Source organism: Ktedonobacteraceae bacterium, assembly GCA_035653615.1.
In the GTDB taxonomy this organism is placed as follows: Bacteria; Chloroflexota; Ktedonobacteria; order Ktedonobacterales; family Ktedonobacteraceae; genus DASRBN01.
The window spans coordinates 57,672-102,640 of record DASRBN010000040.1; the positions used below are offsets into that span (position 1 = coordinate 57,672).

At 54.4% G+C, this 44,969-nt stretch carries 39 protein-coding genes (1 of these 39 only partly in view); 22 read left to right on the forward strand and 17 right to left on the reverse strand.

What is annotated here, in order from left to right; all coding sequences use genetic code 11:
* The 5 genes from VFA09_24860 to VFA09_24880 all read left to right on the forward strand — a co-directional run.
* Nucleotides 1-277: the end of a serine/threonine-protein kinase gene (locus VFA09_24860; GenBank protein ID HZU70527.1), read on the forward strand. 1,181 nt of this gene lie to the left of the window's left edge; the window shows 277 of its 1,458 coding nt (coding positions 1,182-1,458); the start codon falls outside the window, past its left edge; its stop codon occupies nucleotides 275-277.
* An 85-nt stretch (nucleotides 278-362) separates the two neighbouring features.
* Nucleotides 363-1,274 (forward strand): peptidoglycan editing factor PgeF, encoded by a 912-nt coding sequence (gene pgeF / locus VFA09_24865; GenBank protein ID HZU70528.1) that lies wholly within the window; start codon nucleotides 363-365, stop codon nucleotides 1,272-1,274.
* Nucleotides 1,271-1,990 carry a YggS family pyridoxal phosphate-dependent enzyme gene (locus VFA09_24870; protein ID HZU70529.1) on the forward strand — a complete coding sequence of 240 codons (720 nt, stop codon included), beginning with the start codon at nucleotides 1,271-1,273 and terminating at the stop codon, nucleotides 1,988-1,990. The genes pgeF and VFA09_24870 overlap by 4 nt, the downstream gene beginning before the upstream one ends.
* 187 nt (nucleotides 1,991-2,177) lie before the next feature.
* Nucleotides 2,178-2,672 carry a DUF6391 domain-containing protein gene (locus VFA09_24875; GenBank protein HZU70530.1) on the forward strand — a complete coding sequence of 165 codons (495 nt, stop codon included), beginning with the start codon at nucleotides 2,178-2,180 and terminating at the stop codon, nucleotides 2,670-2,672.
* Nucleotides 2,673-2,678: 6 nt separating this feature from the next.
* Complete coding sequence (locus VFA09_24880; GenBank protein HZU70531.1) at nucleotides 2,679-2,963, forward strand: YggT family protein; 285 nt, start codon at nucleotides 2,679-2,681, stop codon at nucleotides 2,961-2,963.
* A gap of 159 nt (nucleotides 2,964-3,122) precedes the next feature.
* Here VFA09_24880 and VFA09_24885 read toward each other — a convergent pair whose 3' ends face one another.
* The 4 genes from VFA09_24885 to VFA09_24900 all read right to left on the reverse strand — a co-directional run bounded on the left by VFA09_24885 (nucleotide 3,123) and on the right by VFA09_24900 (nucleotide 9,567).
* Nucleotides 3,123-5,954 (reverse strand): protein kinase, encoded by a 2,832-nt coding sequence (locus VFA09_24885; GenBank protein HZU70532.1) that lies wholly within the window; start codon nucleotides 5,952-5,954, stop codon nucleotides 3,123-3,125.
* Nucleotides 5,955-6,475: 521 nt separating this feature from the next.
* Nucleotides 6,476-6,931, reverse strand: coding sequence for a hypothetical protein (locus tag VFA09_24890; protein ID HZU70533.1), 456 nt, complete (start codon nucleotides 6,929-6,931; stop codon nucleotides 6,476-6,478).
* A 14-nt stretch (nucleotides 6,932-6,945) separates the two neighbouring features.
* A complete protein-coding gene (locus tag VFA09_24895; GenBank protein ID HZU70534.1) occupies nucleotides 6,946-7,191 on the reverse strand; it encodes a hypothetical protein in 246 nt (81 codons plus the stop codon).
* A 225-nt stretch (nucleotides 7,192-7,416) separates the two neighbouring features.
* Nucleotides 7,417-9,567: an ATP-binding protein gene (locus VFA09_24900; GenBank protein ID HZU70535.1), complete on the reverse strand. Its 2,151-nt coding sequence runs from the start codon at nucleotides 9,565-9,567 to the stop codon at nucleotides 7,417-7,419.
* A gap of 514 nt (nucleotides 9,568-10,081) precedes the next feature.
* Here VFA09_24900 and VFA09_24905 point away from each other — a divergent pair.
* The 7 genes from VFA09_24905 (at nucleotide 10,082) to VFA09_24935 (ending at nucleotide 17,826) form a co-directional block, all read left to right on the forward strand.
* The gene (locus VFA09_24905; protein HZU70536.1) at nucleotides 10,082-13,531 is read left to right on the forward strand and encodes an RHS repeat-associated core domain-containing protein; all 3,450 of its coding nucleotides are present in this window, start codon (nucleotides 10,082-10,084) and stop codon (nucleotides 13,529-13,531) included.
* A 290-nt stretch (nucleotides 13,532-13,821) separates the two neighbouring features.
* Nucleotides 13,822-14,391: a hypothetical protein gene (locus tag VFA09_24910; protein HZU70537.1), complete on the forward strand. Its 570-nt coding sequence runs from the start codon at nucleotides 13,822-13,824 to the stop codon at nucleotides 14,389-14,391.
* Nucleotides 14,392-14,642: 251 nt separating this feature from the next.
* Nucleotides 14,643-15,308 (forward strand): RHS repeat-associated core domain-containing protein, encoded by a 666-nt coding sequence (locus VFA09_24915; protein HZU70538.1) that lies wholly within the window; start codon nucleotides 14,643-14,645, stop codon nucleotides 15,306-15,308.
* Between the two features lie 192 nt (nucleotides 15,309-15,500).
* Complete coding sequence (locus VFA09_24920) at nucleotides 15,501-15,971, forward strand: hypothetical protein (protein ID HZU70539.1); 471 nt, start codon at nucleotides 15,501-15,503, stop codon at nucleotides 15,969-15,971.
* 76 nt (nucleotides 15,972-16,047) lie between these two features.
* On the forward strand, nucleotides 16,048-16,377 hold the full coding sequence (locus VFA09_24925) for a hypothetical protein (protein ID HZU70540.1): 330 nt from the start codon (nucleotides 16,048-16,050) through the stop codon (nucleotides 16,375-16,377).
* A 235-nt stretch (nucleotides 16,378-16,612) separates the two neighbouring features.
* Nucleotides 16,613-17,272 carry a LuxR C-terminal-related transcriptional regulator gene (locus VFA09_24930; protein ID HZU70541.1) on the forward strand — a complete coding sequence of 220 codons (660 nt, stop codon included), beginning with the start codon at nucleotides 16,613-16,615 and terminating at the stop codon, nucleotides 17,270-17,272.
* 218 nt (nucleotides 17,273-17,490) lie between these two features.
* On the forward strand, nucleotides 17,491-17,826 hold the full coding sequence (locus VFA09_24935) for a hypothetical protein (GenBank protein HZU70542.1): 336 nt from the start codon (nucleotides 17,491-17,493) through the stop codon (nucleotides 17,824-17,826).
* Nucleotides 17,827-17,829: 3 nt separating this feature from the next.
* Here the strand turns inward: VFA09_24935 and VFA09_24940 are convergent, their stop codons facing one another.
* Nucleotides 17,830-19,176 carry a hypothetical protein gene (locus tag VFA09_24940; protein ID HZU70543.1) on the reverse strand — a complete coding sequence of 449 codons (1,347 nt, stop codon included), beginning with the start codon at nucleotides 19,174-19,176 and terminating at the stop codon, nucleotides 17,830-17,832.
* A gap of 249 nt (nucleotides 19,177-19,425) precedes the next feature.
* Here VFA09_24940 and VFA09_24945 point away from each other — a divergent pair, with 249 nt between their 5' ends.
* Both VFA09_24945 and VFA09_24950 read left to right on the forward strand, forming a co-directional pair.
* The gene (locus tag VFA09_24945; protein HZU70544.1) at nucleotides 19,426-19,803 is read left to right on the forward strand and encodes a hypothetical protein; all 378 of its coding nucleotides are present in this window, start codon (nucleotides 19,426-19,428) and stop codon (nucleotides 19,801-19,803) included.
* A 195-nt stretch (nucleotides 19,804-19,998) separates the two neighbouring features.
* Complete coding sequence (locus VFA09_24950) at nucleotides 19,999-23,439, forward strand: kelch repeat-containing protein (protein ID HZU70545.1); 3,441 nt, start codon at nucleotides 19,999-20,001, stop codon at nucleotides 23,437-23,439.
* Nucleotides 23,440-23,561: 122 nt separating this feature from the next.
* Here VFA09_24950 and VFA09_24955 read toward each other — a convergent pair whose 3' ends face one another.
* The 4 genes from VFA09_24955 to VFA09_24970 form a co-directional block, all read right to left on the reverse strand.
* On the reverse strand, nucleotides 23,562-24,467 hold the full coding sequence (locus VFA09_24955; protein HZU70546.1) for a GNAT family N-acetyltransferase: 906 nt from the start codon (nucleotides 24,465-24,467) through the stop codon (nucleotides 23,562-23,564).
* Entirely contained in the window at nucleotides 24,464-26,077 is a 1,614-nt protein-coding gene (gene nagZ, locus VFA09_24960; GenBank protein HZU70547.1) for a beta-N-acetylhexosaminidase, read from the reverse strand. The genes VFA09_24955 and nagZ overlap by 4 nt, the downstream gene beginning before the upstream one ends.
* A 293-nt stretch (nucleotides 26,078-26,370) precedes the next feature.
* Nucleotides 26,371-27,276 (reverse strand): N-acetylmuramic acid 6-phosphate etherase, encoded by a 906-nt coding sequence (gene murQ / locus VFA09_24965; protein ID HZU70548.1) that lies wholly within the window; start codon nucleotides 27,274-27,276, stop codon nucleotides 26,371-26,373.
* A 36-nt stretch (nucleotides 27,277-27,312) separates the two neighbouring features.
* Nucleotides 27,313-28,059 (reverse strand): GntR family transcriptional regulator, encoded by a 747-nt coding sequence (locus VFA09_24970; protein ID HZU70549.1) that lies wholly within the window; start codon nucleotides 28,057-28,059, stop codon nucleotides 27,313-27,315.
* A gap of 429 nt (nucleotides 28,060-28,488) precedes the next feature.
* On the opposite strand from VFA09_24970, the gene nagA reads away from it, so the two are divergent.
* Both nagA and VFA09_24980 read left to right on the forward strand, forming a co-directional pair.
* Entirely contained in the window at nucleotides 28,489-29,688 is a 1,200-nt protein-coding gene (nagA, locus tag VFA09_24975; protein ID HZU70550.1) for an N-acetylglucosamine-6-phosphate deacetylase, read from the forward strand.
* Between the two features lie 310 nt (nucleotides 29,689-29,998).
* A complete protein-coding gene (locus tag VFA09_24980; protein ID HZU70551.1) occupies nucleotides 29,999-30,715 on the forward strand; it encodes a GNAT family N-acetyltransferase in 717 nt (238 codons plus the stop codon).
* On the opposite strand, the gene VFA09_24985 is transcribed toward VFA09_24980, so the two are convergent.
* Nucleotides 30,645-31,223: a Uma2 family endonuclease gene (locus tag VFA09_24985; GenBank protein ID HZU70552.1), complete on the reverse strand. Its 579-nt coding sequence runs from the start codon at nucleotides 31,221-31,223 to the stop codon at nucleotides 30,645-30,647. The two genes, VFA09_24980 and VFA09_24985, sit on opposite strands and share 71 nt — an antisense overlap.
* Before the next feature lie 103 nt (nucleotides 31,224-31,326).
* Entirely contained in the window at nucleotides 31,327-31,878 is a 552-nt protein-coding gene (locus VFA09_24990) for a DUF1326 domain-containing protein (protein ID HZU70553.1), read from the reverse strand.
* Nucleotides 31,879-32,468: 590 nt separating this feature from the next.
* Here VFA09_24990 and VFA09_24995 point away from each other — a divergent pair.
* The 5 genes from VFA09_24995 (at nucleotide 32,469) to VFA09_25015 (ending at nucleotide 38,934) form a co-directional block, all read left to right on the forward strand.
* Entirely contained in the window at nucleotides 32,469-34,163 is a 1,695-nt protein-coding gene (locus VFA09_24995) for an ABC transporter substrate-binding protein (protein ID HZU70554.1), read from the forward strand.
* Between the two features lie 387 nt (nucleotides 34,164-34,550).
* Nucleotides 34,551-35,549, forward strand: coding sequence for an ABC transporter permease (locus VFA09_25000; GenBank protein ID HZU70555.1), 999 nt, complete (start codon nucleotides 34,551-34,553; stop codon nucleotides 35,547-35,549).
* A gap of 2 nt (nucleotides 35,550-35,551) precedes the next feature.
* Nucleotides 35,552-36,532 (forward strand): ABC transporter permease, encoded by a 981-nt coding sequence (locus VFA09_25005; GenBank protein ID HZU70556.1) that lies wholly within the window; start codon nucleotides 35,552-35,554, stop codon nucleotides 36,530-36,532.
* Between the two features lie 69 nt (nucleotides 36,533-36,601).
* The gene (locus VFA09_25010; GenBank protein ID HZU70557.1) at nucleotides 36,602-37,873 is read left to right on the forward strand and encodes an ABC transporter ATP-binding protein; all 1,272 of its coding nucleotides are present in this window, start codon (nucleotides 36,602-36,604) and stop codon (nucleotides 37,871-37,873) included.
* Complete coding sequence (locus tag VFA09_25015) at nucleotides 37,870-38,934, forward strand: ABC transporter ATP-binding protein (GenBank protein HZU70558.1); 1,065 nt, start codon at nucleotides 37,870-37,872, stop codon at nucleotides 38,932-38,934. Before VFA09_25010 ends, VFA09_25015 begins: the two co-directional genes overlap by 4 nt.
* Nucleotides 38,935-38,981: 47 nt before the next feature.
* Here the strand turns inward: VFA09_25015 and VFA09_25020 are convergent, their stop codons facing one another.
* The 6 genes from VFA09_25020 to VFA09_25045 form a co-directional block, all read right to left on the reverse strand.
* Nucleotides 38,982-40,454 (reverse strand): NAD(P)/FAD-dependent oxidoreductase, encoded by a 1,473-nt coding sequence (locus tag VFA09_25020; GenBank protein ID HZU70559.1) that lies wholly within the window; start codon nucleotides 40,452-40,454, stop codon nucleotides 38,982-38,984.
* Nucleotides 40,455-40,742: 288 nt separating this feature from the next.
* The gene (locus tag VFA09_25025) at nucleotides 40,743-41,381 is read right to left on the reverse strand and encodes an AMP-binding protein (GenBank protein HZU70560.1); all 639 of its coding nucleotides are present in this window, start codon (nucleotides 41,379-41,381) and stop codon (nucleotides 40,743-40,745) included.
* On the reverse strand, nucleotides 41,378-42,007 hold the full coding sequence (locus tag VFA09_25030; GenBank protein ID HZU70561.1) for a hypothetical protein: 630 nt from the start codon (nucleotides 42,005-42,007) through the stop codon (nucleotides 41,378-41,380). The genes VFA09_25025 and VFA09_25030 overlap by 4 nt, the downstream gene beginning before the upstream one ends.
* Nucleotides 42,008-42,022: 15 nt before the next feature.
* Nucleotides 42,023-42,760 carry a hypothetical protein gene (locus VFA09_25035; GenBank protein ID HZU70562.1) on the reverse strand — a complete coding sequence of 246 codons (738 nt, stop codon included), beginning with the start codon at nucleotides 42,758-42,760 and terminating at the stop codon, nucleotides 42,023-42,025.
* Between the two features lie 5 nt (nucleotides 42,761-42,765).
* Nucleotides 42,766-43,107 carry a hypothetical protein gene (locus VFA09_25040; GenBank protein HZU70563.1) on the reverse strand — a complete coding sequence of 114 codons (342 nt, stop codon included), beginning with the start codon at nucleotides 43,105-43,107 and terminating at the stop codon, nucleotides 42,766-42,768.
* A gap of 12 nt (nucleotides 43,108-43,119) precedes the next feature.
* Nucleotides 43,120-44,697 (reverse strand): acyl--CoA ligase family protein, encoded by a 1,578-nt coding sequence (locus VFA09_25045; protein ID HZU70564.1) that lies wholly within the window; start codon nucleotides 44,695-44,697, stop codon nucleotides 43,120-43,122.
* Nucleotides 44,698-44,774: 77 nt separating this feature from the next.
* Between VFA09_25045 and VFA09_25050 the strand changes: the two genes are divergently transcribed.
* A partial coding sequence (locus VFA09_25050) for a hypothetical protein (protein HZU70565.1) occupies nucleotides 44,775-44,969 on the forward strand: 195 nt, incomplete at its 3' end.

The window sequence follows — 44,969 nt, forward strand, 5'->3', positions numbered from 1 at the left end:
TTCCGCCCTCAAAGAGCAATATTTAGATGAGGGTAATGGCCTTTATAATGCAGGTGAATACCAGCAGGCCATTGCTGCTTATGACCGGGCTATCGCTCTTGATCCGCAAGATGCCAGAGCCTTCAATTTCCGTGGAAGTGCCTACTTTGCTCTCAGACAGTTCTCACAAGCGATCGCAGACTTTAAGCAGGCCATTGCACTTCAGTCTGACTACGCCATTGCCCATCAGAACTGCAATCTTGCTTACTCTGCTCTTAAGAGCAGTAAGGTTCGGTAGGATTATAACCCTGTCTGCCTACTATTCCCTCTACACTGTGTTACAATATGCTCAAAGGAGCAGTATTTATAGCAGGGGAGCAAAATTGATCGCACAACAGCAGGGCCGGGTGCAATATGTGCAGTTCGGCCATTTTCTTCAGTTTCCGAACCTCGTTCATGGTATTTTCACACGCCTGGGAGGGTGTAGCGAAGCGCCTTTCTGGGGATTGAATGTTTCATTTACAACTGGCGATAATATTGAACATGTGAAGCGTAATCGTTTGCTGGCGCTCTCGGCCCTTCAATTAGACGCCTATCCCTGCGCCTCATTATGGCTGGTGCATGGAGCCGAGGTTGTGGTGGTCGATGAGCAGCCCTGGGAATGGCGCTTCGACCAGCCTTTTGTGACGCTGGCGGAAGAGCAAAAGGTTTTGCTGAGGACGGCGCATCCACGCTGGAAGGCCGATGCTTTTATTACGCGCAGGCGCGATATCTCGCTGGCAATAGCCTCAGCTGATTGCGTGCCTGTAATGCTTTATGATCCTGTGCAGGAGGCGATTGGCCTGGTACACGCTGGCTGGCGGGGTACCGCGCGCGGTATTGCCGCCATTACCGTCGATGCGATGCGCGAGCAGTTCGGCAGCCGGCCAGAGCATATCTACGCGGGCATCGGCCCATCCATTGGGCCATGTTGCTACGAGATTTCTGAAGAGGTGCAGGGATACTTCCTGAGCAGGATCGAGTTCGATTTGCAGCCAACGGCGGTAGAGTATCGCAACCTGGTACGAGAGTCAGCCGTATTTGCTATAAAGGAACATGCTCACCGGAGGAGTTTGATGCTGGATTTGTGGGAGACGAACCGTAACCAGTTGCTTATGGCGGGCCTGTTGCCTGAACACATCGAATTGCCGGGCATCTGCACCAGCTGCGAAAAAGACCGTTTTTACTCGCATCGCGCCGAACATGGCAAGGCCGGGCGCTTCCCATCAATCATCGCCTTGAGGGATGCAGCATGAGTACGCAATCAACGATCACACTTGAACAGCTTACTTCAAATGTAGCGCAGGTGCATTCCGCGATGGCCGAAGCTGCTCAGAGGGTAGGGCGCATGCCCGAAGAGGTCACGCTGGTAGCAGTTTCAAAAACCGTCCCGCTGGAACTTGTGCGCATGGCGTATAATTTGGGAGTAAGAAATTTTGGTGAGAATCGTGTGCAAGACGCGGTGCCGAAGATCGCCGAATTTCATCCACCGGATGCGCGCTGGCACATGATCGGCCACCTGCAAACCAATAAGGCAGGCAAGGTAGTTGGGCAATTTTATTGCGTGCAGAGCGTGGATAGCCTGCACCTGGCGCAAACGTTGAACCGGCACGCAGGAGAACATGGGGTACGTCTTCCCATCCTGCTCCAGGTCAATGTTTCGGGCGAGTCCAGCAAAGAGGGCATGTCACCAGCTGAAACACCGGAGATGGCCCGTCAAATTCTGATGCTGCCGAACCTGGAAGTGCAGGGCTTGATGACCATCGCGCCGCTGGTTCAGGACCCGGAAGAGGTGCGCCCGGTTTTTCGCGGGTTGCGCGTCCTGCGCGATCAACTGCGAAGCCTGCTTCCGCAGAGCGCGTGGCAGCATCTCTCGATGGGCATGACCGACGACTATCGTATTGCAATTGAAGAGGGCGCTACCATCGTCCGTATAGGCCGGGCAATCTTTGGCGAGCGTGTTTACAAATGACCTTGATACTTGCATCGGGGCTTTGCCCATGCGCGAATGACCTTGATATCTCTATCGCGATTTCGCCCGTGCGCGAATGCCTTTGATATCTCTATCGCGGCGAAGCCGCGTAGGGGCCGGTTTACCGTACACACCGCCGATTTATCGGCCAGTGTAACAGCCCATAATAAAGAGAAAGCTTTAAACCATGAAACCTGAAGATATCCTGTTTGGCCGTCGCATTCGCCAGAACCATGCTCTGGAACATGCCACCATAACCGTGTTGAGCCGCATGGTGCCGGACCTGCGCGTCAGCGCCCGTTCCAGTTCAACCGGCTTTATCATTTTCGGCGATGTCGATCTTGGGCAACTGCGCCGCGCTGTGGATGAGGCGCTGGCTCGCCTGCAGGCCGGCGAAGCGGAGCTTGCCATCCATCCAAACTGCGGTACCAATCTTGTCGTTGGCATGTCGGTCGTCACCATTGGCACGCTGCTCGGCATGACCTCCAGCCGCGCTCGCACGCGCATCGCCTCCACTGCCGCCTCCTCTCTGGCCGGATATGCAGCGGCTCGACCGCTGGGCGAATACGTGCAGAGGCATTTCACCACGCTACCGGACCTTAAAGGAGTGCGCGTGACGGAGATCTTCCGCCGCAAAGTCCTCGGATTTACCATCGTCGAGGTACGTACCGTTCAGGAGTAAAAAGATATGTTAGGTGTGCCACCGGATCATGGCATTATATACGCAATCATCGAATATGGCATCTATGTGCTCATTTTCGCACTGCTTGTACGCGTCGTTGCCTCGTGGTTTCGCATTGATGAACGCTATGCTATTATTCGTTTCCTGGCCAAACTGACCGATCCATTTATCAGGCCTATTCGCCGTCTCGTGGGGTCGGTAGGTGTGATTGATTTCTCATTTCTGATCGCCTGGTTTTTGCTGCTTACGATACAAATCCTACTGCTGCAGGCACTGCCCGCGGGCTGGTAGACAGGCAGACAAGATATGCGCCTGAGCGTGCGCGTCATTCCGCGCAGCAAGAAGAATACACTGGAATAGGATCGGGGGATACTGAAGGCAAGGTTAACGGCGGCCCCGGTGGATGGAGCCGCTAATGAAGCCTTGATCGCCCTCGTCCCTTTTATTCTCTTATCCCTGCACTAAAAAGGTTCCCGCTGCCACGGCGCTTTCCATGTGGATAAAGCCGCCTTGAGCCACGTACAGGATAAGGACGACCTTATTGATGGGATTACCATCTGTCCCAAAAGCGATCTGCCCGCTTACCCCCTGGAAAGCATTCGGCCCATTGATTTGCGAAAGCGCCTGCTGCAAGCCTGCCGGCGTGATTTTCGAATTTGACCCTTTCTGCAGGATATTGGCGCTGGCATGCAGAATTGCCAGCATCGCGTCATAGGAGAGCATGACATCATTGTCTGCCCGCGTGTAGCCGTAGGGACTGCCGGTAATCGTCCGACCTTTCGGATTGAAGTACAGCGGATATTCCTGGAAGAACACAGGTTTCTGCGCCGTCAATTTCAGCACATCCCATTCATCAGGATAGGCAAACGAGGTGAAGCGCAGGCGATCAAAGCCCGCGTGTGCTGTAGGCGGATAACCTCCCAATTCATAGAGCGCATCTCCCCCAAGTATCTGCAAGGTAGCGAATGGTCCCGAAGTGGGTAGATTTTGCAGCAGGACTGCCACATCGTTGGAATAGCCGGAAAAGTAGATCAGGTCGGGATTATGGCTCAGCGCATTGTTTAAAAGTGAGGGTAAATTACCCGTCTGACCTACGGTATAGTCCTCGGTAACTACGATGTTGTTGCCATCAGCTGTGAACTGCTTGCTAAAATCCGCTGCTAGCGTGCTGCTATACGGGTCATCAGGATCGACAAAGAGAGCGACATTCTTCGCGTGCAACTTTGTCTCGGCATAGTGAGCGCCCACCACGCCTTCGACACTATTAGGAGGCGCGACGCGGAAGAAGTAGGGCGATACATTTGTAAGCGAATCGGCGGACGCGGTTTGCGATACCATCGGGATATGCGCCGCGCTCAGTATTTTGACCGCCTCACTTGTGCGAGAACTGAACGGCCAGCCCATGACCCCTACAATGGTAGGATCTGATTGAGCCGCTTTCACAATTTGCTGTGCGACGAGAGTTGCATAGGCTGTCTGATTGCCTGAGTTCGCGATCAGCAGGCGCACCAGCGTACCACCGAGCTTCACCCCGTCATTGTATTCTTTTTGCGCTACATAGGCTCCCTGGAGATCATCGCGTCCCACACCGACATTATCTCCTGAAATCATGGTGCCAATGATGATGGTAATATGGGGGCTTCCTCCGCTGAGAACGCGTTGATCTTCAAGGTAGATCAAACTTTCAGCATCGCTTGTATCATTATTGACTTCCTGCTGCCACAGAGCCATGGCATCAGCAATATCACCGTTCCGGTAGTCGGCAGCCGCCTGCACTTTATATGAGCCAAAACCACTTGGCCTTTGGGTGTCGAAAGCGACGCTGCCGTCACTGATGCCAATGATTTCACCATCGGGCGCTTTGAACCCCCCAATGCCGTTGGCCGGGGGGGTGTTGCTAATCCCTGGCGTCGGGGTCGGTGTAGTACCCGAAGTTATGTTTGTTCCTCGACCGCGCACAAAGTACAGCGCGGCATAGGCGGCCAGGGCAATCAGGAAGATGATCAGGACGAATATCAGAAAGTTGCGCCCGAAGTGGTTGCTGCGCTGCTGCCTCAACTGGGGTGGTGGCGGATAGTTGCTGATCGGCGCAGGCGAATATGCTTGGGATTGATGCACTGGTGGTACCGGCGTTAAAGGCGCGGGTTGCGGGCGCTGTGGCGATCTGGCCTGCGCAGGCTGGTTTGCGACGCCGGCAGTTCCAACAGCCGCAATCGGCCCGGATGTTCCCAGCGTGTAGCTGCTAATATTTCCCGAAACGCCGAAGCGCTTGTACAGAATATCATCAATATCGCGTTTCATGGCGGTCGCGCTCTGGTAGCGCTGCGTGATGTCGTTATTGAGGGCGCGCGAGAGGACGCGCTCGGTTTCCGGCGATATCTGTGGGTTCAACGTGCGCGCCGGTGGGTAGGAAAAGGGCGCGTAATCACGTGGGTCGCGGTTGGTCAGGATGTGATGCAGTGTAGCGCCAAGCGCGTACAGATCGGAACGCGGGTCCGCGTTGCCTTGATATTGTTCGGGCGGCGCGTAGCCGGGCGTGCCGAGCGCTGAGGTCTGCTTGCGCCTGGCATTGCGCGCGGCATCGGCGCGCGCAATGCCAAAATCGACCAGGTGCGCTCTTTTATCTTTCGAACTGATGATGATATTGGCGGGCTTGATGTCGCGGTGGACGACGGGCGGCGTTTGTTGAGCCAGGTATTCAAGGACATCCAGCACCTGGGAAGCATAACTGAGCGCCTCGCGCTCCGGTACCGGCTTCTTGAGACGCTCCAGGCGTTGTTCCAGGTTTTCCCCATCCACGTATTCCTGCACCATGAAGTAGTGCGAGCCTTCCTGGAAGCTGTCGGTGACATTAGGGATCAAGGGATGATCGAGGTGAGCCAGCGTGGTCACTTCGCGTTTGAAATTGCGCTCATCTTCTTTAAATTTGGCCGGGTCGCTGTTATCGGAGATGAGTTCTTTGATGACAACCGGCTTATTGTCCAGGCGTTTATCGGTCGCGACCATGGCAGCGCCCATACCGCCTTCGCCCAGAATCTTCGTAATGACGTAGCGGCCACCTTGTAGAGGGGTTCCAATAGTGAGCGCGCGAGAAGTGCCCTGCGCGCCGCTGGCGGTTCCACCGACGGTGACAGTACCGGCAGTGAGCGGGCCGGACTGTTTCAAAGCCATGCCGCAATTGGCGCAGAAATCCGCGTCGGGGCGATTTTGATATCTACAATTGGGACATTCCATTGCTTTGCCCTCTCCAATATCGGGATTGAGACACATTTGTGGGGCCATCAAAGTATGGGACGCACCTGCCCCCTTTGTCTCAGCAGATTACAGGATTATACCTTGTTTCTTCATAAGAGTCGAGCGTTTTGCATGCATTCAGAAGCGCGTTAAGGATAGACATACTGTTGCATCCGCTCCTTACACATGTAATATACGCAAAGCAAAGGCAAAAGTTCAGCGGAGACAGTAGATGGACGGAGAGGGTAGAGGGAACGTACTGAGTGATCCTGGTCGTGTCATTCTGAGGGAAATAAGCCGAAGCCCTGCGGAACGAAAGGGAAGAATCTCTCTCGCCACTGTGTCATTGCGAACCCCGTCGTGTCATTCTGAGCGCAGCGAAGAATCCCAGCGCGACAGGGCACGGATTCTTCGCTGCGCTCAGAATGACATGGTGAGACTGTTCTGCTTCTCGGTTTACCGATTTCGGTCGTGAAAGCCCATTATCGGCCTATGCGCGCTGATCTCGTAAGGGCGTACCACGTGCTGGATGAATCCGCACTCTACTGGTCGCCCGTCTCGTATCCCGGTTAGAGATGCTGGCAGCGCAGCGAGATGATACCGGGGGCGAAATGATTTGCTTTCTGCAAGTATTCTTGCTCGTTTGCCTCGATCATCAGCTTGTGCATAACCACCACATCGCCATCAGGCAGCGGCTCCGCAGGTTGCAGGCAAAGCTCCATCACCGCACAGCCGCGCTCGTAGACCTTCACCAGTCCACCAGAACCGGGGATGCGGTACACGCGATTGTCTATGGTTGGACTTGAGACTTCCAGATATCCAAACTTGATCAGTTGCTGGTACTGGTTCTCTGAAAGCATTTCCCGCAGCAGCGCCTTGGCTCGACTTTCAGCCGAGAGATGCTCGCTTACCGACTCGCGAAATCGCCCCACGCGCCCATCAGGTGTCTGCGAGAGATAGTAGATTGCCAGGAGCAGGAACAGCAGCCAGATACCAAGAAACAGGCTAAGTGTTTGTAGCATCATATCGATTGAATTCCTTAGCCTCCTACCACCCGAGGTACCATCACAATCTGCTCGGCAGTGCGGTCGAACTTCTCAATACGCTCTACAGTTTTACCTGGCTCTACCTTAAAGGCAGTAGCTCCACGCGCGCGCTCCTCATTGAAGATGCGCTCAGCTTCTCGGATAGCCGCTACGGCTTCTGGATCGTGCGATTCGACCTTGCTCAGATCCCATTCGACTCGCTCGTCGCCGCGACGGGACATCACCCGCAGCATACCCATGGTCTAACTCCTTCTTCTGTACGAGCTTGAAGCTCATCCATCGAGTACAACCCCTGCCTTTGTTTGTTCCTCCCTCTCCACCCACCCACCTGCACAATGGGGATAGAATCAGCATAGCATGCATTACCCAAAAGAGTCAAGGGCAACGGCCAGGAAAAATGAGAAAGGAACAGGTCATAGTAGGGGCGCACCCTTGAGGTCGCCCTTTCTTTCCATGCCCCAGGCTTATGAGAGCAGACCAGGCAGCGTAAATTTAAACACGCTTCCTTGCCCCGGCGCGCTTTCGACCATCACCTGCCCGTCGTGCAACTCCACAATCATCTTCACAATCGCAAGTCCCAGTCCCTGGCCGCCTGAACGACCAGTCTCGCTCGGAAGGGCCTGGTAGAAGCGTTCAAAAATGCGCTGCTGGTGTTCGGGCGCAATGCCGTAGCCTGTGTCGCGAACCTCTACCTCCACCACTTTTTCCTGCTCCTCCGGTGAGTCTGGAGATGTCCTGGAAATAACACGTGCCGCGATGGTCACAATCCCTCCCTGTGGCGTAAAGCGCAGCGAGTTGCTTAAGAGGTTGCGCAACACCTGCTGAATGCGAACCGGGTCGGCATAGATAGAGGGAAAGTCATGGGCAATATCGACCTCGATGTTGATCGCATTGTCTTTGGCCATCAGCTCGAGTTCTTCCACGGCATTGGCCACGATTTCTCGAATGCTCGTCAATTCGCGGTTCAAACGCATTTGCCCAGCATCCGCGCGCGAGACGAGTAACAGGTCTTCGACAAGCGCATAGAGGTGTTCGCTGCCCGCCCGCGCGCGCTGCAAGAAATCACGCTGCTGCTCATTCAGTTCGCCCGCGATACCCGTCAGGGTAAGATCGAGGTAGCCGTTGATGGCATTGAGCGGCGAACGCAGCTCGTGCGTAATCATCGACAAGAAGTTGGCTTTCATGCGCGTCGCATCGCGAATAGCCGTCACATCACGCGCTATCATCAGGCAGAACGATCTGCCGGTGCTGGCAATGGGCGTGACGCTCAGTCCCAGCGAACGTGACGTTCCCGAAATTGCCAGGTCAACCTCGATGTAGGACAGGGCGCGCTGTTCCTGGATGGCGCGCTGGATCATACATTTCTCGCGGCTTACTTCGCACGTATTCTCGTCGTCGCAGCCCAGCAGTTCCAGGCATTCCATACCCACGATTTGCTCCGGCTCCATGCCAAAGATGCGGCCAAAAGCGGCATTCACTTCCAGAAAACATCCGTTGTCACCGATGATGGCGATACCGTCTGAGCTTTCCGCCACGATGGCGCGCAGTTGCTCCTGGTCGCTGCGCACGCGATGAAACAGTTCCACATTTTCGAGCGCCGCCGCCGCCATATTACTGAAATTGCGTACCAGCCGCAGTTCTTCGCTCGTGAAAGCCTGTGGCCTGCGCAACAGAATCACGCCATACAGGATGTTCTTGGAGACGAAAGGCGCCGCCAGTTCCGCGCAATCAAAGCTGACTGGGAGTGCGGCGCTTTCATCAGGCAAGAATTTGACCGGGGCATGCAACATGGGATGGCGGTGTTCGGCGGCCCATGAAGCTAATGAAGTTTCCGTCGGCACGCTGATTTTTTCACGCGCCACGTCTCCAATCGTGACAATAAAGCTACATTCAGTGCTGCCGTTATCGCCGGCGTCCTCGACGACCAGAAGCTCGGCGGACGGAAGCAGTTCCTGGGTGCGCTCCGAGAACCGGTACATGATGACCTGCCGGCAGGGAGCCAGCCGCTGGGCGTCAACCAGGATCGTCCGGTACAGGTCATCGGCTTCTAGCCGGGTGGTGATGCTGCGCGAAAGGTCCAGCAGCATCTCGAGCTGGTTGGCCTGGCGCTGGGCTAATTCAGCCTGGCGAGCATTGGTGATGGCAAGCACGGCCTGCTGGGCGAAGATCGTCAGCATGTGCAGCTTTTTCTGGCTAAAAGCATTGATTTCGCGACTGCTAACGGTCAGCGTGCCGATGAAATTATCTCTATCGATTAAAGGCACGCACACCATCGAGCCAACAGGAACGCGCCCCAAACGTTTGAAACGCGAATCGAGTCTCACATCGTTGATGATCAGCGCTTCGCGATGCTCTGCCACCCAACCTGCCACCCCCTCACTCATATGAAAACGAGTCCGGCGCGGTTTGCGTCCATGCTGCAAGGCGGCGAGTGTTACCAGCGAGGTTCCCGTCGCATCTAGCAATGCCACCGAACAGTTGCTTACCCCCAGGATAGCGCCCGCGTTCTGTACGATTTTTTGCAAAACATCGACCATTTCCTGTGATTCACCTTCAATAGAAGTGGCGCCATCGCGAACCTGGCGCTCATAAAGGGAAGAGATGTGAGCAGTCATGAGCTTCCTTCCACCATTTGATCTGCGCTACATAGCTATTGGACATTCTTCATTACATTGCGTCGTTTTTATTCTTATTCGGCATAGAGAGCAGAATCTGAAATCAACAGGGCCAAATATAAAGCAGTATTGGGGTAAGTATAGCATTGTCGATGAAGTGGCGGGGAAAGGGTAAGTAAGATGGGCTATTACGATTCTTGGGTAGATTTTCTACGGTCGAGACCGTAGAAAATCGGAGCAAAAATTCGGTCTAAAGAGTAGAAAATATACTCATAAAAGGCATGACAACAGGCCGGGCTATTGGGTATGCTACGAGAGGTGATGTCGAACGTATGTTCTGGTGGGGAACAGGAAACTTCTTTCCGGCGTTCGCGTCACCCCTTATTCACCTGTATAGCCATATGCTCTGGAGCGCGTCCTCGTAGTGATTCCACCTTTTGCATCTGACCTGGCAGGCAGGCAGGTCTGGTTCCTGATGACTTGCTGTCTTGTTTGAGAGAAATGGAGCCTTTGCATGTTCTCAACTGTTCCTGATTCGCGTTCCTCTGTTCCTCGTAGCTTCGGATATCGTATGTTTGCATACGCCTGGCGCCTGTTGTTCGCCAGCCTGATGCTGTGTACCTTTGTGATTGGCAGTTGGAGTACGCTGGTGCCCGTGGCATCTGCTGCGTCTTTCGCATCTCAGATTGCTGCCGCAGCCGTGAAGAGTATGCCGCCGCGTCGAGTCCAACCGCGTGCGAGTTCCATCGCTGCCTGCCCGACCCTTTCCAGCACCCCGAAAATTTCAGGGTCGGTGAACGGCTTCGGTGACCTCGGCTTCTACAAGTTCTACAAACAGACCTTAAACGACCGCACCACGCTCAAGGTCAATGTGGCCAACGGCAACCTGGTGCTGGAGTCCAACGACTTCCACATCCATGGGACGGGTATCGACCTCGATCTCACCGCGACCTTCAACGGCTTGCCCAATGCGCCGACGAGTACGCTCGGTACCAAGTGGAACCTCAGCGTTGGCAACGGCGTCTCCCTCACCTACAACCAGGATGGCTCCGTCACGCTGACCGGCTCTAGCGGCTTCTCAGCGACCTACTTGAAGAATACCGGCAGTTATGGTGGCTTTGATGAGCCGGCCGGCCTGGATGCCACGCTGCTGCAGAGCAGCATCAACGGAGCCTCCTACGTGCTAGTCGAGCAGAAAACCGGTGAATGCTTTGGCTTTAACCAGCAGGGCAGCACCGGCCAGGAGATCTTCGACGAGGACAAAAACACCAACCTCATCAGCTTTGGCTATAACAACAATGGCCTCTTGAACAGCATCACTGATACACAAGGCCGCTCCATCAGCCTGGTCTACGACAACAATGGTCGTATCAAAACGATGACCGATTCGACCGGTCGCGTCGTGCAGTACAACTACACCGATGGCAACAATAATCTCAACAGCATCGTGGATACCAACGGCAAGACCACCTCGTTCGTCTACAATGGGCATGATCTGACCAGCATCACCGATCCCATGAGCAATGTCACCACCCTCACCTACACCTCAGGTGACCAGGTGCAGACCATCACCGATGCCACCGGAGAGACCACGACATTTAATTACTACAGTGGCTCCGATTCGCATTGCGTGAACCTTAATCCCCATCATTACCCTTGCACCACCGTCTCGCAGCCGCTCACCCCCACGCTGGTCGAAACCACTACCTATGACTACAATGGCTTGCTGGTCCAGGATGTGGTGGATGCCAACGGCCATAAAGCGTCCAACAGCTACTGGTCGGATGCCAATGTGCATGTCTACACCGATCCACTTGGCAATACCAGCACCTTCAATTACGACGATGGCAACACCAATAACCTGCAATCCGTCCTCGATGGCAATGGCGCGCAGACCAGCCTGACGTATGGCACCAATGGCTCCTGCCAATCCAGCAGCCTCTACTATCCCACCGGCTCGTCTGATCCGCAGGGCAACTCGATGTGCTATACCTACGATACGAGCGGCAATGTGATGCAGGTGCAGGATAACACGCCGGGCGGTACCAACGCCACCGTCAAATATACCTACAACCCGGACGATGATAGCAACATGCAGGGCCGGGGTACGCTGGCCACTGCCACCGATGCCGACGGCAACAAGACCAGCTACACCTATGACCAGTATGGCAATCTCAAGCTGATCACGTCGCCCAGTCCCTTAGGGCAGGAAAGCGTGCAGGTCGATCCGCTCAGCCGGGTGCATATCGTGACCGACGGCGATGGCAACACCGCCACCTTCACCTACGATCCGCTGGATCGCATTACCGAAATCGACTACGTCAATGGCTCGAAGACGGCCACCATCAGCTACAAGTATGATGACAACGGCAATGTCCTCAAAGTCATCGACAACACCGGCACCACCACCTTCAAGTACGATGGCGACAACCGTCTCAAGCAGAAGACGCTGCCCGATGGTACGACCATCGTGACGAGCTACGACCCGGTGGGCAACCTGAAGACCTACACCGATGGGCGCGGCACCGTCACCTATAGCTACACGCTGGTCAACCTGGTGCAGACCATCAGCGAGCCGGACAACAGTCAAACCAGCTTCAGCTATTACAACAACAACCAGCGCCAGACGGAAACGCTGCCCAACGGCGTGGTGATCAACTATGCCTACGATAAGGCCGGTCACCTGACCAGCATCGTGGCGCAACTGAACGGCACGGCGCTGACCAGCTACCAGTATTCGTACAAAAATCCGAATACCGGAGCGATGTCGAACCTGCTCCAAACGGAAGACCTGCTCGACCCGCTCAAGCAAAATAATACCTATCATCGGGTATACAGCTATGACTCCCTGAGCCGTCTAACGCAGGCCAACGTCTATTATCCGCCCAATTCACAAACACTGGTGGAGCAATGGACCTATGGCTATGATGCGGCGGGCAATCGCACCTCTTCCACACGGTTGTCGAATCATGAAAGTATCGCCTACCACTACGATTACGGAGCCAATGAACTGTCCTCGATGGTGGTCAATGGCACGCAGACGACGACCTACAGCTACGATGCCGATGGCAACCTGATGGCGTCTACACCAGGGCAGTCCTATACGTATAATATAAAGAACCAAACAACCGCTATTGGCAGCGACAACTACACCTACAGTGGGGCGACACAGGACGAGCGTGTGCAGATCAACAGTACCAGCTATGTCTACAGTCTGCTCGGACTGAGCAGCCAGACCGATTCATCGGGAACGACCTACTACACGCGGTGCAGTTGTAGCCAGTTATTGGATGAGGTCAAGCCCGATGGCAGCAAGTACTATTACCTGTTCGATGGCTTAGGGTCGGTGATTGGCATGACCAATAGCAGTGGCAGCCTGGTCAACTTTTACGATTATGACCCGTATGGACAAATCCTGGGCCAGATGGAGCAGAATGGGCTGAATAATCCCTGGAAGTATGTCAGCGGCTTCAGCGAGGCAGATACGGGCCTGACCAAGTTCGGCACACGCTATGATGATCCCAATCTGGGCCGGTGGACGCAGCAGGACCCGGTGGTGGGTGCTGTGGGTGATCTGAATGGGAGTAATCGGTATGTGTATGCCGGGGATAACCCGGTCAATAATGTCGACCCGAGCGGAATGATTGTAGGAAACTGTGGTAGTGCTACTATAGGTATCACTAGTTGGCCAGTCGGAATCGGCCAAGTTAGTTTGTACATTACGCTTATCTCAAGCATCGCACCTATATCCTGGTGGGGTGGTACGCTCTTTATCACCGGGATAGGAAATACTATGTTCATCCCTGTTGGCCGCAGTAATGTGAATAGCTTTGTAGCTACTGCTAGCTTCTTTGGTTATCCTCTCGGTTTAGGAGTGTTCAGCTTTCTCTTCCTTGGGCTAGCGGGACTCACAAATGGTCAGCTCTGTGCTGCTATTGCTACTAATGCTATCGTCAACCTGTAGTGAGAGTATTACTTGAGGTAATAGCTCTACAAGGACTAGATAGTATCTAGGAGGATATTCCGAAGACCCACTGAATCAAAAGGCGGCTACTCAGAGAGTAGCCGCCCGTACTAATTTCATAAAAATATTTAGAACATGAAAAAGAAAGTGTAAGCCACTTAGAAAAAGTCCTTGAAGGTATGTAATAAGAGAAAAAGTTTACAGACTTTTGTGTTAAATTAACAAATGAAAAACATGCGTTTTCTCTTTCAATGAGCAGATTTGTTTCGTTAGACAAAAGAAAGGCTATAGTGATGAACCCAGATCTTGGCAGCAGCGATGCAACGGAAGCGATTCGAGAATGGCTCAAATGGTTTGACGTACAAAGTCCTTTTCCATCGCTTGATCTTGCAACGCTCCACTATCTGAAGGCCCGAGAGGTGCCACCCTATCAGGTACAGTATGTAGCAGTACAGGATAGCAGTGGACACAATTGGCGTAGCACGTTTCTTCTCGAACAATTGGAAGGACGATGGTTCGTCAAGATGCACAGTGCTGGCTACGAAAGCAGCTACGAAGAACCATCTGAGTTGCAAAACCGTCCCTGGGTGCGTCTAGAAACCCTGTTTCTTGGTCAGGAATTTTATGCGGTTGGGGAAGTCTTTGAGAAAGAGGTTGCTCTTGCTGGTGTGCGTTTGTTTGACGCAGCAGACTTCTTGCTCGAAGATACGGTTCAGCAGGGTCTCGTCTTCTTCTATGCCCAACGGCAGCCAACCACCCCGCCCCTTCGACTTGAACTTTATGATGAGCAAGGGATTCTGATCAGTCGGCAGACAGAAACATTGGACCTCTTTCCCTCTGTTGAAGAAGAGAACAGCTAGGCCGTGAACTGCATCAAAAGCGTTGATGCGCAGAACGGAAAGATTTTCCACAATGTGGCACCAAATTTAGTCCAGGGTTTTAAATGACTCAGGATCTACAAGCCGTTTAAGAGAGTGTTGGAAAAGCTCCTTTCGTCTGCACTCTTAGTTATTGCTCTGCACTCCCCATGCCCGCCATAAGCCATCTGAGGAAACCCTGTAGATATTGACTCATAAGTAACACCACCTACTACACCCGTTGTAGCTGTGGCATGCTGGTCAACGAGCGGTTGCCAGGAGGCAATAAATACTACTACCTCTTCGATGGCCTGGGATCCATTGTCGGCCTGACCGCTAGCACCGGCGGCGAGCCCAACAACTACGACTATGATCCCTACGGTGTGATCCTCAATGAAACGACCAACCAGCCCAATCCGTTCCAGTATGCAGGAGGCTACTTTGAGAAGAACACGGGCCTGGTCAAGTTCGGCACGCGCTATTACAATCCAGAGTTGGGCCGCTGGACGCAGCAAGACCCGGTGGGCAGTAGTGTGTTCGATCTCAATGGGAGCAACCGGTACGTCTATGCAGGGGATGATCCGGTCAATTTAACGGACACGAGTGGCAAAGTTGAGGTCATTACCGAGTATGGTATAGGATTTTTTGGCATTCTTATCCCTACTGGATACGACATAATTTTCTCGAGTACGGACCTTGCATCACTGGAAGGTCCAGGTGGTGACTATATTAAAGAGGTCCTTGGTGCTGCCTTAAGTGGTGCGGGTGTACCCGGCATAGTTAAGGACCTCATTTTGGCCCTTGTAAATTTCGAAATACTTGATCTGGTCATCTTTAGCAACATTTTCTGTGGAGGAAATGGTGTCACAATCTATGTGTCAATCCTTTTCTCTCCCATTCCGACTTTAAGGTGCCCCTAACAGAGAAGGAAGTGTTGCTGCACAGTGTTCGAGGAATGAATAACTCCTTATTCGTTCCTCGAACACCTGGTGATGCATGTTTGCCCAATTCTTTGAGGATGAGCGGCAGCCATAAATTGCATCTTTTGGCAAAGATTACGTCATATTGTTTGAGAGTAGAAAGATATCGGGAAATAGAAAGGGCTACATCTCATGGCAATTCAATCAAGCGCGATGATTCATCGGCCCATTGAGGGCATCTTTAATTGTGTCGCGAACGTAGCGTTCATTCAGCAATTGATCAGCCTTTCCTCGTTAGAGAAAAATGCACATGTTCCTATAATACGTCAGATAACCGACGATCCTATGGGTGTAGGAACGAAGTTCGTACAGAATAATGAAGCGGGAAGCCATCCTTTTGAAATAACGATAGAGGTTACCGAGTATAAGCGGCCTCTGGTTTTTGCTCTTGAAATAACAAGAGGAACGAGCATATCAAGAATAAAGTGGGTATTTCAGCCAGTCTCCGAAGGAACAATGGTTGCCCTGAAGTTTGGACCGAAACAACAAATTGGGTTGGTGAGCGTTTTGAGAAATATTGGTTTCATTACTGCTCCGAAATCGAGGAATCTCCCACCTGCATATGCGCAACTGCTGAGGGAGTATCTAGAAGAACGATGTTAGCAACCGTGAGTGTGTGTACTAAGTACGATTATATTGCTTTCGCGGCATAAGGTATACTCTGGGGCAGGAGGAAGCCATGAGAGCATTACAGATGCCAGAACTAACGAAAGAACAGCTCAACGAGTTAGCAAACATGTATCGATCCACAAAAGACGTAAGGATACGCACTCGTGCCCAAAAGGTGCTGCTAGCCTGTAAGCAGCACCTGGCCCCTCCGTGTATTGCAGGGATTGTCCGCTGTAGGCAGTTATTGGACGAGGTCAAGCCCGATGGCAGCAAGTACTATTACCTGTTCGATGGCTTAGGATCAGTGATTGGCATGACCAATAGCAGCGGCACCCTGGTCAACTTTTACGATTATGAAGGGGGTATATTATTAGATCGATTTGCACCTATACGCGAATAGTTACAATGGATCATCTTCCTGCTTTTTCTGGTAGTGTCATCCTCAATGAACCTGCTCTGGCGATAGTAGCAACGGTGGCGTACTGGCAACCTGCGAGCGTAGCGATGGCAATCCTAACTGTTTGAACTTTATGATGAGCAAGGGATTCTGCTAGCTATTCATTCCCCAAAAAAACGAAATAGAACGTTAGTTCTTATTGTGGGGTCGAATACTCAGTTTCTAGAAAGGGACTGCTATGGATGCACCGTTTGAACAGCCGGGATCATATCACGATGCGGATACTACTAACCCTCAAGATTATACACATATGATCCTCTATTTACTCAACGTGGGTCAGTCGTTATGCGGGCAAACTCGGGGAGTTCTTGAGCGTCTCTGCCAGGAGGTAGCGCTGGCTACTCAACAACGCGCTCGCCTGCTGTTACGCTACCAGCGGTTTCCTGACGTAGCGGATTCATCCTCTTCCACAATGGAGGTAAATTTTCCTGTGCAGTTTCGAGACCGGACGTATGGGACAGTGTCTATCGCAGCTGATGGCACAGATCCGACGCGCCCGGCGTTGCCCCTGCCTGTGGGACACGTGTTAGCTCAGGTGTGCAGCTGGATGCTGTACGCTTTTGAGGTGACGGCCCTCCTGGACGGTGTGCCAAAAGCAACCGAATCGTCAATAGATAAGACGCTGACAAAGCGCGAGAGAGAAGTGCTGGCGTTGATGTGCCGCGGGTACGATCAAAAGGCTATCGCCAAAGAGTTAGGCGTTACTGTGGCGACGGTGAGCAAGCACCAGCAGAATATTTATGAACAATTGGGGGTACATAACACCCATGATGCGCTCCAGGTAGCTTTTCAGGCCGGCCTCTTCTCTCCTCTTGAAGAATTCCTGGATTCCTGGTAGACCCCAGGAAGGACGGGCATGATGCACTGACTGAAAAGCCTCAATGACAGGTGGCAGAGGTGACCTCTCATTGCCTGATTCGTTTGCCAAAGATCATCAGCGTATTTCCGCAATCCTTGCGCTTCTAAAGAATAGACAGGTGCGAACTTTTGTTCTATAATAGTGATAACAACCGCGTTCTATATCACCAGAAAAACTGGCTAAGAAAGAGATTACCCATGTTGCGTGACGTACTTCGTGAACCATGGACATATCAGGAAGAGGCTGAGCAGGAGGAGCCTACCGGCACTCTTCGCCTGGGATATCAGCAGGCATTTTTGCAGGGAGTGCAGCAGGCCCAGAAAGAATTACTACAGGAACTGCGCCAGATACTGCTGAAGATCGTGCGCCTGCGCTTTCCTGTTGCCATACGCCTGGTAAAAAAGCAGATTGCTGGCATCGAGGATGCGAGTATTTTGCGCGATTTGGTCATCAAAATGAGCATCGCGCAATCCATCGAAGAAGCCGTCATGTTACTGCTGGAAGTCGATGAGGATGAGGGCGAGGACGAATAAATCCTAGATATTCCAGGCTTTCTTATTCAGAAGCCTTTCCTTCGAACCCTGGAGCATTGCCAGTGTTTGCTTTGCTATTGTGAAGAGCAAAGGTGCTGCCAGGTAAACAAATAGCGCCAGGCTCAACAAGATGTATAGCTTATCGTTATGTAAGAGTGGCTTCGGCGCTATGATGGGGTGCCAGAGAACGCTATACAGCGGATGGTAGTGGCACAGGTATTCAAGAGCGTAGTTGTGAGCAACACAGATATTGCTCAGCCCAAACTGATCGTAAATGGCTCCATTGATACCTATCCAGAGTGAGAAAGCCAGGAAGAGCAGCGTTAAAAGATTTCCCAGTAGCGAATTGCTGGTGCTACGCAGGCGTACTGCAAGCACGAAAGAGGCGGGAATCGAGGCGAAGAGAAAAAACCTGGGTCCCCAGAACCATCCGCCGTACCATGCCCACCACGATGAATAGACCAGTATCAAACCCACCAGGAAGCATATCCATAGTTGGTAGGCCTGGAATAATTGCTTATTGTTTTCTCCTTGCAACTTCCAGAGATAGTTTTTGACGGGCAGCAGCAGGGCGGGTGCAAAGAAGATCAGCCCTTTGCCGAACGAAAAAAGGATGGAGATCAGGCCAAGCCAGAAAGGTGTGCTGAATGCCTGATTGCCATACCCACTGTTAAAAGGGCTGCCACGGCGAATCCAGGACTCGGCGAGGATCAGCACTACAGCGGCTATAAATACGAGGAGATATCTTACGCGGCGCTTCTGAAAGATATGTCCCAGGACGACAAGGCCAAGTCCAACCAGGCTGGCGGGCGTATTAACCACCCCCAGCACGACGGCTGCCCATCCGCCGGCTTCCGATCTCAGCAGCGCTACCAGGATGCCCATTCCGACCATTAAAGCGGTGAATACCTCGCCTCCAAAGTAGGTCACGTGGTTCCCGAACATGGAGCCTATGATCAGTATAAGAAAGAATTTGCGCAGTACGCCGGCATCCATGCGATTTCGCAACATTACATACGTAATCAACATTACCGCGGCCAGCAGAAAAATGTTATATTTTTCCTGCCATTGCAATGAAAATCCTGATAGTCTGTCGATGACCCACAGTGGCGAGGAGAATAAAGGGCCAACGATTGAATAGCTCATGTGTGATATCTGGCCATGTTGTAGCAGGCTTACAACCGCTTTAAAGCGCACGGTGCCATCCAGAAAGTAACGCTGTGGCAGCCATTGAAACATGGCAAAGATGCCCATCCCAATCAGGCATAGCTCGATTACTTCGAAGAGTAGCTTTTTGGATAGTCCATGAACAGGTTGTTCCTGCTCTGCCGGAATAGTTTCGACTGCCAAAGGTGCTCTCTCTTTCTTTTAAATGTTAGTCCTCTCCTACCGGTACAAGACGCTCTTTCAAAGCTAAGGTAACTTGCTGGCCGGCTTCTGGTATTTCTTATTCCTGCCGTATCGCACCTGCGTGATAGCTAATCTTTGTCTCGTCATCTACGGAGCCAGTAAGGGGCTCGCGGAGATAAACCATTGCTTCATGTGTTACTATTATCCTATAGTTAAAAGTATATGATGAAGAAAACCATGGAGCCAATGATGCCCGGAACTTTTGCGGAATTATATGCCCCTCTACTGAAAGAAGTGTTTACGACAAAGGCCCAACAGATGCTGTCTGCCGGCGCCGATGGCTTAATAACCGCGCGTGCTTACGCGGAACGGGGCAAACCCGAATTTGCCCTGGCTTTTTTATTGTTGATAGAACTGCCCGAAGACGAGAAGCGCGAACTCTTCGCTTATGCTTATGAACGTCGTGCCGTACTATCTGAGGAAAAGGCCGCGCAATATACGCTCCAGTTCCATAGGCCTTTTCCGCTCATCAAGCTGGAAGCGCAAAAAGACCGTATGACTGCTCGCTCCATTCGTGAAGGCAAGCGCGTGCGAGGCAACACAACCCGTGTTCCTCCCGTTACTTAGAATGCAACCAGGCCGAATCCTGCAATGTGTTAGAAGCTCTGGCTTTCCAAACGTAATATATTGTGTGCGAAATGTGAACTATTCCACATTCCGCGGCCCCTATCGCATGTTATGATTATCTGGGGTACTGTTGGTCTTTTTTATGCTATCGAGGTTGACGGTCGTTTTTTCTAAACATAGCTGGATGTTCAAGTTATGGCATATTGTTTAAATCCTAAAAAGAAACATAAGAATCGTGAATTCGCCTCCATTTCCTCACTCACGAATACAGGCACGATAGCGCTGGCAGAAGCGAGCGCCGAAAAATCACCGGCCTCGGTCGATGCGCAGGTATCTTGCCAGTATTGTAAGTATTTACTCGAGGGAGCGCTGCTGGGTGATTGCCGGGTAAGGCGCTGGATTGGTTCGGGCGCATTCGGCGACGTATACGAGGCGGAACAGTTACCGCCATTGCAGCGTCGCGTGGCCATCAAGGTCATGTCCATTGACCAGGTACTGGATGTCAAAGCTGTCGAACTCTTTGCGCGCGAAGTGGGGGCTATCTCTAAGCTCGATCACCCTAATATTTTGCCTGTGATGCGCGTGGGGATGCTGGAAGACGGACGCTCCTACCTGGTAATGAAATATGCCGCTCATGGCTCGCTGCAAAAATACTGCCAATCGACTCCCCAGAACTTCTCTTTGCTGCCCACTGCTATTCCGGCGGAAGCTTCAGCTCCTCTTGTGGATGCGCCTCAGGTGGAGAATCAGGATACCGTGGCGGTCAATCAGCAGGGTAGCGCCTATCAAGACAATCAAACCATTACGCCTCTCGATCCTGAACAGCCAGAGCGGGTAGCTGGCGAGGGCGCGCGAGAGATTCTTCGCTCCGCTCAGAATGACATGCAGCGGACATGTCATTCTGAGCGGAGCGAAGAATCTCAACCCGATTCTATTACCGGCCACGAAACAATCGCCAGTAGCGAAACATCCGACTTAAAAGAAGACAGCGTCGAGGGCGATCAGATGGCAGTGCCGCAAGCAGCAGAATCGACGACGCTGACACCGCGGCTCCTGCTGCCATATATCGAGCAGGCATCGGAGGCCCTACAATATGCTCATGATCATGGCATAATTCACCTGGATGTCAAGCCTGCTAACCTGTTGCTCGATGGCGATGATCGCCTCATGCTGGCTGATTTTGGCGTTTCCGCGCTGCTCGATGGCTATACCCACGCCTCTTTGCACGCTTACGTCGGCACTCCTCTCTATACCGCGCCGGAGCAATGGTTGGAGCAGCCACGCGCCGCCAGCGACCAGTATGCGCTGGCCATCACCTGTTACCAACTGCTCAGCGGGCACGCTCCATTTACAGGCAACCTGTATTCCATCATGCATGGGCACCTGCAAATTCCTCCTCCTCCTCTACGCGAATTTAACCCATTGATCCCATCTGAGGTGGAAGCCGTTATTTTGCGCGCTCTTGCCAAGGAGCCGGGAGACCGCTATAAAGATATGCGCTCGTTCGCTCGCGCTTATCGTGAAGCCCTGGAAGAAGCGGCCAGTGCCAGAACAGATACCTACAGCCAGTTGCCTGCGCTCGAAAACATTGAGCAGGCAGGCGCTTCCAAAACAGCAGAGGAAGGAGCCACAGCTTTTGATCCCGCGGAAATCTCCACACTTCCTGAGCCGGCAGCAACGGCGATAAAAGCGCCCGCGGAGAAGGAAATCACAACAGTCAGGCCGGCGGGCGAGTTCGCGGGTGAAGCGAAAGTGATGGTAGGGCAATCAGGACAATCGGCGTCACGGCGGGGCGGTAGGGGCCGATTGATCGCGCCCAGCGCCGATTCACCGGCCCCGCGTCCGGTTTACCGCACGCTGGCCCTTGCGCTGCTCGTACTGCTGCTCCTGGGCGGTGCCGCGCTAGGGTTGGTGCGTGTGAGCCAGCCTTGCCTGCTTGGAGTCTGCCCTGTCATGCAGCTAAGCACACACGAGGTGAACCTGGTCAATGATGGCTCGCAGCCGGTCAGAATCTCGAATACGGGCAGTTCCGATTTGCGCTGGCAAGCATCCATCGTGAATAGCCAGAATTTAGCATGGCTGGCGCTTTCTGTATCTATGGGAACGCTTGCCCCGGGTAAAACAGCCGGATTTACTATCAAGGCAGGTACTGCAAGCCTGGCGGACGGCGCTTACGCCGCCGTTGTGGAGGTCAGCGGGCAGAATGTGGCCGCCCAGGATATTTATGTGACGGTGAGCGTTCAAAAAGGGCTGGATGCCGTCTCTGTAGAGAATAGCGGTACTCAATTTTTATACACCCAGGGCAAGCTGCAACCGGCAATACAGAAGATTACGATCATCAATAAGAGCATAGAAGCGCTCGTCTTCCAGGTAGAGTATACGGAGACGACCTGGCTGACGGTTACCCCTGACCAGGGAGTCTTAGAGCCGGGCAAGTCGACCAGCCTGCTGGTGAATGTGGTCAATCCGCAGTTGTTGACGCCAAACAATAACTACCAGACGACCGTGTCACTGATCGGTAAATTGCAAAGCCAGAAGCAAGCGATCGAATTGCAGCGCTATGATTTTGTCCTGGATGTACCCGCTCCATTGACAACGCCGACTCCAACCGTGACGGCAACGCCGCCCCCGCAGTTCAGTTTTCCCAGTTTTAACGCGCAGGCCCCCGTTTCGACAGGCGCCCCTGCTACGTTGCGTTCGGGACACAGTATGGTCTGGGATGACTATGACAATCTTGTACTCGTCTTTGGTGGCATCGATGGTAGTGGTCATCTGCTCAATGATCTCTGGTCCTACAGTCCTGAAACGGGACAATGGAAACAACTGACCCCGGCAGGCGCCGCGGGTGCTTGCAGTAATGGGGATAGCGGTGTACCGCCTCCACGTATGAATGCGGCCATGGTCTGGGATAGCGCGGATCAGCAAGTGCTGCTGTATGGTGGTTTGGGAGCGAATAATCATTATCTTGGCGACCTGTGGTCCTTTTCACTAAGTACAGGCGCCTGGACTGCCATTGCGTGTTCTGACAACGGGCCGGGAGTTCGTGCGACCGGTGCGGTATGGAATGGCAGCCAAATGCTCGTGCTGGGTGGGATGAATAAGTACGGCCTGCTCTCGGATTTCTGGGCGTATACTCCTGGCTCAAATGGCGGCTGGCAGGAACTTGCAACTACCACTCCCCTTGGCCAGCGTACCTACTCGACTATGGTCTGGGATAGCAGCGATAGCCGCTTGTATGTGTTCGGCGGGCTTGACATCAATGGCCTGCAGGAGAACGATTTCTATGCATACAGCGCAAGCAAAGGGTGGTCCTCGATTACGCCAAAGACATCGGATAATCCGCTACCCCGGCAGCAGGGCATTGGGGCCTGGGATAGCAGAGACCATCTTTTGTTGCTGATGGGCGGCTGGGAAAACGGTCAATCCGAACCTTTCTGGGGCCTCTGGGCATACGATCCCAAACAGAATGCCTGGGATTTATTGACTCCCCTGGACAGCCATGGAAACCACATTATACCCGGACGAACCGCGTCGACGATGGTGTGGGATGCGGCAGACCGCCGCGCCTATATCTATGCTGGCGCGGGCAATGGCAGGTACGGCAGCAGTTTGAACGATCTGTGGACGATCTCGTAGGGGCCGGATTATGAATTTTTACCAGCAAAATCGACAATTCAAGTGGCCCCAACTGTGTCATGCTGCTTCCCGATTTTGTTCGTGAACGTTCATCATCGGCGGTGGGCGCGATCAATCGGCCCCTATATAGCGAAGATGCGCTCGTGATATTGTGTCTCGAAGCCAAGCCCGCGATAGACGTTATAGCCCTCGGGCGAGGATTGCAGGCACGCGTAACGGTAGCCGCGCGCTCGTGCCTCTAGAAGAGGGAGCAGCGTGATGGCAGTACCCAATCCTCGACCGCGAACGGCAGGCGCCGTACTGACATCGTAGATACCGGCCATATTGTCCGTCAGCAATAGGGTGGAAGATGTGACGGGCTCCCCATCCAGGTAGCCGACATAATGGAGAAATGGCCCGGCGGGATCAAATCCAGCTCGCGTATATGCTTCATAATAGATTTCTGCAGTCGCGAGGGTCATCTCGAAGCCCGCGACTGTCGCCCGGTACCATTGCGCAAAACTCGCGCCGTCGTTAACCCGCTCTATCAGCAGTCCAGCCGGCACCCGTGGGGGCCGGTTCACCGCGCCCACCGCCGATTGATCGGCCCCGTTCCCCTCTGACCCGGACAAAGCAGCGCCCAACGCATCTGCATCCGCCTCTCCCACCGTCGATTCATCGGCCCACGCAGGCAATGTATGCAGGTCTACCAGCATATGGGGACGGTTATTCACCTGCTTCAAGCCATTTGCGAGCAGGTGGCTGGGAAGATCAACAGGCCGGCTAGAGGGTAAGACGAGCCATCCCAGAGGCCTGCCGTTTGACTTGAAGCTATCTACCAACGCCTGAACTCGTGCCGCGGCAGTCTCAGACGAGAGCTGTGTGCGCAGCACCGTATTCCACCCTGGAAACTTGCTGCTGACCGCCCATGTCAACTCAGGATCGCTGAAGAGTTGAAAATGGGGTAGGGGAACCAGGCCAAGCAGGAAATAAGCCAGGAAGTTCTCTTCCATTGCCGCGTGCAGGTCAGATATGTTCTGTGTCATCATAAATCCTTCGGATACAGCCCCGGAATGCTCACCGGCAAGTGCCCATACGCCTGCCGCTCGCCAAAAATCGCGCGCGCGGCAGCATTCAGGGCCGGGCGCGTATATTCATACGTCACAAGGTAGGTGCGAAGCTGCGGAAATGCCAGCAGATCATATGGATTGCGTACCGCTATTCCAATCACGCGCCGCCCTGAGGATACGAGCTGGCGCACCACTTCCGCCTGTCCCTCGTCCATATGCGCATTGACCGTCGCTACGATGAAAATATCTGTCGCCCTCGTGCCTTGCAACGCTTCCCTGGATGCCTCGCCTGCCGGCACGCGCGTCATACTGACGTTCGTGTGATACTGCCGTAAGATATCTACCAGTATATCATCTGAATAATAACGGTCCTCCACCATCGACATGCTGTATCTCTCGGGAGCAATAACTAGGATGCGCTCTCCAGTGTTCAGACGCAGTGGCAGCAGGCCAGCATCACTTCTGACCAGCACCGGCAGGCGCTCATATGCCCGCTTCTGAAGTTGCATATGCTCCTCATTACCGATTATTGCAGGCATCTTTGTCACACCTGGCAGTCTATCCCATGAGAGATGACTCGCCTTGAGCCTCAGCAGGCGTTCAGCCGCCTGCCGGATCACCTGCGGTGCGAGTTCATTCGCCTCTACCGCCGCTCGAATCGCCTCAAAACTCCCTTGCTGGCGCTCGTAAAGATGCGATACCAGCACGAGGTCGTTGCCTGCCTGCAGCGCCATGACCGCTCCTCGCTGTACGCCGAACGTTTCCGAAATCGCCTGCATCTCTAAGCAATCGGAGATAATAACGCCGTTGAATCCCAGGTGCTCGCGCAGTAACCCCTTGACGATGGCGGGTGAGAGCGTTGCCGGTAAGTCTTCTTGCTGTGTCAACGCGGGAAAAGCTACGTGCGCGATCATTACGCTGCCGGTCCCGGCCTCTATTGCGCGTCGAAAAGGCACCAGTTCCAGGCTTTCCAGCCGCTCGAGCGAATGAGGAATCGTAGGCAGCGCCAGGTGCGAGTCAGTGGCAGTATCGCCATGGCCGGGAAAATGCTTCAAGCAGGAGATGACGCCGGCGGCATGATATCCTCTCACCATCGCGGCGCCAAGCCGTGCCACCAGCCGTGGATTTTCTCCGAAGGAACGGACACCGATGACCGGATTAGCCGGGTTATTATTCACATCAACCACCGGGGCAAGATTCATATTGATGCCGAGCGCCAGCAGTTCCTCGCCCGTCGCACGCGCAACCTCGTAGGCGATTTCATCTGAGCCGATGGCTCCCAGCGCCATGTTGCCCGGAAATATCGTCACCGCCTCTCCCAATCGCTGCACAATGCCGTTTTCCTGGTCGATAGCGATCAGCAGGGGATAGCGATGCCCGGCCTCTTTTGCGATCTCCTGCAAGCTCCGTGTCAATTCAAGCACCTGCCGCGTATCGCCGGTGTTGCGCGAGAACAGGATGATGTTGCCGACATGGTAACGCGTAATCAGATCGATGATCTCCTGTGAAGGCTTAGTTCCCCAGAAGCCAACCATCAGCGCCTGCCCAATCTGTTCCTCCAGGCTCATGCCGTTTGTGTAGGTGTCCATTTAAATCATTTCCTTTGTATATTGAGACCTTGATGATATGGGGACGAGGGCCGAGAACGATTTTTCACCAGTACAATCAGTAATCCGAATGGTTCAGGCCATGTCATTCTGAGCGCAGAAGCCGCAAGCCCTGAGCGGAGCGAATGGGGAAGAATCTGTGCCTTGCCCCACGAGCTTCTTCCCCATTCACTCCGCTCAGTGCGGCCTCTGCGCTCAGAATGACACACCCGGGGAGCGCTTCCCGATTGTGCTGGTGAGAACTCATCGTCGGCGCCGGGCGCGATCAATCGTTCCTACGGGACGGCTTCTAATGCGGCTCTCAACACGTTGCCATGCGCGGCAAGTCTTTCGCGTGCCTGCTCTGGCGAGATGCTGGCACGCGCCACCAGGATGGCCGTTTTGACCTCGCCTCCTGCATAGTCCAGCAGCGTTCTGGCAGCTTCATTATCCAGCCCGGTTGCCTGTTTTACGATTGAGAGGGCACGTTGCTGCAACTTATAGTTTGTGGCCTGCACATCGACCATCAGGTTGCCGAAGGTTTTCCCCAACAGAATCATCGCGCCGGTACTGAGCATGTTGAGCACCATTTTCTGAGCCGTGCCCGCTTTCAGACGCGTCGAGCCGCTGATCACCTCCGGCCCAACAAGCGGCGCGATCAGAATCTCGACTTCTTGCGCCAGCGGCGTGTTCGCATTACATACCAGGCCAATCGTCAAGGCGCCTCGTTCATTCGCGTGTGCGATAGCGCCGCGTACATAAGGCGTGCGCCCGCTGGCGGTAATGCCTACCACCACATCCGCTTGAGAGACCCCGAGTGCTGCTAAATCGGCCTGCCCTGCGTCCCAGTTATCCTCGAAGTCCTCGTGTGCCCGATCCAATGCCTGCTGGCCACCCGCGATGCAGGCCAGTACCATATCTGGAGCAATATTGAAGGTTGGCGGGCATTCAGAGGCGTCTAAAGCTCCGAGGCGGCCAGAGGTACCGGCCCCGGTATAGATCAAACGCCCACCGAGCCGCAACTTCGCGGCTATCGCCTCAATCGCCCTGGCAATATCCGGCAATACCTGCTGCACTGCCAGGGCAACCTTCGCATCCTCGGCATTGATGATCTGTACGATTTCCAGGGGACTCACGCGGTCGATTTCAGTCGTCGCCGGGTTCACTTTTTCGGTGTCCAGCGCGCTTAAGGTGCGTTCCATGCCTTCACCTCCGGCTTTTGCTGTCATACCAGTGCATCAGGGTATGAGTTGCTCGCGCTTCATATGGGTATAGAATGTATACTTGTGTCCGCAATAGATGGCTTTGGCGTATTCGACCGGCTGGTTGCGTTCCGTATAGGTGACGCGGCGGGTGAAAAGTACAGGGCTGCCCACCGAAATTTTCAGCAGTTGCGCCTCTTCGTTGCCCGCCAGGCCTGCTTCCAACTCCTGGTCGGCAGCCATTAGCGGTATGCCGTACCTCGTTTCCAACACGCGGTAAAGCGAATTATTTTCCAGGTCTTCCTCTAGCAACCGCTCGCACCCCTTGAAATTGATCTGAGATAATTCAATAGCCAGGGGTTCGTCATCGGCGAGTCGCAGGCGGCGCAGGCGGAAAATTGGCGTTCCCTGGCTAATGCGTAGCCGTTCGGCAGTCGCCTCGTCCGCCGGAGCCATTTCAGCCGAAAGCACTTTCGTGCCGGGACGCTGCCCGCGCGCGCGGATATCTTCCGTGAATCCGGTCAGTTGTATGAGTTGCTGGGTAATTTTGTGCTGGCTGACGAACGTTCCCTTGCCCTGCTCGCGATAAAACAGCCCCTCGTTAACCAGGTCCGTAATCGCCTGGCGGGCCGTCATCCGGCTGATGCCATAGGTTTCCCCCAACTCGCGCTCCGACGGAATAAGGTCGCCCGGCTTCCACTCGCCGGAGCGGATACGCTCCTTCATGATTTCCTTGAGTTGATAGTAGCGAGGCAAGGGACTATTCCTGTAAATTGCACCCATATGTTTTCCCTCAATCTTATCAGGCGTTCTTTAAAAAAACGCGCGTTCATGCTTTCATGATGCCGCGGACATCATTTGCGTACAGTATATTACACAGTGCAGGTCCATGCCTTACTCTCTACCTCTTGCATTCTGCCCGGAAATATGGTACTAGTTATGGCAAGTGGTATAATTGGTATATTGTATATACCACTATACTTATTTATAATAATTCCATACTTTTTCGCGCCTGTCAAGGGTTCAAGCAGACAAAGGACATCTGGGAATTCCAGGTCAGATCGTCCCGAAGGTGATCCCTGGTGATTGCCTGCCGAAGAAATGGCACTGATTCACCCTACCACTACTGGCGTGCTGGATGGAGTCGCGCTCTGACTTGTGACTGCGCTGCGTGCCAGGCAGTGTGTAAGAAGAGGAAGGTTAAGAGGATCAATGCGCTTTACACTACGTGATGCTCGCCTTATTGATGCCACAACAGATATTGCCCACGGCGATATAACCGTTGCCGGCACGCAGATACATGCCTTGAGCCATCCTGGAGGCTCAACCGGCGAAGCTGATACCATCATCGACGCGGCGGGTATGCTGGTCGTGCCCGGCTTTATCGATGTACATACGCACGGAGGCGGTGGCTATAGCCTGCACACCACGGTTGCCGATGACATTCGGAATTTTGCGCGCTGGGTACCTGAGACAGGCGTCACCTCGTTTCTTATTGCGGTAGTAGGCGTGCCCGGCTCCATGCCTGAAGAACAGTTAAAAACCGCTGTGCATGTGCTTCGCACGCAAACAGGAGGAGCCGAGCCACTGGGGATTCACCTGGAAGGGCCTTATATTAGCGTGGCAAGGCGGGGAGCGCACCAGCCTTCCTGGCTGCGTATGCCGGATGAGCCTGAGACGGAGCAGCTCCTTGCCTTAACGGATGGTTGCCTGCGCCTGGTTACGCTGGCTCCAGAACTTCCGGGAGCCACGGCTATGATTCGTCGTCTTTTAGAGGTGGGTGTCACTGTGAGCATGGGCCATACCGATGCGACTTACGAGCAGGCGCAGGAGGCGATACAGCTCGGCATCTCGCATGTAACCCATTGCTTCAACGCCATGCGGCCCCTCTTGCATCGCGCCCCCGGTCCTCTCGCTGCTGCGGCCCAGGCCGAGGGTGTCTATGGAGAGGTAATCGCCGACGGCGTGCATGTTCATCCGGCAGCGGTGAACGCTTTGATAAAACTGCTGGGGCCGGAGCGCACCATCCTTATCACGGATGCCCTGGCGGCGGCGGGTGTTTCCGATGCCAGTTTCGATTTCGCCGGCCAGCCCGCGCGGGTTATTAACGGCGCCGCTCGTCTTGAAGACGGAACGATTACCGGCAGCATATTGACGATGGACCAGGCCTTGCGCAACGTGCTGCTGATGACAGAGGTGACACTCCAGCAGGCGATAGGTATGCTAACGCTCAATCCAGCTTGCGCTGCCCGAGTCTCGCACCGTAAAGGGCGCTTGCAGGCCGGTTACGACGCCGATCTGCTCATCCTCGATTCCTCGCTGACTGTGCAGGCCACCATTTGCTGTGGCAAGGTGGCATTCGCGAATGATGAGTGGCAGGAACGGCTTGCAGCGCTGAATAGAGATGTTTGATGGTTTGTGTCTGCAGAAGCCGATAATGAACTTTCATGACTAAATCGGTCACGTTCCATGTCATTCTGAGCGAGAGCGAAGAATCTACGGCCTGGCACATGAGCCGTCGGGTAGCGTAGATTCTTCGCTCTCGCTCAGAATGACATGAGCAAGTGGATCACGTGACGAGGGCAATGAGTGGTTCTGGCAATAAAAATTCATTCTCGGTTCCTGGGCGATTACCTCGATATTTCGTTAAACTACCTAATCTAGTCCTACATCCCACCAGGAGTTCCCTTGCCTCTCCTGAGAAGGTAGCGTAAACTACTCGATGGAGCCATTAACAGTTCACCAGATGAGCAAGGAGCGAGCAATGGAGGTCTTCCTGGAAACCGAGCGGATGTTGTTGCGTCACTTTACCGAGGCTGATGTAGACCACCTGGTCGATCTTGACAGCGATCCCGAGGTCATGCGCTTTCTTACCGGTGGTATTCCCACCTCCCGCGAGGCAATCCAGGACGACATTCTGCCCGCGTTCCTGCGCTCCTACGAGCTGTATCCCGGCTTTGGCGTCTTCGCGGCTATCGAGAAGGAACGCGGGGAATTCCTGGGCTGGTTCAGCTTTCGACCGAAGGTTGCAATGAGTCGCGACGAGGTCGCACTTGGCTACCGGCTGCGGCGCTCCTTGTGGGGCCAGGGCTATGCCACCGAGGGAGCGCGTGCGTTGATTCGCCTCGGCTTCACTGAGTGGGGCGTACAGCGTGTCGTTGCCACGACCTACCAGGATAACCTGGCCTCCCGTCGCGTCATGGAAAAGGCAGGCCTTTCGCTGGTGCGAACCTACCGCATGACGATGGAGGAACTGCAGGCCAATGACAGCACCGCCCACGATCCATCGGAGGTGCTTTGGGATGGTGACGATGTTGAATACGCGCTGCGAAAGGCCGACTGGGAGCAGCAGGAAGGAGCTTCAGACCTTACTCATACTTCGGGGTCCAGAGTTGCTCAATCGGAAGTTCCCAGCCGGGAAAGAGGTCTGGAATGGTAAGAGTGTCGCCGTTTTGCAAAATACTGATCGGAAAAATGTCTTCTTCCCCCTCGGCATCTTTCCTGAGTGAATCAGCTCGATAGACGCGGACGGTATGCTTATCTGGATCAATGAGCAGGCCAACTTGAACTCCCTGCTGTATGAACAAAGCGATCTTCTGTTCAAGTTCGCGAAGGCGGTCTGTACTTGATTTGATCTCGACGATTAGTTCAGGGACGACAGCCGCATAGGAGCGCGGTGCTTGTTTAAGTCGATCGCGTGAAACAAACGAAACATCAGGTGAAAGCAAGTCTCCATTGGGCATGCGGAAACCTGCGCTTGCATCGGCAATTCGTCCAGCGTTGTGCTTATAAACCCAGTTGCTTAAAAATACAATAAATCGAACTCCAATTTCGCTAGATACATAGTCTGAAAGACTCATAATAGTCAGTTTTCCTTCTCGCAATTCGATTTTGTTGTATGGGTAGAAAGCTTGAAGCCTTTCTACGTCATGGAAGCTCATTGCCATAGCTACTCATTCCCTCGCTAATACGGATTGGGGGCGTTACTGACTTTGTACGATTATTATGTGGTTATCTTTTATTGATATTGTACGTTATCGACCAGCTTTGTCAATAGTTCCACTGCTCAAGCGGTTGTTGAACGGCGACGTGGCCATTATAGGTCCATTCCTTGAAGAAAGGCGTGGATCTATCTCCTTGCATGAGACGGCTGCGCTCTGGCGAAAAAGTGACAGAGAGAATGTTCCGCCCCTCGGCAGTCGTATAACGCATGGGAACGAGGTATACAGGTCGCTCGGTAGCAGGCAGGCGATTCGTATGAGCGACTTCACTTCCTTGCCGCTGCTGAAATGTCGCGAGCAAGGCATTCACCTGCTCTGGCGTGGCTCCATCATCGATCAGGATGGTCTCATGCCAATCGGCGGAGTTTTCACTGGCAGTCTGCGCCAGATTGAGCAGGGTTCTCTGAGAGACATCTATTCCAGAGGCGGTGCCCGATTCGATGTGGTCACCGACAAATCTCCAACGCGGTCCAAGATAGCTCTCCGCGCCCTTGCAGGTACAATGGTCTCCACAAACGCATGGATCGCAAGGACAGGAGCATGCCTGTGCCGCAAACACAGACCCGATTAGCTGTATGGTACGTGGTGCTGTTGTTGTCATAACTATCTATCTCCTCTCACCTGATGGCGAAAAACATCTCACATCTTGACAAGGCTCAAAGACAAAACTCTCCATCGAGATTTTCACACTACGACCTACTATGGCAACTATTCTATGCTCGAGTGTCAAACTCGGCTAACGGGAATGCTCTCTTTCCCCCAATGGCTGTAAATCTCCGCTGAAAATGATGAACCCCACCTCGTTCTCATACCCATGTCATGAATTTTTTGCGAATAGTTGGTATAGTGGTCTAGATGTCTTGACAAATGAACCAGAAGAAGGTACAGTATTTCCCATAGACTGATCTGGAATTCTCGGAAATGGGTATCTGACTGGCGACGAAACGTATGCTATCGGAAAGGAGGGATTGCTGAAAGCAAACGTACAGGTAGTCCCGGCATGGTATGCCGGTAGGGGTTTAGATATCCCTGACATGCAAATCCCACTTTGTGTTTGTTCTTCTTGTGAATTGACAGGTTGTTACATGAGTGCTTTGTAGTATCGCAGGGCGCTCTTTGAAAGTCGAAGTCCAGCGGCTATTTACCAGGATCGTTGAACTGATCCATTCTTTTAGCGGTAGGAGGTTGCAAATGACTCCCAAGGCTCTCCCCGGTCCGTCTTCAGGGTTGAAGATCAAGTTTACTGCCGTACCATTCTCTCTGCTGGTCATTTTTATGTTGATCCTCTCGGCCTGTGGCAGCAGTGGTTCCACCAACAATTCCGGTGGCAAGTCAATACTCAAAGTAGCTGCCCAGTCCTACGATTTCGCTCAGTCTGGTTGGAATCCATATAATGGTCATCCCAACGCGGGCGTCCTCGGCCTGGTGTATGAAACCCTGTACTTTGTGAACGTGAATGATGGTTCGTTCACGCCGATGCTGGCCACCAATTATGCGTGGAGCAACAACAATACAACGGTCACCTTCACAATTCGTCAGGGTGTCAAATGGAACGACAACAAGCCGTTTACAGCTAATGATGTCGCGTTTACTTTCAATGCGATGAAACAGTATCCGGCTGCGGATACCAACGGCGTCTGGAGCTATCTCAGCAGCGTGACGGCGCCCGATGCCAATACTGTAGTGATGAATTTCCAGAAGGCTTATCCGCCTGAATTGGTGACGATTGCCGGGCACGTGTACATCATTCCACAGCACATTTTTGCCAACGTAGGCGACCCGACCAAGTATCTCACCGACCATCCTGTCGGTACCGGTCCATTCACTCTGACTAAGTACCAACCATCCCTGGCAGTGTTCGACAAGAATCCGAACTACTGGCAGGCCGGCAGGGTCAAAGTAGATGAGGTTCAGTTCCCGGAGTATAAAGATAACTCGACCCTGGCGCTGGCGCTGCCAAGGGGTGATATCGATTGGGCCGGGTACTTCTCGCCCACGCTCAAGCAGGATTTCGTAGACAAAGACCCAACGCATAATCACCTCTTCATGGATGCCATCAACCTCTATTCCATCTGTGTCAACCAGCGTGATCCGGTGGTTGGCGGCACAGCTGGCCTGCCGGTTCGCCTGGCGCTCAGCTACGCCCTTGACCGCAGCGCGATCGCGGCGCAGGCGACTGCCGGCCTGGAACCTCCGGGCAGCATCACAGGCCTGGTACTTCCTACCGCCCAGAACTGGCTGGCCCCCCAGTATGCCAGCCTGCCCACAACAGCTGACACTGCCACAGCAGAAAAGTACCTGACCGATGCAGGTTACACGAAAGGTCCTGATGGCATCTACCAGAAAAACGGTAAGCGATTATCGCTCACGCTGCGAAGCGTTGACAGCTATTCAGACTGGAATGCGGCGGCGCAATTGATCGCTTCCGAAGCCAAAGCGGTTGGCATCGAAATCAAAAATACGACGGTTGGCGAAGACAATTACTATACCCTGCGCACCGATGGCAAGTATGACTACCAGTTGATGTTCTGTGGTATGGTGGGTGGTCCTACACCGTACTACCTGTACAATCAGTACCTGAACAGCAATGAGATCGGCCAGGGCAAATTCAACTTTGTAGCCTGGAACGATCCTAAGACCGATCAGTACCTGAACCAGTACGCTTCAAGCACTGATCCGACTGTGCAAAAGCAGGCTATCATGGGCATCGAGCAGATTTTCGTGCAGAACCAGCCGTTCATCCCGTTGTGGACCGGAGCTGACTACGATGAGTACAGCACTGCTCACTTCACCGGCTGGCCCGACCAGAGCAACCCATATTCCAGCGGCAGCCCGAACACTGCCCCTGATATCGAACAGGTTGTCCTGCACCTGCAGCCCGCGTGATCCTATACGATAAGAGGTAGGGCCAGATAATGCAATTGAACAAATTACTCTGGTAATCCTGGGGCCGATGAATCGGCCCCTACGGGACCCCGCGGCGAAGCCGCGTAGGGGCCGATTCATCGGCTCGCGCCCGTTGCCGGACTGGTTAGTGAAAATTCATGATCGGTCCTATGTCTCTTGCCGGAGTAGTTCGTCAAAAATCAGAATTGGCCTTTCATCCCTTGCCGGAGTAGTTTGTCAAAGTGCATCACCTGGCCCCTACTCCAGCGTTTTGCAAGCTTGCAAAAGAAGTGCCAGCCACTCCCATATCTGTAGGATGGCACGAAAAAGCGTATAATATCTGAAAGTATGCTTCATGATAGAGGTGGCCGGGAAAGGAGCAGCCAGATGCGTCATGTGATCCGCCGCTTTTTGTTCTATGTTTGTGCAGTCTGGATAGCGATCACACTCGATTTTTTCATCCCACGCCTGGCGCCCGGTGATCCTGTCGCGGCGCTGGTGGGGAAGATGTCGACCAAGGGCTACGTTACCCCGCAGATGCAGCAGACGCTCGCGGCCATGTTTGGCCTGAACACGCACGATCCCTTGTGGCTGCAATACTTCAAATATCTTGGCAATTTGCTGCACGGCAACCTGGGCGTTTCCATTCAATATTTCCCCACGCCCGTCGCGGCGCTCATCAAGCAAGATATCGGCTGGTCAATCATGCTGGGCGGAGTCGCCGTTATCATCAGCTTTACCCTCGGCTGTCTGTTTGGCATCATTACTGCCTGGAAACGCGGCTCCGCTCTGGATACATTTCTCTCACCTGCCATGAATTTTCTCTCTGCCATTCCTTACTTCTGGCTGGCGCTCTTTACGCTCTTTATCTTCGCCTATACGCTGAACTGGTTCCCGCTGGCCGGCGGCTACGACGCGGCGGACCTCAATCCTGGCTGGTCGTTTGATTTTATCAGCAGCGCCATCCAGTATGCCTTCCTGCCTGCTTTGACGCTGGTCATTTCTTCGCTGGCCGGCTGGATGCTGACGATGCGCAATTCGATGATTACGACGCTTTCCGAAGACTACGTCCTGATGGCGAAGGCCAAAGGATTATCCGAGGGCCGCGTAATGTTCCGCTATGCAGCTCGCAATGCTGTCCTGCCCAATATTACCGGCTTCGCAATCGCCATTGGCGCGATTGTCGGCGGGCAGTTGCTCACCGAAATGGTGTTCTCGTATCCCGGCATTGGATACGCGCTGCTGCAGGCCGTGAACCAGCAGGATTATGCAATGGTGCAGGGCGTCTTCCTGATTATTACGCTGGCCGTGCTGGGCGCGAACTTTCTGGCCGATCTGTTGTATGCCTTCCTCGATCCACGAGTGCGTGTGGAAAGGAGCGTCTGAGCATGCAAATTCAAGAAGTACCCGGCAAAGCAGGAGAGCCGGTAGCATCTTCCCTACCGGTGGCACTTCTACCCGGTGATACACTGCAAGCTCGCATCCTGCGTGTGCCGCTGGCCACCTGGCGCGCGATGACTTCAAGCCCCAGGGTTGCGGTAGGTAGCGCGATTGTCGGCATCTTCATCCTGGTTGGACTCTTTGGGCCATTCTTCGCGCCTTACAATCCTGATGCGACATCAAACCTGTTCATCGCCTCTCCTTCCGCGTCGCACTGGCTCGGCACCACCGTTGTCGGGCAGGATATCTTCAGCCAGTTGATTTATGCCACGCGCACCAGCGTCTTCTGGGGGTTGGGAACCGGAGTGCTGGTCACGTTGCTCTCGGTGCTGGTCGGTATGGTTGGCGGCTATGTTGGCGGTGTGATGGATGACGTGTTGACGTTGCTCACCAATGTCTCGCTGGTGCTGCCCGCGCTTCCCCTGGCGATTGTGCTGGCGGCCTATTTCCCGCGTGGCCCATTGACGATCTCCCTGGTAATCGTCGTTACCAACTGGGCCTGGCAGGCGCGAGTGCTGCGTTCGCAAACGCTGTCGATGCGCAGCCGCGAATTCGTCACTGCTGCCCATGCCAGTGGAGAACGTCCCTGGCGTATCATCTTCTTCGAGATATTCCCCAATGAGATCGGCCTGGTCGTCGCGGGTTTTGTCAGCACCACTATCTATGTGATACTCACCTGGGCGGCGCTGGAATTCCTCGGCCTCGGCGACGGTACGATTCCCAGCTGGGGCGGCATGCTCTACTGGGCGCAGCAGGCCGGGGCGCTTGGTGGTGGCCTCTGGTGGTGGTTCATTCCCCCTGGCGCCTGCATCGCCATCCTGGGTGCGGGCCTCTCGCTCATCAACTTCGGCATTGATGAAATCGCTGACCCGCGCCTGCGTCCAGAACGTCCCAAAAAACTGGCAAAACACAGGAAAGCTGTGGCATAATAGTGAAAATGGCGTTCAAAATTCTATCGCAATGACAGTGCAGTGACGAGGCAAGAAAGCTGGTGGCACATGGCAACCGAAACGCCCGCGTCTATTTCGAACAACACGCTTCTCGAAGTGAAGCATCTCAACGTTGATTACCTGGCCTCGAACGGAACGGTACACGCCGTTACCGATGTCAGCTTCACGCTGCAGCGGGGTGAGATTCTCGGCCTGGCCGGTGAAAGTGGCAGCGGCAAATCGACCCTGGCCTATGCCATCACGCGCCTGCTCAGGCCGCCTGCCGAGATCACCGGCGGTGAAATTCTGTATTATCCACATCCCTCTGAGAACGACAAAGATGCCTCGCGCATTACGGTCACTCAACTTCCCACGGATGAGCAACAGGAAAATGATGCTGGTAGGGGCAGTAATGGCATGAATGGCGCGAGAAGACGCTGGGGCCGCAATGCGCGGCATCATTCAGGCGATGGCTCGCAACCGATTGACCTGTTGCAATTATCTCCCAAACAACTACGCGCTATTCGCTGGGATGAGCTGGCTATTGTTTTCCAGAGCGCCATGAACGCGCTTAATCCCGTCATGACGGTCGGCGCCCAGATTATGGACGTGCTGCGTACTCATCGTCCCCAGATGGGACCCGATTCGCGCAAACGCCGCGCCGTCGAACTCTTTCAACTCGTCGGCATCGCCCCGGATCGCCTTCGCAGCTATCCGCATGAACTCTCCGGCGGCATGCGCCAGCGCGCTATTATCGCCATCGCCCTGGCGCTCTCGCCCGAAGTTCTCATCATGGACGAACCAACCACGGCGCTGGATGTGGTGGTGCAGCGTGAAATCCTGACCGAAATCATACGCCTGCGCGAGAAGCTGAGCTTTTCCGTAATCTTCATCACGCATGATCTCTCGCTCCTGCTCGAACTTGCTGATAATGTCGCCATCATGTACGCCGGGCGCATCGTCGAGAAGGCATCGACCCGCGATCTCTACCTGCATCCGCGTCACCCATACAGCTATGGCCTGCTCAACTCGTTCCCCTCGCTGCACGGGCCGCGCCGCAAAATGTCTGGCATTCCAGGCTCGCCGCCCGACCTGCGCGCGGTACCACCGGGATGCGCCTTTCACCCGCGCTGCCCCCTGGCTTTCGAGGCGTGTCACTCGGTCTTGCCAATCCTGCAACCTGCTTCCGGCATGGGGACTGATGGAGATAAAGAAGCCGGTACTTCCGATCAGCTCGTAGCCTGCCATCTCTATGATTCCCGCTTCAGAGCGGAGCAACCATCTACATCCGACCTGGCAAAAGCCTATGAGTCCCTGGCAGAGAGGAGCGGCATCTCATGAACAATCTTGCCCGGACATTAGAGAGTACAAATACCGAACTTCATCCAGAACCTATCCTGGAAGCCATCCATCTTCACAAAGAGTTCCCGTTGCGCACTATCAATCCCCTGACAGGAAAGCAGGCCGTACATGCTGTTGAAGATGCATCACTAAAGCTCTACCCCGGGCGGGTCACGGCACTTGTAGGCGAGAGCGGCAGCGGCAAAACCACCGTTGCGCGCATGCTGGCGGGCCTCTATAGCCCGACTTCCGGCTCGATCCTCTTTCGTGGAAAACCGGCGAAATTATCGGAGGCATCACACCTGCGCAACTATCGCAGTCACGTGCAATTGATCTTCCAGGACCCGTTCTCATCGCTCAACCCGGTGCATAACGTGCGCTACCATCTCTCGCGCCCCCTGCGCATCTATGGTCACGCGCGCAACAGAGCTCAGGAAACGGAGCAGATACTCTCATTGCTTGAGCGCGTCAATCTCAGTCCGGCGGAACAATTTATTGAGAAATATCCGCATCAACTCAGCGGTGGGCAACGGCAGCGCGTAGCCATTGCTCGTGCATTGGCCGTCCAACCCGAAGTGCTGCTGGCCGACGAGCCGGTTTCCATGCTGGATGTCTCAATACGCCTCGATGTGCTGAACCTGCTGCTGCGGCTGAAAGAGGAAGAACACCTGGCACTACTTTACATAACACATGATATTGCCAGCGCCCGCTACTTTGCCGAGGAGACGCTGGTGATGTACGCTGGTCAGATGGTCGAAGGCGGGCCAAGCGACGAGGTGATCCAGCGCCCGAAGCATCCCTATACGCAATTGCTGATCTCTGCCGCGCCTGACCCCGACCGTCTCGGTCCCGAAGGCGATCAGAAAACCCCCGAACTGCCTGCCCGTGGTGAAATTCCCAGCCTCATCAAGCCTCCTACTGGATGCCGCTTCCACCCGCGCTGCCCGCACGCTATGGCCGTGTGCAGCGAACGTTTCCCCGGTCGCACCGAGCTTGGTGATGGAAGGTGGACGAATTGCTTTTTGTATGGGGATGGGGAAAAGTTGGAAGGCAACAATTAGCTCAACAAATAAAGGCCAGTGCGCAGCACTGGCCTTTATTTGTTGAGCTAATTGTTGCCTTCATCTCCCAGCACCTCCCTAGCCGCCCTCGCCCCCTCCTCAGCCGCCCCCTCCATAAACCCCTGCCACTTCACGGAGCAGTGCTCGCCCGCGAAGTGAATGGGACCCTGGCGGATGCCCTCGTAGCCGGCGAAGAGCGTATATTGTCCCACGCGCCAGCACGAATAGCTTCCACGCAGGAATGGATCGCCTGTTGGATAGTTCAAGGCCGCAACTCCAGTGTAGTGGGCGCTGATGCCGGGTAGGAACTTTTCCAGTTCCTCAAGGCAGTGCCGGGCATATTGCTGTATTACCTCCGCATCTCTAGTAGTCGAGTAGGGTGCGGGCGGGTTGTACGAAGCACCGACCTCGCCACTGGTGTAATCAACGAGAATGCCCGTCTTGCCAGGTTGACCGAGCGAGACATCCCAGACGACCTGGATGTCCAGGTCGGTAATCATGAAGCCGCTGTTGTTGCGCGGCCAGGGGCCTTTCTGGTACCAGTAGGGCGTGTCGAATTGCAGGAAGAGTTTTGAGATGGTGCCGTATCCAAGCTCCTGGATGGCCTTTTGCTTGAGGGCATCGAAGCCTGCCTGGGAGTAGTCCACTTCGCGCAAGGTGCTGAAAGGCAAGGTTAGAATTGCGTGATCACAGGCAACCTCAAGAGAACCATTGGGAGTCGCGAAAGTCAGTATCACAGTGTTATCACTCTCTCGTCGGACCGACGTGAGCCGGTGATTGAGATGAATGCATCCATCGGGCAAGGTACGAGCTATGGCAAGTGGCAATTGCTGGTTGCCGCCCGCGATTCTGATGCTGCCCATCATAGGACCTGAAGAACCGGGTGTGTCCTCTTCATCCTCGTCCTCATCAATCCACGAGCCGAACATATAAAGCAGGTTGAGCGAACTCTGCTCTTTTGTTGGCAGGCCAAAATAACCACGACAGGCGCCATTCATCATACGACCCAGCGGCGAGTCATGCCCTCCCTTGACATACTGTAGAATCCAATCGTAGATGCTCATATGATCGAGACGGTAGCCCGTTTCGGTATAGTGATTGTAGGTGGTGGGAAAGCCACTTGCTTGAATCTGTTTCTGTAAGATCGGGCCGACTGTTTCAAAACCCTGGTAAACCTGGTCAGGACTATAATAGCGGTTGAAAAGATACATGATGTTCTGCGCGCCGGGAGCCGTTGCCTTGCCCAGGTCAACTATTGAAAGTCCGAAGCGCCGGATCAGGGCATGAAGGGTATCGTGGTCGCTATCGATGAACTCACCGCATAGGTCGGTGACCATACCATCGGCCCAGGTAGTCGCATCAGAGCGCATCCGACCGCCTATCTGGTCGGATGCCTCGTAAATGCTGCAAGTCATGCCGGCATCTTGCAGTGTCAGAGCCGCGTTGAGGCCGGCAATGCCTGCGCCGACGATGGCGATGCGGGGCTGCTTTGCCTTATCACCGGGTACATTATCTGCCATCTTTCTTCTCCCAGAGCATTGTAATCCTGCGTGTATGTTTAACTGTACACAACAAATGCTCTGAGATCAAGCACTGCCAGCCAACTATCAAGTATTCTATTCTGGTGATTACCTGTAAGTTCACTAGCTCAGATGAGGCGGTTCGGCTGAATGAAAGGATGGCCGCGGATTCTTCGTTGCACTCAGAATGACATGCCCCGGACGTGTCCTGGCATGCCCATGCATGTCATTCTGAGTGCAACGAAGAATCTTATGGGCAATTACCAGTTCTATTGTCCCAGCTTCTTCTTATCGCTCCATCTCGCGCAGTTCGACGCGGCGAATCTTGCCGGAGATCGTCTTGGGCAGGCTGTCCACAAACTCGATCTCGCGTGGATACTTGTAGGGGGCCGTGACGCGCTTCACATGCTCCTGCAGCTCGCTTGCCAGTTCGGGCGAGGGAGTATAGCCAGGGGCCAGGATGACGAAGGCTTTCACGATTTCGCCGCGCATCTCGTCAGGGCTGGCAATCACCGCCGATTCTGCCACCGCCGGATGCTCCTTCAGCGCGCTCTCGACCTCGAAGGGGCCAATGCGGTAGCCGGCGCTGATGATGACATCGTCGGCGCGGCCCACGAACCAGAAGTAGCCGTCCTCGTCCTTATAGGCGCGGTCGCCGGTGATGTACCAGTCGCCGCGAATGCAGGCATTCGTCGCATCCGGATTGCGCCAGTACTCTTTAAACATCCAGGTGGGACGATTGGGTTTGATCCTGACCGCGATATCGCCCTCTTTATTGGGTGGAAGCGGGTTGCCATCATGGTCGATGACCTCGATATCAAAGCCAGGAGACGGTTTGCCCATCGAACCCGGTTTCACCTCTAATGGTGGGAAATTGCCACACAGCAACACCGTCTCCGTCTGGCCGTAGCCGTCGCGGATCGTCATCCCTGTCGCATCCTGCCAAACCTTGCCGTACTTATCAATTTGGCACCTGCTTCGTCGCGTAAGTCATCCTCCGTTAATCCGTACCGTTCCATGATCTCGTAGTCCTGTAAGCTGAACGGAAAGCCGAGCATCTTGCCCCACGGCTTCGGCTTCTCCGTCTCGAGGCCCAGGCGTACCGCGCGATGCTTGATGCCGTAGGGGCTCCTGTGCGGGAACATTTTCAGTAGCGCCTCCGGCGTAGCCGATGGATACTGCTCCCCCAACAGCTCGTCTTCCTCCGCTGTCCAGTTTATGGAGGGATTGCCCGATCGGAAACATACCAACTCATCGATACCCCACGCGGGATCGCGCCAGTATATGGCCATAGTGTAGAAGCGCGGGGCAATGTTGTCAAGCACCACTTTCTCCACGAAGGCGTCGACCATGATGGGATACTCTTCGGGCGGCACAACCTCGTCCCAATATTCACCGGCGTCGAACATGAGTTGCTTGTAGGTGCGCCGTTTTTGCGCGTGGGTCTTGGTAGTGGTAACCTCGCCTCTGCGAGTGTGTAGCCGCTGAAGCTCTACTTCCAACCCGTTGTACTCGTCATTGGCCGCCTGGAGCAGGCGCTCATTCGTAAGCACTCCTGACCTGATCTGCTACTCGATCTTGCGCATGAGCGATTTCACGGCGCTGACCTGTTCGTCTATGTCTTTTAGCAGTTGCGCCCGCGCGGTTTGATCCGCCTCTTCCTCGTCGAGAAAGTCCTCAAAGTCATTGCTCTCTAGTAGCCGCTCTCTGAGGGAATCCAGGAAGAAGTTGTCTACGTCCTCCGCTAGTATCATGTACTTTCTCGACTGACCTATGCCCTTCTTCAGGATGAATCCATAGAATGGCCTGGCCACGCTATCTGCCTGGTTCCCGTGGCGGGGGACGTCTTTTACGCGCACCCGGTAGCGGTCATCCTTAGCGAAGACGCAGTTTCTCAGTAGTGCAGGCTGGTCTGAGCGGTGTTTCTTCACGTACTTTTTGCACCTCTCGAGGTACTCCTCATTTGGCGTCCCATCCAGGTTGGTAGGCGACAAACGGTTGAACGCGTAGAGGAACTTGCCCAGTTTCACAACTGGCTCGTGGTTGTCGCTGCGGATTAACACCCCTTTGTGTACCCACATACCGGCGTACACGGGGTTGGCGAGCATATCGCGTAAACCTTTCTCCGAGCCAATTGTATAGCCTATGAGCTTCCCGTGCTCGTCCAGTACCTTTGTGAGCGGGCACCGGTTCACTATTTCCTTGTCTATGTGGTCTTCAAACGGCGGAAAGAGATAGGGAAGCCTGGCGATTTCTCGACGTAACCCCGTTACGTTGCCTGCTAGCTCCATGAATTTGTCGTACAACCAGTCTATTTTCTCGCCGTGAGGCCAGTAGGGAAAATCTTTCGGTAGTCGGGATTCTCCCTGCCATCTATCTCTTCGCGCCGATCGGGTATGTAGCCGGTTGGCATGTTTGCCCCGAACCAGAGTCCTCTTCTCCCCAGTTCGTTTTTAGCTTCAGCCATCATGTAGATGTGTCTTTCGATATACTTCCATGCGGCTTCGCATTCTCGCCTGAACTGGTCTACATGCGAGGAGATAGAGAAATCGTACACGAAGTCGATCGCCCTGCGATCAACGGTGAGTATGGCCTTGCGGTCGCCCTGGCGCCTGGGCCAGCAGACGCAGCCAGCCAGGTTCACCCGGCGCACGTGCCGGAAGGATCAGTTGATGCGCTTCTGGTAGTGCGCCCATTCCTTCTCGCGCAGCACGAACTTCTGCACCTTGCCCGTGGATGTCTTGGGCAGCGGCCCGAACTCCACGGCCACCGGACACTTGAAGTGCGCCAGCCGCTCGCGGCAGAAGGCCAGCAACTCTGCTTCGGTCAGGACGTGACCCTCCCTGACGGTCACGAAGGCCTTGGGGCGCTCCCCCCAGACCTCGACGGGGATGGCGATGACGGCACACTCCAGCACAGCGGGATGCTGCGCAATCGTCTGCTCGACCTCAATGGTGGAGATATTCTCCCCTCCTGAGATGATGATGTCTTTGGCCCGGTCACGCAGCTCAATGTAGCCATCCGGGTGCCAGACGCCCAGATCGCCCGAGTGAAACCAGCCGCCTCGGAAGGCGGTGGCGGTCGCCTCCGGATTCTGGTAGTAGCCTTTGGCCACATTATTGCCATGCATCACGACCTCACCCATGCTGTGCCCATCACGCGGTACATCGTGCAGGGTCTCATCGACGACCCGCACGCCATCGGCAGTCACATAGCTTACCCCCTGTCGAGAAAGCAGCCGTGCCTGCTCAGCCTCCGGAAGACGGCCCCACTCGCTGTGCCATTCACAGATGGTGTAGGGTCCGTAGGTCTCGGTCAGCCCGTAGACGTGAATCGGGCGCAAGTTCAGGTGCTTCATCTGCGCGAGCAGCGTGGGGGAGGGAGGAGCTGCCGCCACAGTCACCGTGATCTGCCGGGGGAGAGGATGCGCCTTGGGATGATTGACCAGCAGGATCTGGACGGTGGGTGCTCCGTTGTAGTGGGTTACGCCCTCGGCCTCAAAGAGGTCCCAGACCAGAGCGGGATCGAACGTGCGCAGGCAGACATGGGTCGCCCCGACCGCCGTCACTGCCCAGGGAAAGCACCAGCCATTACAGTGGAACATGGGTAAGGTCCATAAGTAGACACTCTCGCTGCGCATGCCGGTCTCGATGACTTCGGCCAGCGCATTGAGATAGACCCCACGATAGGTGTACATGACGCCTTTGGGATGGCCGGTGGTGCCTGAGGTATAGTTGATCGAGATCGTCTCCTCTTCATCGGCCAGCCAACTGGTCACCGGCTCAGGACTGCCCTCGGCAAGGAAGGCTTCGTAGGGATCATCAGGGACACCCGTATCCGCAATCGGCACCACCCGGATGCCTTCCAGATCGAGTGGCGCAAGCAGGGGAGCCAGCTCGTCATCGACGAACAGGAAGGTGACGCCCGCGTGCTTGAGAATGTAGTCGATCTCCTGGGAACTGAGCCGGGTGTTGATGGCCACCAGAATGCCCCCAGCCGCCGGCACGGCAAAGTGCGCCTCGAGCAGGTGAGGCGTGTTGAGGCACAAGAAGCCTACCCGATCCTGCTTCTGGAGGCCAGCAGTGCGCAAGCCAGAGGCCAGACGGTTCACCCGCTCGGCCAACTGCCGATAGCTAGAGCGCCGGGTGCCATGCACCACGGCGGTTTTGTCTGGAAAGACGGAGGCACTGCGATACAAAAAATCAACCGGCGTGAGTTCGGTGCGGTAGACTTTCTCTTCCATTGTGGGTTCCTTTGTTCATCTAAGAGGTCGTAGCGAACGTTCCTGCTGAGAGTCTACCTGGTGGCGAGTCAAAACACATGTGTAGTTCTACCCATTCGCACTACCCATTTTTGCAGAGTGAGCATGACGTGGACACGGTCAGCGGAACAGGAGGATGGGTTATCTCAACGAGGTGGAACGTGCCGATGGAGCGAGGAGGCGGGTCGGAGTCTCCGATCGACGAAGCCGTGCCTCTTCCCACGGGAAAGGGATGGCGGCCTGATGAGCAGCGG

What these genes read in the sequence shown, in the direction of transcription:
- VFA09_24925 (HZU70540.1), top strand. Translation starts at nt 16,048, where the DNA reads ATGAGAGCATTACAGATGCCAGAACTAACGAAAGAACAGCTCAACGAG.
- VFA09_24890 (HZU70533.1), bottom strand. Translation starts at nt 6,931, where the DNA reads ATGATGCTACAAACACTTAGCCTGTTTCTTGGTATCTGGCTGCTGTTC.
- VFA09_25045 (HZU70564.1), bottom strand. Translation starts at nt 44,697, where the DNA reads ATGGAAGAGAAAGTCTACCGCACCGAACTCACGCCGGTTGATTTTTTG.
- VFA09_24980 (HZU70551.1), top strand. Translation starts at nt 29,999, where the DNA reads ATGGAGCCATTAACAGTTCACCAGATGAGCAAGGAGCGAGCAATGGAG.
- VFA09_24905 (HZU70536.1), top strand. Translation starts at nt 10,082, where the DNA reads ATGTTCTCAACTGTTCCTGATTCGCGTTCCTCTGTTCCTCGTAGCTTC.
- VFA09_24935 (HZU70542.1), top strand. Translation starts at nt 17,491, where the DNA reads ATGTTGCGTGACGTACTTCGTGAACCATGGACATATCAGGAAGAGGCT.
- VFA09_25005 (HZU70556.1), top strand. Translation starts at nt 35,552, where the DNA reads ATGCAAATTCAAGAAGTACCCGGCAAAGCAGGAGAGCCGGTAGCATCT.
- VFA09_24880 (HZU70531.1), top strand. Translation starts at nt 2,679, where the DNA reads ATGTTAGGTGTGCCACCGGATCATGGCATTATATACGCAATCATCGAA.
- VFA09_24895 (HZU70534.1), bottom strand. Translation starts at nt 7,191, where the DNA reads ATGGGTATGCTGCGGGTGATGTCCCGTCGCGGCGACGAGCGAGTCGAA.
- VFA09_25025 (HZU70560.1), bottom strand. Translation starts at nt 41,381, where the DNA reads ATGACGATCCGCGACGGCTACGGCCAGACGGAGACGGTGTTGCTGTGT.
- VFA09_24970 (HZU70549.1), bottom strand. Translation starts at nt 28,059, where the DNA reads ATGGGTGCAATTTACAGGAATAGTCCCTTGCCTCGCTACTATCAACTC.
- VFA09_24990 (HZU70553.1), bottom strand. Translation starts at nt 31,878, where the DNA reads ATGACAACAACAGCACCACGTACCATACAGCTAATCGGGTCTGTGTTT.
- VFA09_24915 (HZU70538.1), top strand. Translation starts at nt 14,643, where the DNA reads ATGCTGGTCAACGAGCGGTTGCCAGGAGGCAATAAATACTACTACCTC.
- VFA09_24900 (HZU70535.1), bottom strand. Translation starts at nt 9,567, where the DNA reads ATGACTGCTCACATCTCTTCCCTTTATGAGCGCCAGGTTCGCGATGGC.
- VFA09_24930 (HZU70541.1), top strand. Translation starts at nt 16,613, where the DNA reads ATGGATGCACCGTTTGAACAGCCGGGATCATATCACGATGCGGATACT.
- VFA09_25020 (HZU70559.1), bottom strand. Translation starts at nt 40,454, where the DNA reads ATGGCAGATAATGTACCCGGTGATAAGGCAAAGCAGCCCCGCATCGCC.
- murQ (HZU70548.1), bottom strand. Translation starts at nt 27,276, where the DNA reads ATGGAACGCACCTTAAGCGCGCTGGACACCGAAAAAGTGAACCCGGCG.
- VFA09_24950 (HZU70545.1), top strand. Translation starts at nt 19,999, where the DNA reads ATGGCATATTGTTTAAATCCTAAAAAGAAACATAAGAATCGTGAATTC.
- VFA09_24920 (HZU70539.1), top strand. Translation starts at nt 15,501, where the DNA reads ATGGCAATTCAATCAAGCGCGATGATTCATCGGCCCATTGAGGGCATC.
- VFA09_24870 (HZU70529.1), top strand. Translation starts at nt 1,271, where the DNA reads ATGAGTACGCAATCAACGATCACACTTGAACAGCTTACTTCAAATGTA.
- VFA09_24885 (HZU70532.1), bottom strand. Translation starts at nt 5,954, where the DNA reads ATGGCCCCACAAATGTGTCTCAATCCCGATATTGGAGAGGGCAAAGCA.
- VFA09_24955 (HZU70546.1), bottom strand. Translation starts at nt 24,467, where the DNA reads ATGATGACACAGAACATATCTGACCTGCACGCGGCAATGGAAGAGAAC.
- VFA09_24985 (HZU70552.1), bottom strand. Translation starts at nt 31,223, where the DNA reads ATGGCAATGAGCTTCCATGACGTAGAAAGGCTTCAAGCTTTCTACCCA.
- VFA09_24875 (HZU70530.1), top strand. Translation starts at nt 2,178, where the DNA reads ATGAAACCTGAAGATATCCTGTTTGGCCGTCGCATTCGCCAGAACCAT.
- VFA09_24995 (HZU70554.1), top strand. Translation starts at nt 32,469, where the DNA reads ATGACTCCCAAGGCTCTCCCCGGTCCGTCTTCAGGGTTGAAGATCAAG.
- VFA09_25015 (HZU70558.1), top strand. Translation starts at nt 37,870, where the DNA reads ATGAACAATCTTGCCCGGACATTAGAGAGTACAAATACCGAACTTCAT.
- VFA09_25010 (HZU70557.1), top strand. Translation starts at nt 36,602, where the DNA reads ATGGCAACCGAAACGCCCGCGTCTATTTCGAACAACACGCTTCTCGAA.
- VFA09_24945 (HZU70544.1), top strand. Translation starts at nt 19,426, where the DNA reads ATGCCCGGAACTTTTGCGGAATTATATGCCCCTCTACTGAAAGAAGTG.
- nagZ (HZU70547.1), bottom strand. Translation starts at nt 26,077, where the DNA reads ATGGACACCTACACAAACGGCATGAGCCTGGAGGAACAGATTGGGCAG.
- nagA (HZU70550.1), top strand. Translation starts at nt 28,489, where the DNA reads ATGCGCTTTACACTACGTGATGCTCGCCTTATTGATGCCACAACAGAT.
- VFA09_25000 (HZU70555.1), top strand. Translation starts at nt 34,551, where the DNA reads ATGCGTCATGTGATCCGCCGCTTTTTGTTCTATGTTTGTGCAGTCTGG.